This is a genomic window from Candidatus Vicinibacter proximus, assembly GCA_016713905.1.
GTDB classification, from domain to species: domain Bacteria; phylum Bacteroidota; class Bacteroidia; order Chitinophagales; family Saprospiraceae; genus Vicinibacter; species Vicinibacter proximus.
The window spans coordinates 1-57,671 of record JADJOE010000001.1; the positions used below are offsets into that span (position 1 = coordinate 1).

At 38.8% G+C, this 57,671-nt stretch carries 46 protein-coding genes, 2 tRNA genes and 1 pseudogene (1 of these 49 running past the window's edge); 18 read left to right on the forward strand and 31 right to left on the reverse strand.

All coding sequences use genetic code 11. From position 1 onward, the window contains the following. Window positions 1-140: 140 nt before the first annotated feature. From IPJ83_00005 to IPJ83_00035, 7 genes are all read right to left on the reverse strand, one after another. On the reverse strand, window positions 141-2,702 hold the full coding sequence (locus tag IPJ83_00005; protein MBK7878931.1) for a DEAD/DEAH box helicase family protein: 2,562 nt from the start codon (window positions 2,700-2,702) through the stop codon (window positions 141-143). Between the two features lie 5 nt (window positions 2,703-2,707). Beyond that, window positions 2,708-2,932, reverse strand: a complete 225-nt coding sequence (locus tag IPJ83_00010) for a hypothetical protein (GenBank protein MBK7878932.1) — start codon at window positions 2,930-2,932, stop codon at window positions 2,708-2,710. Window positions 2,933-2,946: 14 nt separating this feature from the next. Further along, window positions 2,947-4,404: a site-specific DNA-methyltransferase gene (locus tag IPJ83_00015; protein ID MBK7878933.1), complete on the reverse strand. Its 1,458-nt coding sequence runs from the start codon at window positions 4,402-4,404 to the stop codon at window positions 2,947-2,949. A gap of 123 nt (window positions 4,405-4,527) precedes the next feature. Beyond that, entirely contained in the window at window positions 4,528-5,487 is a 960-nt protein-coding gene (locus tag IPJ83_00020; protein MBK7878934.1) for a 5'-nucleotidase, read from the reverse strand. Beyond that, window positions 5,487-5,789: a helix-turn-helix transcriptional regulator gene (locus IPJ83_00025; protein ID MBK7878935.1), complete on the reverse strand. Its 303-nt coding sequence runs from the start codon at window positions 5,787-5,789 to the stop codon at window positions 5,487-5,489. The genes IPJ83_00020 and IPJ83_00025 overlap by 1 nt, the downstream gene beginning before the upstream one ends. Window positions 5,790-6,135: 346 nt before the next feature. Further along, entirely contained in the window at window positions 6,136-7,233 is a 1,098-nt protein-coding gene (locus tag IPJ83_00030) for a site-specific integrase (GenBank protein MBK7878936.1), read from the reverse strand. A 196-nt stretch (window positions 7,234-7,429) separates the two neighbouring features. Further along, a complete protein-coding gene (locus IPJ83_00035; protein ID MBK7878937.1) occupies window positions 7,430-7,921 on the reverse strand; it encodes a UpxY family transcription antiterminator in 492 nt (163 codons plus the stop codon). Between the two features lie 253 nt (window positions 7,922-8,174). On the opposite strand from IPJ83_00035, the gene IPJ83_00040 reads away from it, so the two are divergent. The 3 genes from IPJ83_00040 (at window position 8,175) to IPJ83_00050 (ending at window position 11,811) form a co-directional block, all read left to right on the forward strand. Further along, window positions 8,175-9,248: an IS110 family transposase gene (locus tag IPJ83_00040; GenBank protein MBK7878938.1), complete on the forward strand. Its 1,074-nt coding sequence runs from the start codon at window positions 8,175-8,177 to the stop codon at window positions 9,246-9,248. Between the two features lie 1,241 nt (window positions 9,249-10,489). After that, the gene (locus tag IPJ83_00045; protein MBK7878939.1) at window positions 10,490-11,122 is read left to right on the forward strand and encodes a transposase; all 633 of its coding nucleotides are present in this window, start codon (window positions 10,490-10,492) and stop codon (window positions 11,120-11,122) included. 206 nt (window positions 11,123-11,328) lie between these two features. Further along, window positions 11,329-11,811, forward strand: a complete 483-nt coding sequence (locus IPJ83_00050) for an IS110 family transposase (protein MBK7878940.1) — start codon at window positions 11,329-11,331, stop codon at window positions 11,809-11,811. 497 nt (window positions 11,812-12,308) lie between these two features. Here IPJ83_00050 and IPJ83_00055 read toward each other — a convergent pair whose 3' ends face one another. After that, a complete protein-coding gene (locus IPJ83_00055) occupies window positions 12,309-13,133 on the reverse strand; it encodes a methyltransferase domain-containing protein (GenBank protein MBK7878941.1) in 825 nt (274 codons plus the stop codon). Window positions 13,134-13,245: 112 nt separating this feature from the next. On the opposite strand from IPJ83_00055, the gene asnS reads away from it, so the two are divergent. From asnS to IPJ83_00075, 4 genes are all read left to right on the forward strand, one after another. Next, the gene (gene asnS / locus IPJ83_00060; GenBank protein MBK7878942.1) at window positions 13,246-14,679 is read left to right on the forward strand and encodes an asparagine--tRNA ligase; all 1,434 of its coding nucleotides are present in this window, start codon (window positions 13,246-13,248) and stop codon (window positions 14,677-14,679) included. 20 nt (window positions 14,680-14,699) lie between these two features. Next, window positions 14,700-15,302, forward strand: a complete 603-nt coding sequence (locus IPJ83_00065; protein MBK7878943.1) for an OmpH family outer membrane protein — start codon at window positions 14,700-14,702, stop codon at window positions 15,300-15,302. Between the two features lie 371 nt (window positions 15,303-15,673). After that, on the forward strand, window positions 15,674-16,078 hold the full coding sequence (locus IPJ83_00070) for an Hsp20/alpha crystallin family protein (protein MBK7878944.1): 405 nt from the start codon (window positions 15,674-15,676) through the stop codon (window positions 16,076-16,078). A gap of 20 nt (window positions 16,079-16,098) precedes the next feature. After that, a complete protein-coding gene (locus tag IPJ83_00075; GenBank protein MBK7878945.1) occupies window positions 16,099-16,539 on the forward strand; it encodes an Hsp20/alpha crystallin family protein in 441 nt (146 codons plus the stop codon). 1,077 nt (window positions 16,540-17,616) lie between these two features. Here IPJ83_00075 and IPJ83_00080 read toward each other — a convergent pair. The 10 genes and pseudogenes from IPJ83_00080 to atpB all read right to left on the reverse strand — a co-directional run bounded on the left by IPJ83_00080 (window position 17,617) and on the right by atpB (window position 29,155). Beyond that, window positions 17,617-18,936 (reverse strand): TolC family protein, encoded by a 1,320-nt coding sequence (locus IPJ83_00080; protein ID MBK7878946.1) that lies wholly within the window; start codon window positions 18,934-18,936, stop codon window positions 17,617-17,619. Then, window positions 18,923-21,988 (reverse strand): annotated as a pseudogene (locus tag IPJ83_00085) (efflux RND transporter permease subunit). The gene IPJ83_00080 and the pseudogene IPJ83_00085 overlap by 14 nt, the downstream one beginning before the upstream one ends. Window positions 21,989-21,992: 4 nt before the next feature. Then, the gene (locus tag IPJ83_00090; protein MBK7878947.1) at window positions 21,993-23,045 is read right to left on the reverse strand and encodes an efflux RND transporter periplasmic adaptor subunit; all 1,053 of its coding nucleotides are present in this window, start codon (window positions 23,043-23,045) and stop codon (window positions 21,993-21,995) included. A gap of 128 nt (window positions 23,046-23,173) precedes the next feature. After that, the gene (atpG, locus tag IPJ83_00095; GenBank protein ID MBK7878948.1) at window positions 23,174-24,082 is read right to left on the reverse strand and encodes an ATP synthase F1 subunit gamma; all 909 of its coding nucleotides are present in this window, start codon (window positions 24,080-24,082) and stop codon (window positions 23,174-23,176) included. Between the two features lie 131 nt (window positions 24,083-24,213). After that, a complete protein-coding gene (locus tag IPJ83_00100) occupies window positions 24,214-24,564 on the reverse strand; it encodes a four helix bundle protein (GenBank protein MBK7878949.1) in 351 nt (116 codons plus the stop codon). Window positions 24,565-24,805: 241 nt separating this feature from the next. Beyond that, the gene (locus IPJ83_00105; protein ID MBK7878950.1) at window positions 24,806-26,383 is read right to left on the reverse strand and encodes a F0F1 ATP synthase subunit alpha; all 1,578 of its coding nucleotides are present in this window, start codon (window positions 26,381-26,383) and stop codon (window positions 24,806-24,808) included. Between the two features lie 17 nt (window positions 26,384-26,400). After that, entirely contained in the window at window positions 26,401-26,964 is a 564-nt protein-coding gene (gene atpH, locus IPJ83_00110; protein ID MBK7878951.1) for an ATP synthase F1 subunit delta, read from the reverse strand. Between the two features lie 12 nt (window positions 26,965-26,976). Beyond that, on the reverse strand, window positions 26,977-27,501 hold the full coding sequence (atpF, locus tag IPJ83_00115) for a F0F1 ATP synthase subunit B (GenBank protein MBK7878952.1): 525 nt from the start codon (window positions 27,499-27,501) through the stop codon (window positions 26,977-26,979). 69 nt (window positions 27,502-27,570) lie between these two features. Next, a complete protein-coding gene (gene atpE, locus IPJ83_00120) occupies window positions 27,571-27,777 on the reverse strand; it encodes an ATP synthase F0 subunit C (GenBank protein ID MBK7878953.1) in 207 nt (68 codons plus the stop codon). Between the two features lie 25 nt (window positions 27,778-27,802). After that, the gene (atpB, locus tag IPJ83_00125) at window positions 27,803-29,155 is read right to left on the reverse strand and encodes a F0F1 ATP synthase subunit A (protein MBK7878954.1); all 1,353 of its coding nucleotides are present in this window, start codon (window positions 29,153-29,155) and stop codon (window positions 27,803-27,805) included. 384 nt (window positions 29,156-29,539) lie between these two features. On the opposite strand from atpB, the gene IPJ83_00130 reads away from it, so the two are divergent. Next, a complete protein-coding gene (locus IPJ83_00130; GenBank protein MBK7878955.1) occupies window positions 29,540-30,064 on the forward strand; it encodes a hypothetical protein in 525 nt (174 codons plus the stop codon). Between the two features lie 126 nt (window positions 30,065-30,190). Here IPJ83_00130 and IPJ83_00135 read toward each other — a convergent pair whose 3' ends face one another. From IPJ83_00135 to secA, 6 genes are all read right to left on the reverse strand, one after another. Beyond that, the gene (locus IPJ83_00135) at window positions 30,191-30,727 is read right to left on the reverse strand and encodes an RNA polymerase sigma factor (protein MBK7878956.1); all 537 of its coding nucleotides are present in this window, start codon (window positions 30,725-30,727) and stop codon (window positions 30,191-30,193) included. 204 nt (window positions 30,728-30,931) lie between these two features. Continuing rightward, window positions 30,932-32,038, reverse strand: coding sequence for an LptF/LptG family permease (locus tag IPJ83_00140; protein MBK7878957.1), 1,107 nt, complete (start codon window positions 32,036-32,038; stop codon window positions 30,932-30,934). Next, window positions 32,038-33,171: a tRNA guanosine(34) transglycosylase Tgt gene (gene tgt, locus IPJ83_00145; protein ID MBK7878958.1), complete on the reverse strand. Its 1,134-nt coding sequence runs from the start codon at window positions 33,169-33,171 to the stop codon at window positions 32,038-32,040. Before tgt ends, IPJ83_00140 begins: the two co-directional genes overlap by 1 nt. After that, entirely contained in the window at window positions 33,168-34,559 is a 1,392-nt protein-coding gene (gene rodA / locus IPJ83_00150) for a rod shape-determining protein RodA (GenBank protein MBK7878959.1), read from the reverse strand. The genes tgt and rodA overlap by 4 nt, the downstream gene beginning before the upstream one ends. A gap of 68 nt (window positions 34,560-34,627) precedes the next feature. Next, window positions 34,628-35,011, reverse strand: a complete 384-nt coding sequence (locus IPJ83_00155; protein MBK7878960.1) for a hypothetical protein — start codon at window positions 35,009-35,011, stop codon at window positions 34,628-34,630. Between the two features lie 36 nt (window positions 35,012-35,047). Further along, the gene (secA, locus tag IPJ83_00160) at window positions 35,048-38,365 is read right to left on the reverse strand and encodes a preprotein translocase subunit SecA (GenBank protein ID MBK7878961.1); all 3,318 of its coding nucleotides are present in this window, start codon (window positions 38,363-38,365) and stop codon (window positions 35,048-35,050) included. A gap of 334 nt (window positions 38,366-38,699) precedes the next feature. Here secA and IPJ83_00165 point away from each other — a divergent pair, with 334 nt between their 5' ends. Continuing rightward, the gene (locus IPJ83_00165; protein MBK7878962.1) at window positions 38,700-42,341 is read left to right on the forward strand and encodes a proprotein convertase P-domain-containing protein; all 3,642 of its coding nucleotides are present in this window, start codon (window positions 38,700-38,702) and stop codon (window positions 42,339-42,341) included. Window positions 42,342-42,429: 88 nt separating this feature from the next. On the opposite strand, the gene IPJ83_00170 is transcribed toward IPJ83_00165, so the two are convergent. Then, the gene (locus tag IPJ83_00170; GenBank protein MBK7878963.1) at window positions 42,430-43,449 is read right to left on the reverse strand and encodes an SPASM domain-containing protein; all 1,020 of its coding nucleotides are present in this window, start codon (window positions 43,447-43,449) and stop codon (window positions 42,430-42,432) included. Window positions 43,450-43,525: 76 nt separating this feature from the next. Here IPJ83_00170 and IPJ83_00175 point away from each other — a divergent pair, with 76 nt between their 5' ends. The 6 genes from IPJ83_00175 (at window position 43,526) to IPJ83_00200 (ending at window position 48,360) form a co-directional block, all read left to right on the forward strand. Further along, the gene (locus IPJ83_00175) at window positions 43,526-44,098 is read left to right on the forward strand and encodes an aminoacyl-tRNA hydrolase (protein MBK7878964.1); all 573 of its coding nucleotides are present in this window, start codon (window positions 43,526-43,528) and stop codon (window positions 44,096-44,098) included. A gap of 1 nt (window position 44,099) precedes the next feature. Beyond that, the gene (locus tag IPJ83_00180; GenBank protein MBK7878965.1) at window positions 44,100-44,327 is read left to right on the forward strand and encodes a DUF2905 domain-containing protein; all 228 of its coding nucleotides are present in this window, start codon (window positions 44,100-44,102) and stop codon (window positions 44,325-44,327) included. 81 nt (window positions 44,328-44,408) lie between these two features. After that, the gene (locus tag IPJ83_00185; protein ID MBK7878966.1) at window positions 44,409-45,464 is read left to right on the forward strand and encodes an undecaprenyl/decaprenyl-phosphate alpha-N-acetylglucosaminyl 1-phosphate transferase; all 1,056 of its coding nucleotides are present in this window, start codon (window positions 44,409-44,411) and stop codon (window positions 45,462-45,464) included. Window positions 45,465-45,474: 10 nt separating this feature from the next. Continuing rightward, window positions 45,475-45,852 (forward strand): CrcB family protein, encoded by a 378-nt coding sequence (locus IPJ83_00190; GenBank protein MBK7878967.1) that lies wholly within the window; start codon window positions 45,475-45,477, stop codon window positions 45,850-45,852. A 153-nt stretch (window positions 45,853-46,005) separates the two neighbouring features. Next, window positions 46,006-47,319, forward strand: a complete 1,314-nt coding sequence (locus IPJ83_00195; GenBank protein ID MBK7878968.1) for an adenosylhomocysteinase — start codon at window positions 46,006-46,008, stop codon at window positions 47,317-47,319. A 12-nt stretch (window positions 47,320-47,331) separates the two neighbouring features. Next, window positions 47,332-48,360, forward strand: a complete 1,029-nt coding sequence (locus IPJ83_00200) for a DUF2279 domain-containing protein (protein ID MBK7878969.1) — start codon at window positions 47,332-47,334, stop codon at window positions 48,358-48,360. 81 nt (window positions 48,361-48,441) lie between these two features. On the opposite strand, the gene ftcD is transcribed toward IPJ83_00200, so the two are convergent. After that, a complete protein-coding gene (gene ftcD, locus IPJ83_00205) occupies window positions 48,442-50,130 on the reverse strand; it encodes a glutamate formimidoyltransferase (GenBank protein MBK7878970.1) in 1,689 nt (562 codons plus the stop codon). Window positions 50,131-50,172: 42 nt separating this feature from the next. Here ftcD and IPJ83_00210 point away from each other — a divergent pair, with 42 nt between their 5' ends. From IPJ83_00210 to IPJ83_00220, 3 genes are all read left to right on the forward strand, one after another. Continuing rightward, the gene (locus IPJ83_00210; protein ID MBK7878971.1) at window positions 50,173-51,609 is read left to right on the forward strand and encodes a hypothetical protein; all 1,437 of its coding nucleotides are present in this window, start codon (window positions 50,173-50,175) and stop codon (window positions 51,607-51,609) included. A gap of 185 nt (window positions 51,610-51,794) precedes the next feature. After that, window positions 51,795-51,869: transfer RNA gene (locus tag IPJ83_00215), tRNA-Val, on the forward strand. 64 nt (window positions 51,870-51,933) lie between these two features. Beyond that, window positions 51,934-52,006: transfer RNA gene (locus IPJ83_00220), tRNA-Arg, on the forward strand. A 305-nt stretch (window positions 52,007-52,311) separates the two neighbouring features. Here IPJ83_00220 and IPJ83_00225 read toward each other — a convergent pair. The 5 genes from IPJ83_00225 to IPJ83_00245 form a co-directional block, all read right to left on the reverse strand. Continuing rightward, the gene (locus IPJ83_00225; GenBank protein MBK7878972.1) at window positions 52,312-52,809 is read right to left on the reverse strand and encodes a hypothetical protein; all 498 of its coding nucleotides are present in this window, start codon (window positions 52,807-52,809) and stop codon (window positions 52,312-52,314) included. A 176-nt stretch (window positions 52,810-52,985) separates the two neighbouring features. Then, complete coding sequence (locus IPJ83_00230; GenBank protein ID MBK7878973.1) at window positions 52,986-55,127, reverse strand: hypothetical protein; 2,142 nt, start codon at window positions 55,125-55,127, stop codon at window positions 52,986-52,988. Window positions 55,128-55,157: 30 nt separating this feature from the next. Next, on the reverse strand, window positions 55,158-55,712 hold the full coding sequence (locus tag IPJ83_00235; GenBank protein ID MBK7878974.1) for a hypothetical protein: 555 nt from the start codon (window positions 55,710-55,712) through the stop codon (window positions 55,158-55,160). Between the two features lie 109 nt (window positions 55,713-55,821). Then, a complete protein-coding gene (locus tag IPJ83_00240; protein ID MBK7878975.1) occupies window positions 55,822-57,093 on the reverse strand; it encodes a hypothetical protein in 1,272 nt (423 codons plus the stop codon). Window positions 57,094-57,124: 31 nt separating this feature from the next. Continuing rightward, on the reverse strand, window positions 57,125-57,671 hold the end of the coding sequence (locus tag IPJ83_00245) for a hypothetical protein (GenBank protein ID MBK7878976.1). Its footprint extends 572 nt past the window's final position; 547 of the gene's 1,119 nt are visible here — the last part of the coding sequence; its start codon lies off the right edge, out of view; it ends in the stop codon at window positions 57,125-57,127.

Sequence of the window (57,671 nt, forward strand, 5' to 3'; positions counted from 1 at the left end):
TTCGCCCTTCTTTTCTGTCGTGGTTGTTCGTTGTCATTTCGTGTCTGTCTTTGGTGCGTTGGCTTGGTGGCTCTTTTGGATTTTTTTAGCGTTGGTCTGTGCGTTGGAAAAAAATACAAATGTGCCACCAAATGCGTTGGCTATATTTTTAATGTGTCTTCTAATGTCTTTTTAAATTCGTTTTCGTTTGCATAGTTGTAGAAAGGAACACCTGTTATTACATAATTGTCTGTGTCAATTTTGATGGTCTTTTCTTCTTCTCTGATTTGTTTTAAAAACTCTTCTTTCCACTTGTCGTTGGCAATTAAGTGAGCACCTTTTGGCTCAATGAAAACTTGATATGTCAACTCTTTGCCCTTTTTCTGTTTGCAGAATAAAACAAAGTCAGGTTCAAATGCTCTGCCTAATTTGTCAATGATTTTAATTTCTCTTTCGTTACGGATTAAGTAAATGTTAGTGAACTTTTCCTTTAGTCCTTCAAAGCGTCTTTGAAACAATTCAACAAATTTCTTCTCTTCGCTTGTTCCATAGTTAGCATTGTAAACATACCAAGGTTCGTTTGCTACAAAAGCTTCTTGTCCGTCTGCTCTTTCACTGTCTTTGTAAACTTTAATTTCCTTGTCTTTGAAAACCTTGTGAACATATTCTTTGATGTAGTCCGAACCTTCAAACTCTGTCAAGTTTGATTTTATTTCCATTTCAATGCTTTGTAAAAGCCCTTGAATAGCTAATAAAAAGTCGTGGTTTGAAATGTCTGCAAGTCTTGTTTTTGAAGCATTGAAAGTGATTTCTAAACCACCCAAATAGTCTTTGCTGTCAATAAAATTTGAAAGTGATTCTACGTTAGGGAAAAACCTTTCTAAACTGTCAAAGTAGAAATATGGATTTTGAGCCAATGCAAAACGAATGATGTGTTTTGGAATAGCTGAAACTTTAATGTCTTTGCTTTCTGTCTTTTCGGTTGTAGTTTCTTCTTCTTTACTAAATGCACTTGAAATTCTACCAGAACCCGATGAAAGTGTGAAAGCAAAATTTCTTTTTGAAACTCCTAAGTCTGCAAATGATTTTACATTGTTATAGCTTTTCTCAACTTTCTTGTTGTAAACAAGTTTACCAGTCTTATAAAACTCAGTTTCTTTAAAGTCAAGTTTTAAAGTAAGTTGCTTTGTTACCAATTTATCTTCGTCCTCATAAATTCCTGATTCTACAAGGGCTTTCTTTAATTCAGAAATATATCGGCTGTCTTCTTTTGTATGGTAATAAAGTTCCTCCAGTATTTTTAAATCATTACCTTGGTCATCGTCATATTTTCTTGTGTATTTGTCTTGTCCTTCTTCCAATGCAAAGGGGAAATATCTTGCTCCTCGTCCAATTAATTGGGCTTCTGCAAGTGTTGTTGCTCCAACGGTAGTATTTGTTCCTCCTGTGTTCTGACCTTCATACAAACGGACAATATCATATAAATTCAAAACGTCCCAACCTTCGTTTAATTTTTGCACTGCAAAAACGGCACGAATCGGATTGTTCTCATCTTCCAAAGTGTTTAACAGAAGTTGATTTTTCTCTGCTTCTTCATCGTTGTTTGCACTGATGCAATTTTCAAAACGGAAATTCGATTTTATTCTTCTTGAAATTTCGGCTGATGAAATATTGATGGAATCAAAGAAGTTAAACGCTTTTTGAACTATTGAAACTGTTGCTGTATTTCTTATTTGGTCAACCAATTGAGCTGACATTAAATCAATAAGATTGTGAAAATCTACCTTGTTCTGTTCGGATTCCTTTATTGTCTTTTTAGCCTTGAAAAGAATTACAGGCTTTAAATTTATATTGTTTGCTGTTGCCAACTCTTGACGATACAAGTTTAAAATCAATGCTTGTATTATTCTTTCTTGTTGGTCAAAGCCTGACCTTATAAGATTTATTTCTTTTGAATATTTGTCAATTCTAAATTGGGCAAGGTCGTATTTGAAAATTACTTTGTCTTGATACTTTTTTAAAATTTCGGCATTATCATAGTCAAGTGTTGCGGTAAATTCTAAAAGTATGTTGTCGAAATTCTGTTTTAGAATTTCAATTACAGTTCCTTCCCAACTGCCAAATAAATCACCGTTGTTTTTTGTTGCTGAACTTAAATGGTGTGCTTCATCTGCTATTAGCACCATTTTTTTGTCCTTGAAATCTTCGTAAGTAACGCTGTTTTCTTTGGTGTTGTTTAAGTCAATGTGAAGTTGCTGAATGGTTGTGAATTTGATATTGATGTTTTTATCATCAGCACTTTCAAAAGTGTCGGTTTCTTTTATGTAAACTTCCTTTCCGTCAATTACTATTTTGTCATTGAACAAATATTTTGAAGCCTGTGGATTCAAAAAGTTGTCTTTTGTTTTTTTGATGATGTTATTTGAGTTTACAAAAAACAGAAAGTTTCTAAAACCTTTTTCATACAAGTAAAGCATTAAACCAGCCATTACCAAAGTCTTTCCGCTACCTGTAGCCATATTATACAACAAATGAAATGGCTTCTTAGGTCTGCCTTCAAAATCTTCGTTGTGGCAAATTATGTAACGTTGAAAAGATTCTATTTGGTAAGGTCGTTGACCAAATCCAGTTTTAAGATTGTCAGTTATGTAATTGGGAACAGGAACACGGGCAATTTCTCTTTTACCAAACTCCTGCACCAATGTGTCGTGTAAAAAACTCATTGTGCTTATTTTTTAAGTTGGTAAAAATCTTGAGTTACTTTCTTTTCTTCTGCCGAAACCTCAAAGTCTTTGTCATTAAGCGAAGATAGATTTACATACAATTGGTTTTTGTCTAACAACTCAACCAAATGTTGTTTTTGTTCTTCTAAATTCAATGCTTTAAAATCTTCAATTTGTGCTTCTTGCTTTTGCAAATCAACATTGTAGTTAAGGAAAGATTTTGCTTTCATCTCCTCCCAAATTTTCAAAACTGCTTTTTGTCTTTGGCAGTTTCAATTTGTTCAATAAATTTTTGATTAGATTTTTTTAGTTCGAGGTAAACAAATTCATCATTATCCTTCATTATTTTTTTTACTCTTTCCGTTGTAACAGTTTCGATATAATCCATCTGTTCACAAAGAATAAATTTTCTTTTTCCACCATCTTCTTTGTTCAAGTCTATAACAGCTTGAGCAGTTGTTCCTGAACCTGCGTGATAGTCCAGAATTATATCATCATTTTCAGTCCATAATTCTGTTATTCGTTTTAATAGATTGGTGTTTTTTGGATTTTTAAATACAGCATCACCCATTAACTTTTTTAATTCGCTTGTAGCTGAAGAAGTTAAAAAATTATCATCCCACCAAGTTGTTACAGTTTGTTTTGAAAGTGCAGCTTTTTCCTTGTAATACTTTTGTTGAAGTCCAGTAGCTGTTTTAACAACCAAGCCTTCCTCATACATTTTTTGCATTTTTTCTTTTGAAAATCTCCAATATCCTTCAATTCCTTCAAATGTGTAAAAAGGATTTCCTTTTGAAGCTCCGCCTGGTCCATCTACAGGAACTAATTTATAATCGCCTCGGTCATCTTTTAGTTTAAAACCATCCAGAGATTTTTTTACCCCAAATTTCTCTTTTTTTGAAAATACCAATCGTTCATTTTTTGCAAAAAGCAAAATATGGTTATGGTTAGGAGAGATGATTTTATCATTTGAAATTGAACCTCTTGATTTATGACAAATATCTGCTATGAAATTTTCTCTTTTGAAAATTTCATCCATAAGCACTTTGCAATAATGAGCTTCTTTATCATCTAAACTAACAAAAATTACTCCATCATCAGTAAGTAAGTCTTTAGCTATTTCAAGCCTATTCTTCATAAAAGTCATCCAAGAAGAATGATTGAAATTATCATTATAATTGAAGCCGTCTCCACCAGTATTATATGGTGGGTCTATGTAAATCAGTTTTACTTGTCCAGCAAACTCCTCTTTTAATGAATGAAGTGCTAAAAGGTTATTTCCTTTAATAATTAGGTTGTCGGTAATTATTCCTTTTTCGTTTCGGTTAAATTTAATAAGTGGTTTTTCGCCTTCGGTTGTGTAGCGTTTGGCATTGGTTAAAACCTTTGGCTCTAATAGTTGGGTAATTTCGTCTTGTGCAAGTGTTTCATTAAAAAATATTTCTTCACTTTTATCTTCTTCACGACTTTGTCCGCCCTCCAAAACGCAGTCTTTAAAAGGCCAAACTAAAGCAACCTCGTTGCGTTGCTTCAAATATTTTCCGTCAATGTTTAAACCAACTTTGTTTTTGTATGAAGTATAGCTATCATTCAAATAATTCTTTTGCTCCAAGAACTGCACAAATAAAGATTGGTTGAAAACCAAAACACCTTTAATGTCAAGAAAGAACTTTGCTTTTAGTTCCTTGTCATCAAGCAACAAGCCAATAAGTTCAGCATCATAATTCTGTGCTTTATTTATTACAACCCATTTTTTAAGTTCTCCGTTGTCGGTAACGTAATTGGGTTCTTTTTTTCAGTTGCTTTTCAAGTGTTTCGTATAATTTCATTTCTCGTCTTTTGCTTTAGTGATTGATAATTTTCCATTTAATTTCAGTAATGGAGAATCTGATGCGTAAGGCACTTTCCCTGAAGGAACTACTTTAGCTGAATCAGTTAAGTGAACTTCTTGGTCGTCAAAAAATATGTGTGCTCCAAACGCTTTTAAAACATTGTCTTTTGAAAGTCCACCCAAAAAATAGGCTTCGTCAACATATACGCCCCATTTGCGAAGCGTTTTGATAACTCTCATATGTGATGGGGCATTCCTTGCTGTTACAATTGCTATTCTCAAAGGAGAAAGTTCAATTGTTGTTGGTAATTCTTCTTGAATTTTTGAAAGTTTAATTAGCAATTTCGCAAACGGACCTTCTCCCAATGGTTCGTCTTGATGTTCTTGTTCATATTTATGAAAGGCTTCAATTCCTTCTGTTTTGTATCTGTGTTCCGATTCATCTGAAAACAAAACTGCATCTGCATCAAATGCAATTTTCACTCTGTTGTCACTGGGTTTAATTTCTGTTGGCGGTTCGTAAATATAAGCGGCTGCACATTTTTTAGAATCAATTACACTTTGAACATCTTTAAGGTCTTTGCTTAAAAATAAGTCAATATCAAAAGCGTCAATATAAGGTGCTAAAGGTTCACCACCACTAAACGCCATTCTTGTAATGTCCAAATTGTATTTACCAACGGAGTTCATAATTCTTACACCTGTTTCGGGGCTGTTTCTCGACATTACAACAACTTCAACAATTCTTTTCTTAGCATTTTCATTTAAGTGAAGTAAACTCTGAACAAGATGGAAAGCCGTCCCAAGTTCTAAGGGTTCATCCTCGTGTTCAAGTTGATATTTTCTAAAACCAGAAATACCTTCGGTATTAAAAATTTCATTTTCCTTTTCAAGATTGAAAAGTGCTCGGCTGGAAACTCCAACAACTAATATTTCGGAAAAATCTACAGCCATTATTTTGTTTTCTTTTTATTGTATTTAATTTTCTCTTCTGCTACTTGCATTGCTTGTAATGCAAGGTCTTCGTCTTGAACTTCATAATAAAGTTTGTCTGAAAGCCAAGCAATTATAACTTCATTCTTTTGGTCTTTATAAAAGTTGGCAAGTGATTTTACTTGCTCTTTTGTCGGCATTCTTTTGTCTTGCTCGATTTTGCTCAAGATGGTTGGGTCAAGCGAAAGTTTAGCTCCAACTTCTCTAAGCAATAGTCCTTTTGCTTCTCGTAATTCTCGTAATGTCGTCCCAATTGTTTTCAATGTGCTTTCTTTTGACTTGACAAATATTGGCAAATGTAAAAATTATTTTCAGAAAAAAGGTCTAAAGTTGCCTCCAAATTTTCAACAGTCCACTTGTCGGGTGGTGGGTGGGCTTTGGGTGCGGTTGGGCAAAATTAAATGTGGTGTTTTTGTGTCGGCAAGTGCGTTGGCAAAACACCTCTTTTAATTTTGCGAAGCGTTGGCATTTTCGTCCTCCGTTTCTGTTGGTTTATTGTCGGTCGTGTCGGTCTTTTAGGGTGAGTGCTAACTTCTTATATGTACACCAAAAGTAAACAAAGTCAACTGTTTTTGTAAGCTATGTACACTTTTAGTATGGTATATTTTTTTACAAATCGTCAAATGGACTTCGAATGCCTTGTATTTTTTTCTGGCTGACATGGGTATAGATCTCTGTGGTTCTGCTACTTTTATGACCTAGCAATTCTTGTATATAACGAAGGTCTGTTCCACTTTCTAGAAGATGTGTCGCGTAGCTGTGCCTAAGCCAGTGGAGACTTACTGCCTTTTGATTTCCGGTTTCCATAAGAGCATTCTTTAGTACCTTGGCAAGACTGGTCTCGCTGTATTTTCCTCCATTTTGTCCTTCAAAAAGGTAATGCTGTGGCCTATAGGATTTTATATATTCCTCCAGCTGACCCTGCAATTTCTGGCTTAATGGTACCACCCTGTCTTTATTTCCTTTGGATTGCCGAATAAGCAACAACTTACGTTCGAACATTATATCCGTTAATCTAAGTTCCAGTAACTCACTCCGTCTTAATCCACATGCGTAAATGAGACTCAGCATTACTCTGTGTTTAAGGTTTTTTAAACTGTCGAGAATCTGCCTGACTTCTTCTTTGCTGAGTACGTTAGGTAATTTAAAGGAACGTCTGGGACGATGTATTTCCTCCAGATCTATTAACTTGTTTTCTTCCACCCGAAAAAACAATTTTAATGCGTTGACTACTTGATTCTGATAGGAAGAAGAATAAGCCTTGTAAAGAATGTAATCGTTATTAAACCTTATGATGTCCTCCAGGACGATCTCATTGATAGGTTTTCCTTTCATGAATTTTAGAAAAACACCTATTGCGTCGAGATAAGTCTTCTGAGTATTTTTACTGTACCTTTTGCTCTTAAGCCATGCCGAAAATCTTTCCAAAGGAAGGTCATACGCATGTCGAAACCTCTGTTGCTCCTTAACTTGATTTAATTTTCTTCTAAGTTCACTTTCGTCCAGCTTGGCGTTTTCTCCAAAACTATTTCTGAGTTCCATGAGCAAGCCTTTTCTGGGAGGAACTTTCCATACACGATGATCAGGATCCCATCGTACACCTTGGATTTTCTTAACTGCTGCAATCAAAATTGGATCATACGGAACACGGATGGTGAGCAGCTCCACTCCCTCTTGCTCCGCTAAGTCTAATAAAATGGTTTCCATTTGGTAGGTGTTTTATAGTGTTCTTAAAAATATTCATTCGTACTATTTTGCTCAATAAGATATTTGCAGTGCTTACTAATTCCTGTTTCGCCCTAATATTCCATCCATTAGAAGCTAACTTTATTTTACGGCTTCGCCGTCCTCACTCACATATTCGCAAGTAAGACAAGGAAGGTGATTCTTATATTGCGTTCGTTCAGTTCAACTGTAATTGATCAGTAGGTATTTCTACCAAAAAAAACATGGACAGATTTTCGAGTTTTAACTGAACGAATTTTTTGCCGATGAGATCCACCAGTGTTCCGGTATTCCCGGCCAATAAACCGGCTTTTATTTTGACCTGCTTTCCTTTTAACCCTCGGATGGCCTGAAAGGAATTCTGAATAATCATGGACCCTCCCTTCCGGATCATATCAAGCTCTTCTTCCCTTATAATGGCATCCTGGTTTTCATGGCGTACATAATGCAGGACGCCCTTTGCCTGAAAGACGGCCTGCCGGTCCTTGTCTTCATTGCACACAAATAAATAAGAAGGAAATGCAGGCACAGTCAATTTCTTCATCCGATCCGACCATTGGCGCATGACTTGGACCTTGGGTAAATAGTGTTCTATCCCCAGTCGGGCAAGTTGCTGCTCTACTTTAAATTCATATCTGCCTTGAATATATAGGACCTTCCAGCTTGGCATCCGTCTAGGGTTAGTTGCCGTGCTAAATTAGAAATAATTTAGAATAGGTCAGGTAAATTTTAAGGGAATAAGGGAGAAATTAGAGAATTAGAAAATTTGAAAATTAGCTAATGGATGACTGAACGATCTCTGCGACAGCAGAGTATCGTGCGACAGCACGATAAGTGAGTATCCATGTAATTGAAAAAGGTTTAGCTTTAGTTAAGTGGTCCAAAGGCCACAATTTAAATTAAATAACTAAAAACTAAACCTTATGACAAAAGTATTACAAAAGGCTGGATTTGTAGGAGAAACCATTTACGTTGGCATAGATGTCCATTTGAAGAGTTGGAATGTTTCACTTTATTATGGGAGCCAATACCTGCGAAGTTTTCATCAATCACCTCATCCAGATATTTTAGTTTCATTTTTACAGCGTGAATTTCCTGGAGCAAATTACAGTTGTGCCTATGAAGCTGGTTTTAGCGGTTATTGGATAAAGAGAGCATTTGATAGACAAGGTGTAAGCTGCATTGTTGTTAATCCAGCAGACATACCCCAGACCGACAAAGGAAATAAATCAAAAACAGATAGAAACGATTCTAAACGTATTGGATCTTCACTTCAAGCAGGAATGTTGTGTCCGATCTACATCCCATCGCAAGAGACAGAAGCTGATCGTCAACTAGTTCGGACCAATGAAAAATTAACACGAGACCTGACCAGATCAAAAAATAGAATCAAAGGAATGCTATATCAAGTAGGTATAGAGATTCCCGAACGGTTTGGAAGCGGAAATTGGAGCAATATATTCATAAACTGGTTAAAAGACCTACCTATCTCATTTGGAACATTACGAACTGCTTTAAACCATCAAATAAAAATGATGGAAAATATAAGGGTAGAAAAAAACCTGGTACTTAAAGATATTCGCAAACTAGCAGTTAGTGAAAAGTATGCCCCCATTGCTTCTAGATTAAAAACGGTACCTGGTGTGGGCACAATAACTGCCATTACTTTAATAACGGAAATAGAAGACATGAATCGCTTCAAGAGTTTCGAAAAACTAAATGCATTCGTTGGTTTTTATCCCTCGGAGTTTTCCAGTGGGGAACATATTCGTACAGGACATATAATAAGTAGACATCATAAGCGATTGCGTAGCTTAATCCTAGAAGCCGCCTGGATAGGAATAAGACGTGATCCTGCTATGACCCAATATTATAATAATACAAAACTAAAAGTAGGAGGTAAAAGAGCTATCATTAAAGTTTCACGAAAACTATTAAATCGTATAAGGTCAATTTGGTTAAATAAAATAGATTATGAAATCGGAATATTGAAATAAATAAAATTATACTCTTTTCTTACTATATAAATTAAAAACGAGCAAAAGTTGAATAGACCACTTCCGCGTTCCTTGTATCCAAAATACTATAAGTGAGTGTGTGGCTATCAATTATACTTTGCTATATTGATAAATACTTGTGGCAACTAAAAATTGACCACCGATAGGAGGATATATAAGTAAAGAAAAGTTGTATATTTGAAAGAGCAAAAAATCTTGCGAAGGTAGGGTGGTTAATTCCACTCTGCTTTCAAAAGAAATTGGTTTAAGGGCCTCATGACTTAGTTCGGCAGAAATTCAATTCATAGGAAGGAACCGCGAAAGCGGCTAGTAGGGGAATTAGAGATGACTGAACGATTTCCGCAAAGCGGAATGAAGTACGACAGTGCTTCAAGTGAAGAAACCCTGCCTGACTGCGTCTGCAGGCAGGCGCGAAAGCGGCTAACGAGAAAATTAGAGAATTTGAAAATTTGAAAATTAGTTAATGGATTGACTGAATGATCTCTGCGACAGTGCAATATGTGAGGGACTTGTCCGACCACTGGCGGAAGCACGAAAGCTGAAATTTTTTGACTTGGAATAGAAATTCTAATGCATAATTTGTGTTACATCAGTTTTAGCATTAAGAAATGAAAACAGCCTTGATTTTTTTTGGTTCTTTTTTTATCCAAACAAAAAAGAACAATGCCAATAGGACCGCAAAACTGGCTTCACCCCATTTTTGTTACCTGACCCAAAATAGATTCTAATACCTCATCACATAGTTTTCGAAGGAGACATTAAGATCGGCCTTTTTCATTTTAGCTAAAACGGTTTTAAAAAGCGTTAAAAACAAAATACTGTTTGAGCTCGCTTGCAGATATGCTAATGAATTTGTGACAGTAAGGCTATGAGCTATGAATGCAGACCATGGCGAGTTTATTTTGTTTAGCTTTTTAAAACCGTTTTGGCGTTAAAAAATGAAAACAGCCTTGATTTTTTTTGGTTCTTTTTTGTATTAAGTTTATAACAGCGGCTCCGCTCTCAATCCTTTAAAGTAACTTGCGAGACGTAAAGCAGTGTTTACAAAAACCGTTTTTTGTTATGGTGCTCGCAGCCCCTTATTAAGTTTGGTAGTGTTCTTTGAATGACAATCCATTTTGGTGGTTCGCCTTTGGCGAAACCCCGTTTAAGAGCTTATACGATAATTACTCAGAACCTTAACACTGCTTTCGTTTTATTCACTTTAAAATTTTAAGAAAATGAAAGAAAAAAAAACAAAAGCATTTCCGATTATTTATCCTAACGCGGCAGGTATAGATATATCAAGCAAAGAACATTATGTAGCAGTTAATCCTGAATCCACTGAAAAACCAATAAGAGCCTTTGGCTCCTTTACTGAAGACTTACACGCCCTAGTTGTGTTTTTAAAAGAATGCAAAGTAGATACAGTTGCTATGGAGGCTACCGGTATTTATTGGGTAAGTTTATTTTTAGTATTAGAAGATGCGGGTTTTGATGTTGTATTAGTTACAGCTAAACATGTAAAAAATGTAAGAGGAAAGAAAACAGATGTTAGCGATGCTGATTGGATACGTCAATTACACAGTTGCGGATTATTATCTGCAAGTTTTCAACCCGATAAGTTTACTCGTAAATTAAGAGCATATATGCGTCATCGAAAAAATTTAATTGAAATGTCAGCTACACATATTCGCATGATGCATAAAGCTTTAGAACAAATGAATATTAAAATACAACATGTTATTGCGGATATTACAGGTAAATCTGGACAAGAGATTATAAAATCCATCATAGCTGGTGAACGAAACGCAGAGATATTAGCATCTTGTTGCGATAGTAGAATTAGAGCGCATAAAAAGAGGGTATTATAAAATCCTTAACGGGGGTTTGGAAAGAAGAACACGTTTTTGAACTAGAGCAAAGTTATTCAATATATCAATTCTATCATGCTAAGCTAAAGGAATGCGATGCTAAAATAGAAGAGCATCTTCGTGAACAATCCGGAGTAGATACATTTGTGGAGCCCCAAAAGAAAGAAAAGAGTAATAAAAATAATTTGAATTTTAACGGAAAGGAAATGTTGTACGAACTAACGGGGACGGATTTAGCAGAAATTTTTGGGATTACGGAAACAAATGCTATAGAAATTATAAGCGAAGTCGGATTAGATATGAGTAAATGGCCAACGGTAAAACACTTTACATCATGGTTAAACTTAGCGCCGAATAATAAAATATCAGGAGGTAAAGTATTAAGTAGCCGGATTCCAAAAAAGAAAAACCACGCAGGTCAAATATTTAGAATGGCGGCGTTTGCCATACAGCGTAGCAAAAATTGGTTAGCGATGTTTTATAAACGTATAAAAGCAAAAAATGGGGCGCCAAAAGCAATTGTTGCGACTGCAAGAAAAATTGCGGCTATTTTTTATAAAATGGTAAAAGAAAGGGTTAAATTTAACCCAATACCAATCGAAAAATATATGGATGGATTTAAAGAAAATCAAATTAAGAAGTTAAAACGACAAGCTAAAAACCTTGGTTTACAGATAGTTGAAATGTAGTTACTTAAGAGACAAAAAAGAACAATGCCAATAGGACCGCAAAACTGGCTTCACCCCATTTTTGTAACCTGACCCAAAATAGATTCTAATACCTCATCACATAGTTTTCGAAGGAGACATTAAGATCGGCCTTTTTCATTTTAGCTAAAACGGTTTTAAAAAGCGTTAAGAACAAAATACTGTTTGAGCTCGCTTGCGGATAAGCTAATGAATTTATAAGATTAAGGCCTGTCGCTATGAATGCTGCTCAAGGTGAGTTTATTTTGTTTAGCTTTTTAAAACCATTTTAGCGTTAAAAAATGAAAACAGCCTTGATTTTTTTTGGTTCTTTTTTTATCCAAACAAAAAAGAACAATGCCAATAGGACCGCAAAACTGGCTTCACCCCATTTTTTTAACTTGGCCCTTTGTCTTTGGTGTGTTAATTTTTTCTGATCCCTCCTGGAGGCCTGAAGTACGGATTAAAAATCTATATCTGATCTAGCTCTGCAGCCATTCTTAATATTTAAAATCTAAATCTTCCTCGCCACCACCACAAACACCTGCGGCACTTGTGCCGATTCCCGGACCATAATAAAACCTTCCGGCACCAAGCTCTTTCATCGCCGGAAAACAATTAAACGGTGAAAAAGGAAATTCTTCAAAGTTGTCGATCACCATCCTGTTTTCGAGAAGGGGTTTCAATACTTCTGATATGGAATGTGACCAAAAAAAGGAAGGCATGGCGATCGATGCTGATCCATCTGCATAGGTATTCTCCTCAAGATCTTCAAAGGGATTTCCGGTATTAAAATAAGGATAGGACATGGACCCGGTATTAAAATCAAACATATACAAAGCCGGATGAAATTCTGCCAGATACAACATTCCACCAGGCGACAAAGAATCTGCAACAATCCCCGCCCACTCCTCCAAATCTGGCAACCAGCACAATACCCCATAGCTGGTAAAAACCACATCAAATTTTCCGAGATTTAAACTCAACGTATCATATACATTGGCTTCCCTGAAATCTATCGAAACACCCGCTTTTTTGCTGAGCGTTTTGGCACTGGAGATGGCCTCTTTCGAAAAATCTATGCCGGTACAAATAGCTCCTCTTCGCGCCAAAGAAATGGTGTCCAATCCAAAATGACACTGCAGATGCAAAAGTCTCTTCCCGCTCAGATCCGGCAACAAAGACTCTTCTATTTCTGTCAAAGAGGACTTGCCTGCAACAATGGCCTCCGTCTCGTAAAATTCAGAACCAATGTGCACATGGGTCCTCTTTTCCCAAAGTTGTCGATTGGTTTCAAAATACTTTCCGTTGGTCTGATAATCCATAATAATAAAAATTGACAGAGTAGATGCAAGATAACCAAACTGCTTAAAATCGGCTCTAAATGCCTATTCTTGGCAGATAAACCTTAGTTTTGCAACTCAAAAATAAAATTTAATGGATCGCGTACGGATCAGTGAATTATTGGAGCAGGATGGACAGGGTCAGGAAGTCAGTGTCATGGGATGGGTCAGAACCTTCCGCAGCAATCGTTTTGTCGCCCTGAATGATGGTTCTACCATCAACAACCTCCAGGTGGTGGTTGATTTTGAGCAGTTTGACGAAGCGCTGTTGAAAAGGGTGACCGTCGGTGCAGCCATCCATGCTACCGGCCTGCTGGTAGCCTCTCAGGGCTCCGGACAAAAAGTGGAATTGCAGTGTAAGTCTTTATCCATCTTCGGTGACTCGGATCCTGCCGCCTACCCCCTGCAGCCTAAAAAACACAGTCTCGAATTCCTGCGTCAGATCGCCCATCTGCGCTTCAGAACAAATACTTTTGGCGCTATTTTTAGAATTCGCCACCACATCGCATTTGCCATCCACGAATTTTTTAACCAACGTGGATTCTATTATCTACATACACCCATCATTACCGCTTCTGATGCTGAAGGGGCAGGCGAAATGTTCAAAGTCACCACTTTAGACCTGGACAAATTGCCACGGGATGAACAGAACCAGATCAACTTCAAAGAAGACTTCTTTGGTCGTGCATCAAATCTCACCGTTTCCGGTCAGTTAGAAGCCGAACTCGCCGCCATGGCTTTGTCGCAAGTCTATACTTTTGGACCCACCTTCCGGGCTGAAAATTCAAATACCCCAAGACACCTAGCTGAATTCTGGATGATCGAACCGGAAGTGGCTTTTGCCGATCTGAACAGCAACATGGACCTGGCAGAAGCTTTGCTAAAATACGTCATCAAAAAAATCCTCGCAGACTGCGTCGATGACCTTAAATTCCTGAACGACCGCGAGCTGGAAGACGAAAAACAAAAACCTCAGGCAGAACGCAATGAAATGAATCTGCTCGACCGGCTAAAATTTGTAGTCGAAAATGATTTCGTTCGCCTGACCTATACAGAAGCAATCGACATCCTTCAAAATTCTACCCTCAATAAAAAAGGTAAGTTCAAATTTCCGGTGGAAAAATGGGGAACTGACCTACAGTCAGAACACGAACGTTTCCTGGTAGAAAAGCATTTTAAAAAACCGGTCATCCTGATCAATTATCCGAAGGAAATTAAAGCCTTCTACATGCGCCAGAACGACGATGGAAAAACAGTAGCCGCCATGGACATTTTGTTCCCAGGCATTGGCGAAATCGTAGGGGGATCTCAACGGGAAGAGCGCTTGGATAAACTCACAGAAAGAATGAATGAAATGCACATTCCCACCGAGGAAATGTACTGGTACCTGGATACCCGCCGATATGGGGCCTGCCCGCATGCTGGCTTTGGGCTGGGTTTTGAACGACTGGTTTTATTTATGACCGGCATGACCAATATCCGCGACGTCATCCCTTTCCCACGCTTCCCGGGTAACGCAGAATTTTAATCTCATCAGAAAATCAACATATGAAAAACTTAAGCTGGATCCTACACGCCGTCTCTTTAATCGCCATCATTTATTTATTGACTCAAAACAATAAATTAAAAAATAATTCTACCTCAGCATCCTCAACTACCACTGCCAGTTCATCCGGCACGACTTCATCCGATGCTGACTATCCCATCGCTTATTTTTATTCTGATTCTCTGCTCAGCCAGTTGAGTTTTTTCAAAGAGGGCGAACAGTCTTTTAAGAAAAAACAAGAAAACATGATGGCTGAATTAAAAAATAAAGAGGGCGGCCTTCAGCGCGAATTCCAGAAACTCCAGGAAAATGCCCCTAACATGACCCGCAAAGAACTGGAAGCCGGTCAGCAGAAACTCGCAAAAATGGAGCAGGAACTCATGATGCGTAAAGAAAATATGGGTGCCCAATTTGCCGAAGAAACGGCTGAATTCAACGATAAACTACACGCCAAAATCACCTCCTACCTCCAGGAATTGAACGCCAATAAAAAATACAAATTTGTATTCTCCGTCGCACGCGAAGGCAACATTTTCTACGCCGACTCCGCACTGGACATAACACCCACCATGGTCCAGGCGCTGAATGAAAAATACGGGAAGTGAATGGGCTAATTGGCTAATGAGTTAATGTGTTAATGAGCTGATTTTGGTTGATAGATTTTGGGATTTTTCTTAAGAAAAAGTTCAAGCAAAAGGCAATTGGAAATTTAACTCTTCATTTAATTGGTTTTCTGATTTTTCGATTCATTCACTTAAGTGAATGAATCCACTTCCATCGTTGCGAATATTTATTAGCTCATTAACTCATTAGCAAATTAACTAATTACATTTCTGCCTTTTTGTCCACATCCCATCACTCAATTCAGCCATATTGTCATATAATTTAGGTGAAATTCTGCCAGATTGATCAATTTTCGGCATTGGTACGTGCTTTGATCCATGATTTTCATTATTAACTTTAAAATCTATAAATCATGTGGACCAATAGCATCCATTTCAAAAATCCTCAAAACTGTGTGAGACCATCCGACTATTTACCTAAAGTAAAGATCAGCCACGAGGGCATGGAATTTATTCCGGTGAATATTCTGGAGAATCCAAGCCAATATATGCTGAGATTTAATTTGGCAGGTTATGACAAATCGGAAATTAAAATCAAAACAGAAGACAATCTGATTACCATCTCTACACATCCTGCAGAAAATACCAATGCAGACAAAATCAGATTGAGTGAGTTCAGGAAAATGGAAATGAAGAGAAATGTCAGAATTCCTGTGGACGTTGTGAAAGAATCCATTCAGGCAAAATATGAAAACGGAATTCTGGAGATCATCATGCCGAAAGATGAGAATCTTAATAAAAGCATCAACATTGAATAATTATAAAAATAAATAAAATTATGAAACGTAATTTTTTCTATCCGATCACACCCATGGCCAACCAAATCGGCACCATGGTAGAAGATTTATTGAACAATGGTTTAAATGATTTTTTTGGTGGACAGGCTTTTCAATCCACGGTTCCTGCGGTAAACGTGAGTGAAAACGACAATGCCTTCATTGTTGAGGTCGCTGCTCCGGGACTTAAAAAAGAAGATTTCAAAGTATCTGTTGAAAAAGGATATTTGAACATCTCAACCAGTCAGGAAAAAGAAACAGAAGAGACCAAAGAAAATTATACCAGAAAGGAATTCAGCTACAGCAAATTCTCCAGAGCATTCAAACTGCCTGAGCATGCTGATGCAGCTAAAATTTCCGGCAGCTACAACAACGGGGTGTTAAAACTAACCATCGAGAAGAAAGTAGCCATCAAAGATGAGAAAACCATCGAAATTCAGTAAAAGACAGTAATTGTTTTCGTAGTTAATTGTTCTAAAGTTCAGGGTTAATTTTGAAGAGAAGACCGCGTCGCAAGATGCGGTCTTTTTAATTCTAAAAGACAGGAAACTTTATTTCGAAATCATTTTTGAATATTGGATTAAGCGTAATTCGGAGTCAGGTAAATCTTATTGGGATTAAGTAGAAATTATACAACTTTAATAGTTAAGTTAAATTCATATAGTTATCGAATAATAAATTCAGATCGGCCTTTTTCATATTAGCGTTAAAAAATGAAAACAGCCTTGATTTTTTTTGGTTCTTTTTTTAACCCATACTATGCATTAGGGTTTCGTTATGAAAGGCAAAAGACCAAAAAAGACAAGTGCTCCCGCAAGATTTTTTGACAAGGCATAGTGGATCCTATGGTGCTGGAGAAAAATCGAGGAAGTGCTTGTATTTGAAGGTGTTTTGACTTGGAATAGAAATTCTAATGAATAGAATGGGTTTCTCAAGACAAAAAAGAACAATAATAAAAGGGTAGAATTTAGGATATCTTTAGTGAATATAGGGAACCTCAAAATTGGTTTCTCCTCAAATTTTTTTTGGCTTGACCATAAATAAATTCCGATACCTCATCATATAATTATCGAATGAGAAATTCAGATCGGCCTTTTTCATTTTAGCTAAAACGGATTTAAAAAGCGTTTAAAACAAAATACTGTATGAGCTCGCCTGCAGATAAGCAAATAAATTTATGACAGTAAGGCCTAGAGCAACAAATGCCGCTTAATGCGAGTTTATTTTGTTTAGCTTTTTAAGTTAGTTTTGGCGTTAAGAAATGAAAACAGCCTTGATTTTTTTTGGTTCTTTTTAGAGCTGGGTTTCTCAAGAAAAAAGAACAATAATAAAAGGGTAGAATTTAGGATATCTTTAGTGAATAACGAGATCCGCAAATCTGGTTTCTCCTCAAATTTTTTGACTTGACCCTAAATAAATTCCGATACCTCATCATATAATTATCGAATGAGAAATTCAGCCCGGCCTTTTTCATTTTAAGCAAGGAACTGCTTACACACAATGAAATCCTAGTCAAATATTTATTTTGGAGAACTTAACTTATCCGAAAGTTTGCCGGACAAATAATCAACTTGTAGTTTAGCCAACATAGATTCATACAAGGCGTCCTGCATTTTGGCAGCAATGTCTATGATGTCAAATTGCGCTTGAGAGAACTCTAAACTCGTGATGGTGGCAAGCCTGAATTTTTCTTTGATGACTTCTAAATTTTCTTTGGCCAACTCCATTCTGGATTGCTCAAGTTCGTAAATTCTTAAACTTTGTGCAGCTTTTCTGGTGTTCAACTGTATCTCATAATCAGTATTGCTGGCCCACATTTCTTTTTGCAAGGCAAGTGACTGTAGGGAATAATCGAGTGCTTTGGATGATTTGCTGATGCGTCTGCCATCAAAAAGTGGAACGGAAATTTGCAATTGCGCGATGGGACCATAGTTCAACGAAAACAAATTGAATCCTGCCTGATTTTCTGTTCTGTTAAAATTATAGGCACCAAGAAAATTTAAAGACGGAATTCTCTCTGCCAACAATTCTCTTTTAGCAAAATTGTTGACCAACATTTGCTCATTTAAAATTCTTAGCTGTGGATGTTGATCATAATTCAAATTAATTCCTACCGCAGAAATATTTTCTCTCCCCGAAATGGTGTCAGTCAATTTTGGAAAAGCGATTTGCTTCTCCTGCATCAAATAAAAAAGTCGTGCATAAGCATCCCGCACATCATCCTCTTGTTTGCTGAAAATAATCTGCAATTCCTGCAAATCCAATTTAGCTTTTAGCAGATCCGATTTGCCGGTGCGTCCCAGCTTAAATTTCTTTTCTTCCAGATCAACTCGGTCTCTTGACACTTCAATTTGCTCACGGGTCACTAAACTCAAATTTTGCAACCTGATGACATTGTAGTAAGCCGCAGAAACATCGTACACCAAAGAGAGAATTTCTGATTCAATATTCAACTGACCTATACGCTCTATTGCCTCCAGCCGATCTTTGGTCGCATACAATTTAAATCCATTGAAGAGATTCCAGTTGAGCTGCACATTGGCATTGATAACTTCTGAGAGAGCATTATTCCGTTTGATTTCAGTACCGTTCACCAACTTTTGTTCCAGACTGTTGCTGGAGATGGAAGGGTTTGCGTTGAATCTTAATTCCGGATAGGCTCCTGCGTTGGTCCAGTTGTTGTTGTGCGCCGCCAAAGCAGCATCATTTTTTGCAATAAGCACACCATAATTTTTACTGACGGCCACCCGCAAGGCTTCAGATAAACTCAGACTGCCCTCCTGAGCAACGGCTGCTTGAAGAATAGTAAAAGCGCAAATAATGATTCTAAACCTCTTCATCCTTTTTCTTCTTGGGTGATGATAGAAATGTATACATCGCAGGAATCACAAATAAGGTCAGAACAAGTGCAAACAACAACCCGCCCATAATGACCACACCAAGTGGAATCCTGCTGGACGAAGCCGAACCAAAAGAGAACGCAAGCGGTGAAGCACCTAAGGCCATGGCCAGGGTGGTCATCAAAATTGGTCGGAGTCGTTCTTTGGATCCTTCAATCACTGAAGTCAATTTACTTTCTCCTTTCCTTCTTTTTGATTGGAAAAATCAACGATCAGAATTCCATTTTTGGTCACCAGACCGATGAGCATGATCATTCCTATCTGGGAAAAAAATATTGATGGTTTGATCGGTTAACCAAAGAGATAACAACGCGCCAAATATGGCCAACGGAACAGTTACCATAATGATAAATGGATCCACAAAACTTTCAAATTGTGCAGCAAGTACCAGAAAAATTAAAACCAACGCCAGCACAAATGCAAATCCAACGCTACCGGAACTTTCAGCAAAATCTCTGGACGTGCCACTCAATGCCGTGGAATAGGAATTGTCCAGAATTTTATCTGCAATTTTTTTCATTTCTTCAATGCCTTCTCCCAGAGTGAAGCCCGGCGCAAGTCCTGCTGAAATGGTGGCAGATTTATAACGGTTGAAATGATATATTGTCGGGGTGTTAATTCCTTCAGAAATGTTTACCAAATTGTCCAGACTTATGGAATTGCCATCCTTTGTGCGCACATAAAATGTCTTCAGATCGGAAGGAGCATCCCGAAAATTACGACTCACCTGACCAATGACCTGATATTGTCTGCCATTCATGGTAAAATATCCAAATCGTCTGTTGCTGAGTGCAAGCTGAAGGGTTTGGGCTACATCTTCCACACTCACACCAAGGTCTGAAGCCTTCAGTCTGTCTACTTCTATCTTCAGTTCCGGTTTGTTGAATTTAAGATCTGAATCGACATTGATTAATTTAGGACTTTTGGCTGCCTCTTCCAGGAAGGTTGGCAGTACGGACTTTAACTTTTCAAAATTACTGTTCTGAATGACAAACTGTACTGGGAGGCCACTTCTTCTGCTGACGGAAATGGTTTGTTCCTGGATAGGGAAAGCCCGGCCTTCGCCTATCTTCGAGAGACTCTTGCTTACTCGCTGCACAATCTGATCCTGGCTGCTTTTTCGTTGGGACGGCTCTGTTAAAATTACCCTTACAAAACCGGTGTTGGCCGCTCCGGATCCTGTAAATCCGGGTGAGGTAACGGACAGGACTACTTCATGTTCCGGAACTGAGTCCATCATCAATTGACTGAGTTTGTCCACATACTTATCCATACGGTCGTAAGATGTACCTTCAGGGGCACTTACCAGAAGCCTGAACTGACCGCGGTCTTCCATTGGCGCAAGCTCGGATGGAATGGCATTGAAAAAATAATAGCTCCCTCCAAGACAAATAACCAATACGACAATTGCTATCCATCTGAATTTTAAAAAATGGGTAAGCAATCTACCATATCCATTTTCAAGTCCTCTAAAAAAAGGTTCGGTGACCCGATAAAACCATCCGGGTTCAGTGGATTTTCTGGAAGCATAAACGTTCAATACGGGGGTCAGTGTAAGACTCACAAATGCCGATATCAGCACCGCTCCTGCCACCACCACACCAAATTCTCTGAATAAACGACCTACAAATCCCTGAAGGAAAATAACCGGAATAAACACCACTGCAAGGGTAATGGAAGTAGCAATTACTGCAAAATAAATTTCCGATGAACCCTCTCTGGCCGCCCGCATTTTGGACATGCCGGCCTCCATTTTTTTATAGATATTTTCTGTTACCACAATGCCGTCATCCACCACTAAGCCGGTCGCCAGAACAATGGCAAGAAGGGTTAATATATTGATGGAAAAACCAGCCAGATACATGACAAAAAATGCGCCGATCAAAGAGACCGGGATGTCAATCAATGGCCTTATGGCAATGATCCAATCCCTGAAGAAAAGAAAAACGATCAATATCACCAGCAGCAATGCGATCATTAGGGTCTCTTCTACTTCCAGGATGGCCTTTTTAACAAATTTGGCCTGATCCAGTGCCACATTAATTTCAAATTCAGCAGGTAAGGTGGCTTTGATTTGCTCGATTCTCCTGTAAAATTCATCCGATATGGCAACATAACTGGTTCCCGGTTGGGGCATCACAGCAATGGCAATCATGGGCACTCCACTCTCTTTAAGAATAGTCTCTTCGTTTTCCGGTCCCAGGACTGCCTCTCCAATGTCTTTCAGTCTGATTTCCGAACCATTTACCGAACGGATCAGCAAATCATTAAACTCTTGCTCTGTCTGCAATTGACCGACAGTTTTTACACTAAGTTCGGTTTGATTTCCTGCTATTTTGCCGGAAGGAAGCTCTACGTGTTCCCGGCTCAGCGCTTGCTGCACATCCAGCGGTGTAAGATTGTAAGCACTTAGTTTGACAGGATCCATCCAGATACGCATGGCGTAACGCTTTTCTCCCCAGATCATGATGTTGCTGACACCGGGAATTGTCTGTAGTCGTTCTACCAAATGGTTATAAGCAAATTCTGTCAGTTCCAGAGGATTCCTGGAATTGCTTTTGACCGTCATGGAGAGAATAGGCTCCCCACTGGCGTCCGCTTTGGTAACGGTTGGTGGGGCATCCAGATCATTGGGTAGATTTCTTACTGCCTGGGATACTTTATCTCTAACATCGTTGGCTGCTTCTTCCAGATTTACACTCAACTCAAACTCTACCGTAATGTTGCTGTTGCCCTGACTGCTGAGGGAGGTGATGTTCTTGATTCCTGCAATGCCATTGATGGAATTCTCCAATGGCTCTGTTATCTGGGATTCTACAATCTCTGCGTTTGCACCGGGATAAGAGGTTCTTACGGTGATGTTTGGAGGATCAATTGCGGGATAATCTCTTACCCCCAGACTCTTATAGCCAATATATCCAAACAGGATAATGGCAAGATTCAGAACCACTGCCAGCACTGGGCGATTAAGGCTGAGGTGGGATAGATTCATCGGATTAATTAATGGATTGTATTTTAGCTGGTGAACCAGGTTTCAGACCCATGATACCGGTAATCAACAAGGTGTCTCCTGCCTGAAGACCTGAGAGGATTTCCACCCTGGAAGAATCTCTGTAACCCAGGGAAACCACTTTAAACTCTACCAAACCATTTTTCAGGATGGCCACTTTTTTATCTCTCGCTTGTGGTATGATACTCTGACTGGGTACCATGATGCTCTTGGTCTTATTCTGAAATGGCATACTGACCTCAGCAAAAAGTCCGGGTTTCAATCCAACCGCTTTACCCATTACCCTTGCTTGCACCTTCAGACTTCTGGTCTGCTGATCCATGGCAGATTCGGTGGATTCCAATTTTGCCTTATACACTTCCTTGGAATGCTGACAGGTGAATTCCAATACTTGCCCCAAGGTAATTTTACGGATATATCTTTCTGGTATTGAGAATTGGATCTTTAATTGATCTTCCTGACTGATGGAAACCAAAATATTCGAAGGGGTACAATATGCCCCCGGACTCATCATCCTCAATCCCAAAGTCCCGTTAAAAGGTGCTCTTATTTCAAATTTGCTCAGCTCTGCCCTCAGAATATTTAAATCCGCCTGAAGGCTTCTGACTTCCAGCAATGCCTGATCATATTCCTGTTGTCCTATGGCCTGGGCTTTTAACAATTGATTTTGTCTCTGCTCGGTGTTTTGTGCCATTTCCAACTGAACCCTAAGCTTAGCCAACCTTGCTCTTTGCTCAATATTGTTGATTTTGGCAAGCAACTGACCTTTCTTTACTTTTTGCCCATCTTTGAATAAAACGGATTCCAAAATTCCGGATGTCTCGGTGCGAATGTCCGTTTGCTCATTGGGTACAAGATTCCCTGGAATTTTCAGTAGCTCATCCAACTGCTCTTCCTTTACGATGTAGGCATCCACCATGGAAGGTTTCTTGGGTGGTGGTCCGGATGGTATATGAGGCTTTTGTTCTTGCTTGCAGGAAGCAATCATCAGGGACAATAAAAGACCCGCCAGTTGGATATAAGTAGACCTGAAAACCATAAGTGACAAAAATAAGAACAATGACCTTGTCAAAATGTTAAATCATTCCAATCCAAGGTATGCTTTAAATGGACAGCATCACCGGATCAACTTAGAATAATATCAGGTAAGGTTATTTTGCAATCCTTTTATCCACCCAAAGCTGCAGCACCGCCCACAATTTCAGAAAGTTCCTTGGTGATGGCTTCCTGACGTGCTTTGTTGTAATTGATTTTCAATTCACCCAACATGGCTTCAGCATTTTCTGATGCCTTGTCCATTGCTGTCATCCTGGCTCCCAGTTCGGAGGCAAGATTGTCGAGCGTGCATTTAAAAAGTTGTGATTGCAGAATGGACGGGATCAATTCCTGCAATAATTCTCCTTGTGCAGGTTCGAATAAAAAGTCAGGAACCACTTTGTCGGTTGGGGTTCCTGCAACAGGTGTAGCAGCAACTACTTTTGGAACCGGCAAATATTGTTCTACTTCCGGAAACTGAGTCGCGGCATTTTTAAATCTTCCGTAAAAGATTTCTACCTGATCTACTTTTCCGGTTTTAAAATCTGACATGATGCCATCGGCAATACCGGCAATTTTTTCAAAACTCAATCCTGCAAATGCACCCACATAATCGCTGTTGATTGGACATTGTGGATATCTTCTTCTAAAATATTCAAATCCCTTTTTTCCAATAAATAGGAAACTCAATTTTCCTTCTTTGGCCTGGGTGCTGTATTGCTCATTGATTTGTTTAGTCGCAAGTTTGATGATATTGGTATTAAATGCACCACAAAGTCCGCGATCAGAAGTAATGATGACCAGTAGTGGATTCTTTTTTTCAGTAGCCCTTGCAAAAGCCTCCGCACCCTGTCCATCAGAAAAACTCATGATGTTTTTCATCATGGCGTTTAACTTATTGGCATAAGGACGCATCTGCACAATAGCCTGCTGGGCTCTGCGCAATTTAGCAGCCGATACCATCTTCATCGCTTTGGTAATCTGCTGAGTCGATATCACCGACTTTATCCTGTTACGTACCTCTTTTAAATTTGCGGCCATAATTTTAATTTATAATTAGAGAATTAGAGAATGTGAAAATTAGAGAAATGGAGAAGGCGTAACTAAATCTATTTAGGCGTAAGTAAACAAGATCCAACATTAACTTTAGAAGTGTACTAACTCGAAAATTTTCATTTTTTTTTCAAGCTACCCAGAATTGCATTTAGAATTTTTCTGATTTCCTCCAGTTCATTGTTTAGGCTGTTACAATCTGGATAGCTCAGAGAATTTTGGCACAATTTGAACCAATAAATTGTTTCATTCAATTCTTTTGAAGCCAATTTCATTTTATGAATAAAATCTGCTTTACTCTCTGCATCTTGTGCTTCCGAAATATTTGCACCTATTGAAGTTCCTGATCTCAGCAGTTGATTTGCAATTACAAATTTTCTGTCTTTCTCCAGAATTTCAACATACTCTATCAATTTCAATGAAAATAATACTGACTTTTCAAGTATTACATTATGTCCAGAATCTCTCATTCTGCATATTTTAGGGTGTTTAAAATGTTATTAATATATTGCTCTACTCGTTCTCAAATCAAAACTTCCTCATTCTCCAATTCTCTCATCCTCTAATTCTCCCGTTAGCCGCTTTCGCGGTTCCTTCACTTATCGTGTTGTCACACGACACTCCGCTGAAGCATAGATCGTTCAGTCATCTCTAATTCCCTAATCCTTCAATTCTCACATTATCTTATTCTCACATTCTCTAATTCCCCAATTACTTCAACTTCATCTCCCCGGCCATCTTCTTCAAGATAGCGAGGTCTGCATCATCCAGTTTTCCTTTTCTGAAATTCTCAAGAATTTCCGGATGTTTTTGGTCAAGTTCGGTATAGAGCAATGTTTCAAAATCTTTCACTCTTTCTACCGGAATATCTTTTAACAAATTGTTCGTTCCAAGGTAAATCAGCGCCACTTGTTTTTCTACAGTTACCGGAGAATATTGTGGTTGCTTCAATACTTCCACATTGCGTTTTCCTTTGTCAAGTACTGCTTTTGTTGCGGCATCCAGATCAGAACCAAATTTAGAAAAAGCTTCCAGTTCGCGATATTGCGCCTGATCGAGTTTCAGGGTTCCGGATACTTTTTTCATGGATTTGATCTGAGCATTACCACCCACCCTGGATACAGAGATACCCACGTTGATGGCAGGTCTGATACCAGCGTTGAATAAGTTGGATTCCAAAAAGATCTGTCCGTCGGTAATCGATATTACGTTGGTAGGAATATATGCAGAAACGTCACCAGCCTGAGTTTCGATAATTGGTAGTGCAGTTAAGGATCCTCCACCTTTTACGATACCTGCATTCTTCAGAGAGTCTGGCAGGTCATTCATGTTTCGGGCGATCTCATCGTTGTTGATCACTTTTGCAGCTCTTTCCAACAACCTGGAGTGCAAATAAAATACGTCTCCCGGATAAGCCTCACGTCCCGGTGGTCTTCTAAGCAATAGAGAAACTTCACGGTATGCAACAGCCTGCTTACTCAGGTCATCATAGATAACCAATGCAGGGCGTCCGGTATCCCGGAAAAATTCGCCAATCGCAGCACCGGCAAACGGTGCAAAGAATTGCAAAGGAGCCGGATCAGCAGCAGAGGCTGAAACTATCGTAGTATAAGGCATTGCCCCATATTCTTCTAGAGTACGGGCAACTTTTGCTACCGTCGAAGATTTCTGTCCGGAAGCCACGTAGATGCAATAAACGGGTTCTCCACGGTCGTAGAATTCTTTTTGATTGATGATGGTGTCAATGGCGATGGCCGTTTTACCGGTTTGGCGGTCGCCAATGATCAATTCCCGCTGGCCACGGCCAATCGGAATCATGGAGTCAATCGCTTTGATACCGGTTTGTAGTGGTTCATTTACCGGTTGACGGAAGATAACACCCGGAGCTTTTCTCTCCAAAGGCATTTCATATTTAACACCCGGAATAGGTCCTTTACCATCTATTGGCTGGCCCAATGGATTTACTACCCGGCCTACAAAACCTTCTCCCACCTGTATGGAGGCAATTTTAGAAGTTCTTTTTACTCTGGAACCTTCTTTGATTCCGGTCCATGGACCCATGAGTACGACACCCACGTTGTCCTCTTCCAGGTTTAGCACGATGGCCTGCACACCTGTTTCGAATTCAACCAACTCTCCAGCCTGTGCATTGGTAAGTCCATAAACACGGGCGATACCGTCACCAACGGTGAGTACCGTTCCAATTTCTTCCAGTTCAGCTGCGGTGTTAACACCTGAAATCTGTTGCTTTAGAATCGCTGATATTTCTTCGGGTCTGATATTTACCATGATAAGAATTTTAGTATTTAAGATTTAACCACTAGATTAATGTATGATTTGTCATATAGGTTGGTACGCATTTGATCCAACTGGCGTTTGGCTGTTGAGTCCACTTGCTGGCCGTCCAATTCAAAGATGATACCTCCGATCAGAGAAGCGTCAATTTTTTGTATAATTTCCAAAGTTTCGCCTGGCTTTAACCAAGGATTGAAACGATTTCTGATCTCTGTCAACTGAGTCTCTCCCAATGCCTGGGCAGAGGTTACCACTGCAGTACGGATCTTATTGATGTTTTTAAACTGTTGAATAAATTCTGTGCAGATTTGGGCCAAAAGTGGCTCCCGGCCTTTTGAAATGAGAAGGCTCACAAAGGCATTTGTAAGTTCAGAAATCTTACTGCCAAGAATGATCTTAAAAATCTCCATCTTTTTGTCCCCATGGATGATTGGACTTTTAAGCATTAAGGCAAAATCACGATTTTCGCAAACCGACTGAATGGTTCTGACATCTTCATGCACCTCATTAAGTGCAGACTTTTCAGTAGCCAGATCCACTAAGGATTTGGCATATCGTCCGGCAATTTTTGACATTGACATTTTTTATCAGTTTACTTTGATCTCGTCAACCAGTCTTTTGATATAGTCCTGCTGATTTTGGTCTGTTTCCAATTTTTGTCGGATGATTTTCTCAGCAATATCTACTGCCATTACACCCACCTGATTTTTAACATCGACCAGGGCAGATTTTTTGGCATTTTCAATATCGTTTTTAGCGTTGACCACAATTCTTTGCGCCTCTTCCTTTGCTTTGTCCCGGGCTTCAGCAACAATTTGATTGGCTGACTCCTTGGCATCGCGTAGAATGCGCATTTTCTCTTCACGAGCCTCATTCATGATCTGCTCATTTTCAGATTTCAGTTTTAACATCTCCTCTTTTGCATTTTTTGCTGCATTCAAGGAATCCTGAATATCGTTTGCACGACTGTTCAGGGCACTGATGATCGGCTTAAAGGCAAACTTGCCAATAATCAACCAAAAAATCAGGAAAATCAGCGTGGACCAGAAAAGCAAACCGAAAGTTGGCTTTATTGGGCTGAAGTCTATTGAAAGTAAGATTAAAGAATCCATGCTTTTACATTTAAAATCAAAAAGAACAGGTACAGCAACCAACCGTTCTGCACCCTGTTCGTAAAATTTTTAAGCTACCAGGTAAGCCAAAAGGATTGCGATCAAAGCCGCACCTTCTACAAGGGCAGCAGTCAAAATCATGTTGGAACGGATATCGCCAATGGCCTCAGGCTGACGCGCGATTGCATCCAATGCCTTTCCTCCAATGTTTCCTACTCCGATACCTGCGCCGATCGCTGCAATACCCATACCTAGAGCTACAATTGAACCTGTCATAAACTTTGTTTTATATAGTTAAAAATTAATGATGTTCTGCCTCATGTTCATGGTGATGTTCTTCTGTTGCAGCGCCAATATAAGATGCCGTCAAAAGTGTGAACACATAAGCCTGGATGAATGCCACCAAAAGCTCTATGGCCATCATGAACAAAGAAAGTAAAACCGAACCTATAGCAGCGCCTGAAGCGGCACCAACATTTTCTCCGGATTTACCAATGATAAATATCAAACTGACGAAAATAATAATCACGATATGCCCGGCAGTGATGTTGGCAAAAAGCCTGAGCATCAGGGTTACCGGTTTGATAAAAATACCCAGAATTTCGATGGGTGTTATCAAGGTTTTGATACCTGCTGGAATCCCCGGCATCCACAGGATGTGTTCCCAATAGTGGCGGTTACCCTTTACATTCACTACGATGAAAACGATTAAAGCCAACACCATGGTCACCGCAAGATTTCCGGTTACATTGGCGCCACCAAAAAATGGAATCTGACCAAATAAATTCAAGCCTAGAATAAAGAAAAACAAGGAAAGCAACAAGGGCATGTAGCCCACATACTTTGGCCCTATAAACGGTTTGGCTACTTCATCCTGAATGAAAAGTATTATTGGCTCCATTAATTTTTGGATGCCTGTTGGCGGAGTACCAGGATTTGCTTTGTATTTGCGCGCCATACCGATAAACATCAGCGACATAAATCCTACCACCAACAACATGGCAAATACATTCTTACTGATGGAAAAATCGTAAAAGCCGGTAATGCCTCCTTTGAATAATCCACCATCAGCAGTACTTGCTTTCTCTGTTTGAAAATTTCTGCCCTGATAAGAAGCATAGATATATTCTTTCTTCCCTCCGGTTTCGTCTTTTACTTCAGTTGAAAATCCCTGAATCTCCACTTCTCCTACTGGAAATGTAGGATCAGTAATTCTCATAACCTTCCCTTCATGTAGCACATATCGATCGATAGCTACGTGTCCGGAACCATGGTGCGCATCATCAATGTGAAAACGGCCTGAAGAAAAAACGGACCATCCGTAAGCAGGTGCGTACAGAATACATGGCAATGGAAAATTCCATGGACCAATGCTGTAAACGTTCAAATCGGATATGTGGTGGAAAGCAGTCTCCTTCGCATTAAATGGTGCATGTCCGTGGTCACCGGTGGCGTGGTCTGCAGATTCTGCAGGTGCAGTTTGTCCGGAGATCGGTCCGTGATTATGCCCCTCATGTCCCTCCTGGGATGAACCATGATTATGCTCATGAGCTTCATGCTGGGTAGGTGTTTCAGCACCTACAGGTTGCTGAGCCTCTATTCGGCCGAAGCAAAAGAGGACTGATAAAGTTAGGATTTTATATAATTTCTTCATGGGAAAGACCCTTTGGAAAAACGCTGCAAAGCTAAGCCATCTTAGCTATTTGAGGAAATCGAATGAAGCCTTATTTGTTAAGAATTTGTTTATTGATACCGATTCTTTAGTGAAAAGAAAACCGGACCGCAAAATCTAATTTTAATGGGATTCGATTTGTGAAAAATTGAAATTCATTCAGTCGATCTTCATCATTTTTTAAAAATTTATTCTGTGTTACAATTCCGTCACCAGGCTACTTTTCGAATTTAGAGAGCAACCACATTTTATTTGCAATTATGTACAATTATTAAATTTATTAGTTATTTTTAATCTTATTTACAAATTATGTACTCAAAAAACTTCATAAAACGATTTATTGTATGATCAGTTAAATCGACCATGATGAATAAGCTTTTCATTTATTTTCTTTTCATTTTACTCTTTTTGACCACTTGTGATTTGTTGGATGATTCTCCTTGCGGTCCTTCCCTAACCTATGATTTATACTTGTTAGGCTCTGGTGCATTTGATACCGTTGGTGGACAATTCAACAACTACATGGAAGGTAATAACAGGGTTTTCCAATGGGGAAATCTGGTAGATCATGTTTGTACAGATGAACATGTTAAAACGGAATTTAAGGCTGCACTTCTTGATCCAGAACTATCCCCGGATATTCAGGCTAGAGGACGTGTGAGCTGGCAGTTCCTCTTTGAAAAGACTTTCCCATTACAAGTAAATAAACTTGACTTGAAAGGTAACGGGGAGATAGGTCTAAAAAACGCTTTCCCGGATCTTAATGGCTGGTTCATTCCTACTATTGAGGTTTTCTTTCCTTCAAAAGGAAGTTATTCTTCAGATACTGCTTATCTCAAAAAGCATTTGATTTCAATAGAAATTATGTCAAAATATAGAGAGTATAAATGAAGTAAAACCCATTCTCCAAACCAATTTTAACATTGGCAAAAACAAATCCTAATGATTGTTGAAAAAGTAACTAACTCCCCACCAAGTAAAATCAATCATTAACTAATTAGCTAATTTTCACATTGCCTAATTCTCCCTAATCGCAATATCCTCATATCCCTTATAGTGTTGGGCGATCATATTTTTGAGGGCTTTACGTGCGAAGAAAATACGGCTTTTCACAGTACCGAGTGGAAGTTCCAGTTCGTCTGCGATTTCCTGATATTTAAAACCATGGAAATAACGGAGAAAAGGAATTCGCAGTGAATCATCCAGACTTTCAACCATTCCATTCAGTTCATCCATCATGATGTCTGATTCAGCACTGTTGGAAATGGAATTATTTATGGAGTTGAGATAGTATTGGTTTTCGCTGTTGTCATTTACAATTCCTCCTTTTACTTTTCGGCGGTAATTGTTAATGAAGATATTCTTCATGATGGTGATTAGCCATGCCTTGAAGTTGGTTCCCGGTTGAAACTTATCTCTGTTGGATAATGCCCTGAAGGCAGTTTCCTGATATAGGTCCTTTGCATCTTCTGAATCTCTGGTGAGACTGAAGGCAAAGTTGTGGAGGGTCTGTGACTGCTTATCAAAAGATGTGTAGAACTCTAACGTCGACATGTTGCTAAATTTTTACAAATATATGATTCTGTTTAATTGTTTAGGGTATTTAGTTAAACAAAAAAGTGTTAAGAAAATATTAATTTACGCAAACTTCCCTATTCAACTGATTTACAATATCCTAATGCATTAGATAATTTCAAATAAATAACCGCTTTCGTTTATTTCAAAAAATGAATATTTTCACTATAATATACTACACTTTTACTTCTGCGCAATTTTATATGTATAAAATGCCACAAAAGAAAATATTATATTTGGTATCCAAACTGCCAATAAAGGAGGAATTACCTCATTATTGGCAAATGTGAGTGAAAGTTTGGACAGAAAAATGAACACCACGCCCAAGATTACACCAACGGCCAGATGAAGACCAAGACCACCTCTTACCTTTCTTGACGCAATACAGGTACCTATTATTGCCAAAATCAAAGAAGTAAATGGATCTGCCGTTCTACGGTGTTTTTCCACCTCATAAGGACCAGTGATTCCTGAACCTTTCTCTTTCTCCCGGTCAATAAACTCGCTCAATTCCGGGGTCCTCATCATTTCCTTCCTATTTTTCAGAATGACGAAATCCGAAACCAACAAATTCAGCGAAGTATCCACAAACTTACCCTGGTAAACATTAAACTTTTCTGTGCTGTCTTCTAAGGTCCTGATCTCATAATCCCCCAATGTCCAAATGTGCGGAGGGCCCTTCCAACGTATCGTTCTTGCAGTAAGGATTTGTACCACTCTGGATCCTTCCAACTTCCTCAATTGAAAATTACTTCCTGAAGAATCCGAAACATTAAAAAGATAAATAAAAGCTTCTACCTGAGGCTCGACAAACAAGTGCACATTGCGGTCCTTGGAATAAATATTGGAAGTCTTGATGTAGGTATTCTCAAAATCTTTGAGAATTTTATTGCCTCTTGGCACTACAATGTGATTCCCTACCAAATGCACCAGAGTGAAAAATGATGCTGCTATAATGAATGGCCTCAGAAACCTTCTGTAGGAAATTCCTGAACTGAATATGGGAATAATCTCGGTCTGATCAGCCATCCGGGATGTAAAAAATATCACGGTGATCAGTGAATAAAGGGGGAACAACAGCGAATTAATCCAGGGGATAAAATTGAAGTAGTAATCTCTGGTCACATGCCACCACCCAAGATCTTTGGAAATAAATTTTTCTATTCTTTCAGAAACATCAAAAACAACGGCAATAAGGGACAAAATGGCCATGGTAAATATGAATGTCGATACATATTTACGAAGGATATACTTATCTAAAATCGACAGGCCTAAGCCTTTTATCCCCATTACAATTTTTGGTTTATGGTGATCAAAATTTCCCTCTTCCAGGAGTCAAAATTATTCAATTGGATTTGCTTCCGAGCTTCCCTCATCAACCAGGTGTAAAAACTTAAGTTTTGTATGCTGGCGATTTGTGCAGCAAGAATTTCTCCTACCATAAATAAATGGCGTAGATAAGCTTTACTGTGCAAATTACTGGTCGGAACATCAAGTCCCTCATCAATCATACTGAAATCTGTCTTCCATTTTTGGTTTCTGATATGGATGATTCCTTTAGTCGTATAAATTATTCCATGCCTTGCATTTCGTGTAGGTAAAACACAATCAAACATATCGATTCCCTGTGCAATACACTCCAAAAGATTTGCAGGTGTTCCAACGCCCATCAGATAGCGCGCACTTAAGCGAGGCATAAATTCTGTTGACCAGGCCACCATTCTATAAAGTTCTTCTTGTGGTTCACCGACAGAAAGTCCACCTATGGCATAAATGGGATTTGGGTATTGACTGTTGAACAAAATGGATTCCTTCCTTAGGTCATCAAATACGGAACCTTGTGCAATGGGAACAAATATTTGCTTCTGCCCATATCTGGATTCGGTATTTATAAAATGCTGGATTCCCCGTGTCAGCCAGTCATTAGTAATTCGCAATGATTTCTCTGCATATTTCCTGGTACATGGATAAGGTGGACATTCATCTAATGCCATCATGATATCTGAACCAAGTATCCGTTGCGTGTCCACTACGGATTCAGGTGTAAAAATGTGCTTCGAACCATCTATATGGGATTGGAAGGTAACGCCCTCAGGCCTAATTTTTCTTCGGGCACTCAGGGAGAAAACCTGATATCCTCCACTATCCGTCAAAATAGGAGCCTGCCAATTCATAAACCTGTGCAGCCCTCCAGCTTCGGAAATCACTTCCAGACCCGGACGCAAATAAAGATGATAGGTGTTTCCAAGTATAATTTCCGCTTTTACTACAGAGGAAAGCTCCTGCTGATGGACTGCTTTCACTGTAGCTGATGTTCCGACAGGCATAAAAACGGGTGTATACACAACTCCACGATCTGTAAGGATTTCCCCGGTTCTGGCTCTACAGCTGGTATCCTCATGTATTAAATTAAATCCGGTCATGCAGATCTGGATTGCATCCTGATAAAAACACCCAGCATTAAAGAAAATCCAATCAATGAGGATCCACCTTTGCTGATAAATGGCAATGGGATTCCAATAATTGGAACCAGCCCCATGGTCATGCCGATGTTTACAAGAACGTGAATAAATAAAAATCCTGCCAGCGACAGACCAAAATAAGAAGCAAACTTATTGGTAATGCGTTCGCTCGTATTCAATATCCGCCAAATAAGCACCACAAATAATAATATCACAATGACGCTGCCGAAAAATCCTTGTTCTTCGCCAATCGTACTAAAAATAAAATCGGTGGATTGCTCTGGTACAAACTTTAACTTTGTCATGTTTCCATTCATAAATCCTTTTCCCAACATGCCTCCCGATCCAATCGCAACCTTGGATTGCAACAAATTATAAAGGGAACCTCTTGGATCACATTCAGAAGGCTTAAGCCAAACTTTTATACGTTCCTGTTGGTGCAATTCTAAGCCATTGAAAAGATTGATGGAAAAATAAGAAAATGCATAAAGCACTGCCACTGCCAACGGTAGAAACAGAGATAATTTTTCCTGTCTGTTCCTCCACAACATGATCAGACTGACGCCCAGGAAACCCAAAGCCACATAAACCATATATCCCAATCCGAGAAAATAAAAACAATAAATAAGACTAATTAAAAGTACTGCCAGTAATGCGTAGTGGTATTTGAAAATTTTAAAATTAAACCAACTAAACCCGATTGCCGCAAGAATGATAGCCATAATAACCTGTTCCAATGGAAATAAAATGGAAAAAACAAAAGATAAAAAAAGCGATACCGCAGAGATATAATAAACAGGATTGAAGCCCTCAATAAAAAGCAATATAAAAAGAGACAAAAAAGTAATGGCTGAACCTGCATCCGGTTGCAACAAAATGAAAAACACTGGTGCGAAAATGATTCCGACTACAATCCATTGGTAAACTCCGGTTTTTAAATTTACCTTATAATAGGACAAGTAACTGGATACGGCAAGCGTTGTACAAAACTTTGCAATTTCAGAAGGCTGGAAAGAAAATCCGCCAATTACAAACCAGGCTCTAGCTCCTTTGATCTCTGAACCAACGAACAGTACTAGCAGCAATAAAAAAATACTTATACCATAAAAAATGTACGCGAAAGTGTGCCAGAATTTAACATCAATAAATAAGGCTATTATAAATACAGAAAGTGCAATAGCAATGTAAACTGTTTGTTTGGTAATCGGAACCGACAGATCTAAAAAATTTGTATCCTCACTGTAGGTATAGGTTGCTGCATAAATACTAAACCAACCTATGATAATCAGGCTAAGATAAATGCCAATGATCATCCAATCATATTGTGCATTTCTTACCGTTCTTATCATACTAAGATGATTTAATAAATTTTGTAGTTGCTGATGAAAATTCGATGAAAGAATTGATACATCAAATTCTACAACTCATTATATTGAATTTTATCAATGGATAAAAAAGCAGAATTGAATTTCTTTTTTATATTTTCAAGAGCAGAAGCAGCGTCATTCCTGTTCAAGAATGCGCCTGCCTTCAAATGGTAATATGGCTCTTTGTATTCCCATTTAACAGGATAGGTGAATTGCTTTTGAAAATCTATTCTTGTCGCCTCCATCTGTCTGCGATCTACTGTAGTAATGACTGTGATGCGCCAACCGGATATGTGTGTAATACTCTTGTTTATCCTCAGATATTGATTCATCATTGAGATTATCGACGGTTCTGCATCTATTTGAACTCCTGCCTGTGCATTTCCATGTAAGCACATCAGTAGCATGAAAACAATTATATACAGATACTTCATAAACTTAATTTTTCGATTCCTTTCCTGCAAATTTTCTTAGCCCAATCCTGCACCATGGCAGTTTTTATATTTTTTGCCACTTCCGCAGGGACACACATCATTCCTTCCAATTTTAGGTGCACTGTTACGCACGGTTTGTACTTGTGGAATGGATTCTCTGCCTGCCTGTTCCGCTGCACGTCTTGCCCTTTCATCTTCCTGACTTTTATTCGTCCTTACTCTGCTGAGGTCTGTACTTTGTTGCCTCGCCTCCTTCACTTCTTGATTCACAGTGATCATTAATTTTCCTTTTGCGAGATAGGAAGTAATATCCTGGTTCATTTTAAAAACCAACATCTCAAAAAGTTTGTAGGCTTCCATTTTATAAATAACCAATGGATCTTTTTGCTCAAAGGAGGCTGCCTGTACGGATTCCTTCAATTCATCCATATTACGTAGATGCTCCTTCCAATTGGTATCGAGAATACTTAAAGCTACTGACCGTTCTATATCCCTCATGATACTGTTCCCCTTAGACTTAACTGCTTTTTCCAGCTCTGCAGATATGGGTAGCGGTTCTTTTAATTCGTCTACAAAAGGAACTACAATCCGTTGGTATCTGTGACCCTCATTTTTATATACATCCGTTATATAAGGAAACAGGATTTCCTTGATCTGTGATTCTTTCTTTTCATAGTGGGTAAAAAACTGTCTGTGGTATTCATTTTGTAGATCAGGTAATGGAGATTCTTTAAAAAATGCAGCATCTATCTCTGGTTCAAAACCAAACATGGTGATGGAGTCATTGATAAATGATTCAAGATCTCCTGACGCTCTTGCATTTTTAACCAGTGCATCGAGTGTAGAATTAAACATATAACTCAGATCCACCGCAAGTCGCTCACCGTATAGCGCATGATCTCTCTTTTTATAAATTGCTTCGCGCTGGATATTCATGACATCATCGTATTCCAGGAGTCGCTTACGCATCCCGAAATTGTTCTCTTCCACTTTCTTTTGGGCTCTTTCAATAGATTTGGTCACCATGGAATGTTGCATTACCTCACCTTCTTTATGTCCAAGTTTGTCCATAATTCCGGTAATTCGATCCGAGTTAAACAACCTCATGAGATTGTCTTCAAAGGATACGAAAAACTGGGAAGATCCCGGATCTCCCTGCCTTCCTGCACGACCCCTCAACTGTCTGTCCACCCTTCGGGATTCGTGCCGCTCGGTACCAATGATCGCCAGACCACCAGATTTCTTCACTTCATCAGAAATTTTTATGTCTGTTCCCCTACCGGCCATGTTGGTGGCAATGGTAACTTTCCCTGCTTTACCTGCTTCTGCTACTATTTCTGCTTCCCTTTGGTGTTGTTTGGCGTTCAGCACACTGTGTGCAATGCCTCTCAGTTGAAGCATTCTCGCCAATTTTTCTGAAATATCTACGGAAGTAGTACCCACAAGAACAGGCCTTCCTGAGTTGGTACATTTTTCAATTTCTTCGATGACTGCATTGAATTTTTCACGGGCTGTTTTGTACACCAGATCCTCACGGTCATCTCTGACCACAGGCCGATTGGTTGGAATGACCACAACGTCCAATTTGTAAATCTGCCAGAACTCTCCGGCTTCGGTTTCAGCAGTACCGGTCATACCGGCAAGCTTATGGTACATCCTGAAATAATTCTGCAGGGTAACCGTGGCATAAGTTTGTGTAAGTTCCCCAACTTTTACATTTTCTTTCGCCTCCAGTGCCTGGTGCAATCCATCAGAATACCTTCTGCCTTCCAGCATACGTCCGGTGCCTTCATCCACAATTTTTACCTCTCCATCCAGGACAACATATTCCTCGTCTTTCTCAAATAAGGTATACGCCTTAAGCAATTGACTTACACAATGTAATCGTTGGGATTTTATGGCAAACTCATTGAGTATTTTCTCCTTCTGGGCTGTAATTTCTTCTTTTTTAAGATTCTCATCCTGGTCAATTTTATGAAGGGATTCCGCCAAATCAGGAATGATAAAAAACGAAGGCTCAGATTCCCCGGTAGCCATAAAATCTTCTCCTCTTGGGGTAAGTTCTACCTGACGGTTTTTTTCATCAATCGTAAACAACAATGGCTCATCAGCCACCTTCATGTTTCGATTCTGCTCCTGCATGTAAAAATTCTCCGTCTTCTGAAGAATATTCCTGATGCCATCTTCACTAAGGAATTTGATCAGTGGCCTGGATTTGGGTAAAGTTCTGTATGCTCTGAACAATGCCAAACCTCCTTCACCCTCACCGGATCCTGTCTTGCCTTCTGAAATTAATTTTCGCGCGTCCGTAAGGAACTGATTGTGCAATTTTCTTTGCTCATTGATGAGCCTTTCTACTTTTGGCTTTAGTTTGTTGTATTCCTCACTCTCTTCGTCCATATCTACCGGACCTGAAATGATCAATGGAGTTCTTGCATCATCGATCAATACACTATCCACCTCATCCACCATGGAGTAATGATGTTTTCTCTGGACCTTCTCATCCATGTTACGGACCATATTGTCCCTCAGGTAGTCGAATCCAAATTCATTATTCGTTCCATATATGATGTCACATTCGTAAGCCTTCTTTCTTTGTGGTGAATGCGGTTTATACTTATCGATACAATCTACACTCAAATGCAGAAATTCAAAAATAGGCCCTACCCACTCAGAGTCTCTTCTGGCCAAATAATCATTGACCGTGACAATGTGTACCCCTTCACCGGACAAACCATTCAAGTAAGCGGGCAAAGTGGCCACTAAGGTTTTTCCTTCCCCGGTACCCATTTCGGCAATCTTACCATCATGAAGAACCATTCCGCCTATGAGCTGAACATCATAATGCACCATGTTCCATACAATGTCACCACCTGCTGCAGACCAACTGTTGGAATAAAATGCTTTATCCCCATCCAGATTTATGTATGACCTGGAGACAGAAAGGTCCCTGTCTCGGTCGGTTGCTGTTACCTCCAGGGTGGTATTATTGGTAAAGCGATAGGCAGTTTCTTTTACCACCGCAAATGCTTCGGGCAATATTTCCCTGAGAATTTCTTCAATCATGCCGTCACGCTCTTTTCGTTCCCGGTCAATGTCGTTGAAAATATCCTCCTTGGTATGAATATCGGGTTCTGCTTCAGCCTGTTCACGCAATTGATCAATTTTGGCATCAATTGGAGCCAGGTATTCTTTGATTCGGGTTCGGAATTCTAAAGTCTTATTCCGCAACTCATCATTACTGAGTTTGGAATATTCTTGCTGGTAATTGAGAATCAGTTGAATTTTGGGATTGTATTCCTTTACATCACGATCCTGCTTGGTCCCAAAAACTTTTTTAAGAAAATTAAACATCTGTTCGAATTAAATAAGGAGGCAAAATTAATGGATATTACGGAGTATGGGAGTGAATATTGTGTCACAAACCATACCATATTGACTAATCATGTCAATATGGCAGTCATGTTTGCGGATTTGATAAGTTTGTAAGTTAAAATCCGACTTCCATTGAAATTCCATTATGTCATTAGATTTGATAATTCGCTAAAAAGTTTTTGGTATATACTGCCACTTTTTTAGCGCTCGAACGTTACATATTGGACAATATGGACTTTTTCCCCTGGTAAATGTTCGTTAAAGTCGTGTTTCATTACTTAATTCCTATTTTTGCAGTAAATCCAACTCCTTCATGAAAAAAGCATTTTTACTATTGAGTTTCACCTTCTTTATTGCTTCGATAAGTTTAGTGGCTCAAAAGCCGGTTTGGAAACTGGCCCCTGGTTCCAAAAACCTGGTCCCAACTGAACAAATGAGCCCGTCCTGGCGATCCATCAAGGCGTATCAGCAATTTGAAATCAATTTCAATACACTTAGGTCTTTTATTTTGACACAAGCCCCTGCTGAAAATCAATTTGGTAAAACCATATCTATTTCCTTACCCATGCCGGATGGAAATGTGCGTGAATTCCACATCATGGAATCACCGGTAATGGAGCCGGAATTGGCTCTGAAATATCCCGAAATTAAAACTTACAAGGGCAGCGATGGGATGAACTACATGAGGTTGTTCATGACAAACTCAGAACTCAAAGCATATATCCTTACCGATCAGGGTGATGTGGTGATCGAACCCCTTGTTAAAGGTAATGCGGACAATTATGGTGTTTACTGGGCTAAAAACATTGAAGTTGACCCATCAGGACTTTCCCTAGCTTGTGGTGAAGGTGGCAGAGTGGTTTTTACAGATCAAAATAAAACTAAGGAAGATCACGGACACACGCTAGCGGCTTCTGTATTGAGTGCTCAACCCGTTATCCTCCATACTTACCGACTTGCCCTGGCTTGCACAGGAGAGTGGGGAATGGCTTCCGGTCTAGGTGGCGGATCTGTGCAAACTGCGCTCGCCAAAATGGCAGATGCACTTACTTATGCAAATGCAGTTTATGAAAAAGATTTTGCCATTCACATCAACTTATGTGCAAATAATGATAAAATTGTTTTTCTAAATCCCAACAATGACCCATATGACAACAATGGCTCAGGCGGTTCATTGTTAGATCAAAATCCAGGTGTTGTTAATCCCATTATTACACCCGGATTTTATGAATATGGCCATGTATTTAACATTGCCTGTACAGATGTAGGTGGCATCGCTTCATTAGGATCTGTATGTGCAACTTCAGGAAAAGCCCGTGGCGTAACTTGCTGGTATACCACCGATGTGGCCTATGTGGCACAGAGAATTTTTTGTCATGAAATGGGGCATCAATTCAGTGCTTCTCACACCTTTTCGAACTGCAATGGCAATGAAAGTGGCACCAGATATGAACCGGGTGGAGGAACAACTATCATGTCCTACAGCGGGCTTTGCGGCAATTTGAATATTGAATCCTCAAACCTCCCTCATCCTAACTTTTTCCATACCAATTCCCTGGAACAGGTGATTGGCTTTACCAGAGGAATGACTTGCGGAGTGAAAAAAGATGCAGGAAACACCTATCCATCCGCAACCATTTTAACCAAACAAGGTCTGTATTTACCGATCCAAACACCATTTGAATTGAAAGGGAGCGGATCTGATTTGGAAGATACGACCTTGACTTTTGGCTGGGAACAATTCGACAATGGCGCTTATGGAGATTTGTTGGGTGATGTTTCCGAAAATGGCCCACTTTTCAGAGTGCTTTTCCCGGGATCAAGTCCCAACCGGACCATTCCACAATGGAATTCCATTATTAACCTGGATAATGTAGATGTCAGAGAGTTCCTGCCAAAAAATACCAGGGATTTGAAATTCCGGTTCGTAGTACGTGACAACCACCCTGGGGCAGGGGGTAGCACGTATGAATTACTCAAACTTAAAGTTTCAGAAAACGCCGGACCGTTTGCGGTTAAGTTTCCTAATGCTACTTCAGACCGTCTCGTAAAAAATACCTGTAACACCATCAAATGGAATGTCAACAAAACCAATGAGGCCCCGGTCAACTGCCAAAAAGTAGACATATTGATGTTTAAAGGCAGGGAATACAATAATCCAATACTTTTAAAAGCCAATACAGACAATGATGGCAGTGAATTGGTTGATATTCCGGATATTGGGAATAACATCAGGGTAAGAATCTGGATCAGAGCCGCAGATCATATCTTTTTTGACATCTCTGATGCTGACATCCTGATTATCGAAAGCACCACTCCTAAAGTAAGTATGGGCGTAAGCCCTAATGTCGCTACTTTATGTCTTCCAGACATTCTGAATGTGACGGTCAGATCCTGTGCGTTTGGAGGATTTAGCGGCAACGTTAATTTATTTGTGGAAAGTGGACTACCAGCAGGATCGACTTATCAATTCAGCAAACCAATATTGGGTCCAAATGAGGAATCCAATTTGTCCCTTGATTTAAGAAACCTGACTGGCAAGGCTAGTCTTAAATTAGTCATTGCTGCAATTACCCCTGCAGGAGATACCCTAAGGGATGAATTGAATGTAAATGCCATAAAAAACGATTTTTCTGATGGTTCTCTTTTATCTCCTTTCAGGAGTGAACGAGGCTTGACTGAAACCCCTCTTTTCAGATGGAAAAAAAGCGATAATGCAGATTCTTATCACTTTGAATTAGCCACTTCACCAGCATTTGGCAATACGATCTTATATTCTGAACAATTTGTTTTCGTGGACAGTCTGAGATTGCCAATCCTTTTGAAGGAAAACACTATTTACTATTGGCGATTAATTCCAGTTAATCTATGCGGCGAAGGAGGATCATCTGAAATTTTTGTTTTCCAGACAAAAAATAAATCCTGTATCGACCAACCTTTTACCGGAAATCCTATAGGCCTATTTCCAAGCCGTACGAATACAACGGCCATTCCTATTGCCTTTTCCGGTAGATTGTCGGATATGAATGTAAATGGTTTACAAATTCAGGCAGACGCGGTCCGTGATGTAAACATTAACCTGATCAGCCCTGCCGGAACCAAGGTTAATTTATTCAATTACAATTGTGCAGTGACCCTCGATTTTGATTGCAGTTTTGATGATGAGGCGCCAATTGGACTTACTTGTCCTCCTACCCGAGGCACAAGAATGAGACCATTCGAACCATTAGGTAAACTGATTGGGGAAGATCTGAAGGGAGATTGGAAACTGGAGATCGTCACAAAAAATACATTCCGAACAGGACAACTGGAAAATTTTACGCTTCAATATTGTGCAGACCTTACCGTAGAAGCTCCGGCATTGGTTAACAATGGTCCTCTCAAACTTCAGGTAGGGGAAACCAAAAGTGTAGACAACCAATTATTGCTGTGTACAGACAAAGACAATGTTCCAAATGATCTTGTGTATACACTTGTGTACATTCCAAATTTTGGAGAGCTTAAATTAAATGGAAATGTACTCGTGTACGGCAGCACATTTACCCAAAAAGATGTGGACGATAATCGGTTGAGCTATACCCATAATGGTTCAACCAATTACTATGATGGTTTTTCATACACCTTAAACGATGGAAGAGGCGGTTGGCTGGGAATTGAAAATTTCCAAATTCTGGTAGGACCTGTTGCTACTGATAATCCTAAAAATGATGTACTGATTTCAGCTTTTCCGAATCCTACAAAAGGGATGTTGGTTGTAAATATAGAAGCGCAAGGAAACACTTCAGGTGCTGTCCTAAGTTTTAAAAATCTGAACGGAAAAACTCTTTTGGAAAGAAAGTTGTTTGGAGAAAAAAATATGAATCTTGACTTACACCAATATTCAGATGGGGTTTATTTTCTTGAATATAAATCAGGTATTTCAAAGACCACTAAAAAAATTATTCTAACCAGATGATGTTGGATTAATTAAATAAATTTTAAAAAGTGCAGCCGTTAGCTGCACTTTTTTTTTGTCACGAAATGCTTTGCAAAGAAAAATCTGATCAGCCTGTAGTAGTTCCTTCCGTACAATTTCTGCAAATATCTATTTGATCTCTCCCTTTAAGAATGGATTGTCGGAATGCTTTATAATTTTTACCTCTCCAAATGCTGAGAAAATCACTGGTCGCCAATTTGCCTAATTGATGGTCTGCATCCTTATCAAAACAACATGGTACTACTCTGCCGTCCCAGGTAATCACACAACCCTGCCACATTCTCCAGCATTCATTGTGTAGCGGATTTTTTATTTGGAATGTGCCATCTTCTTTTTTCTGATAACGGCTGTATACCTCCTGTTCCGGAATAAGCTTAGAACCATGGACATAGTTGTACACCTGTGCAGTTTTTAATTCAATTTTATCTACGCCCAATTCTTTCGCCAAAGTTTTTAATTCTTCAATTTCATGTTCATTGTGTCTCACCACTAAAAATTGAAATACCAAAAAAGGTGTTTTGGATTTTAGCTTTTCCTTTGCAGCCACCAGATTTTTTGTGCCTTGCAACACCTTAACAAGATCCCCGCCAATTCTGTATTGTTCATAACTTTCCTGCGTAAGTCCGTCAATAGACAATATCAGCCTGTCCAGTCCACTGCGAACAATTTTTTCACAAGTGTCTTCATCTAAAAAATGTGCATTGGTAGAACTGGAAGTATAAATATTTAACTGGTGGGCATGACGAACCATGTTCAGTAATTCAGGATTAATAAATGGTTCTCCCTGAAAATAAAAAATCAAATTGGACAAGTGATTTTTCAATGGATCCAGGTATTGCTTAAATTGATCTAACCTTAGATTTCCTGTAGGTCTTGTAAATGCCCTCAGTCCACTGGGACATTCCGGACACCTTAAATTACAAGCAGTGGTGGGCTCTATCGCAACGGTCACCGGCATTCCCCAGTGGATGGACTTGCCACTCATTTTGGAGATCCTGAAAGAAGTCCAGACCTTGAATGTATTCATGGCTTTCCGAAGAGTCCACTTCTTTAAAAATATTAATCCTTCCAGGTAATCTTGCCTCATCACTAACAAAGATGGTAATAAAGCAGAAATTGATCGCCTGCTTTTTGAATCCCTTATATTTGCAAAAAAATAGGGAATGAAGTTTCTGATCGCTGGTTTGGGGAACATGCATATTGATTATTTCGGAACCAGACACAATGTTGGTTTTGAAGTGGTGGACGAACTTGCTGGAAATGCAGAGGCTTCCTGGAGTCAGGATACCCACTGTCATCGTTCGGTAATTAAACATAAAGGCCATCAGTTGATCCTGATTAAACCAACCACCTATATGAATCTTAGTGGCAAAGCGGTTCGCTACTGGTTAACGAAAGAGAAGGTGGAACTTAGTAATCTTCTTGTAATCCTGGATGATTTGAATATTGAGTTTGGCAGTATAAGACTCAGGGCCGGGGGTTCTGACGGCGGGCATAATGGACTTAAAGATATAGATCTTCAATTGGCTACAAATCAGTATCCACGTTTGAGGGTAGGCATTGGCGCTAATTTTTCAAAAGGTCGTCAGGTTAATTATGTTTTGGGTAAATGGTCAGAATCTGAAGCCGCCAAAATGCCGGAAATTCTAAAACTATGTGCAGATACCTGTTTGAGTTTTTGTGCAGAAGGGATGTCCAATGCGATGAATAAATTCAATGCTAAAAAGGTAGAATAAAATGAACCCCGAAATCGCCAAATGGTTTGCTTTAACCGGTATTTTATTGTTGATTGCGGCTCTTATCATTTATTTTTTAGGCCCATATTTGAAATGGATCGGTCATTTGCCCGGTGACATTGCCTTCAAAAAGGAAGGTTTTAGTTTTTACTTTCCATTGAGTACAATGATTTTGTTTTCCATTTTGTTAAATTTAATTGTCAGGCTGGTCAGATTTCTGAGTCAATAAGCAAGCTGAATCCGGATTATTTAAAATAATATATATAAATAATTATAATATTTTCGATCTTTGTTGATCCTAACAGGGATTATGTATCAGATTATACTTTGTTTTTTAACTGCTTTTATCCTTACCTATATCGCCATTCCGTCGATCATCAATATAGCTAAAGTTAAAAAACTGACAGACGAACCCGGAGAACGCACCTCACACAGTAAAAGTATTCCGACCCTGGGTGGTATTGGGATATTCGCTGGTGTAGTGTTCAGTATCATACTTTGGACTCCGTTTCAGGTTTTCGGTAATCTTCAATATATACTCTGCGCATTTGTCATTATATTTTTAGTGGGTGCAAAAGATGATATTCTGCCACTAACTCCTTACAAGAAAATTCTAGGTCAGGTGTTCGCGGCGGCAATTTTGGTTTTTAAAGCCAATGTCAGAATTACAAGCTTTTATGGAATTCTTGGTATTCAGGAACTTCCCTTGTGGTTTAGTATTGTCTTTTCTTTGTTTACCATCTTAGTCATCATCAACGCATTTAATTTGATCGATGGCATCAACACACTTTGTGCCAGCACAGGTGTTTTGATATGCGTGACCCTGGGTTATTGGTTTAAAGAAACAGATCAGGTGGTACTGAGCATCATATCTTTTGCATTGGTAGGTTCTTTAGTTGCCTTTATGAAATTCAACATCAGTCCTGCTAAAATCTTTATGGGGGATACAGGATCTATGCTGGTCGGTACTATTTGTGCTATTCTTGCGATCAGCTTTATTGAGGTAAATAAAACCATGGAGCCATCTGAACTTAAAATTGTTTCCGCACCAGCATTTGCCATTGCTATTCTTTTCATTCCGTTATACGACACTTTGCGTGTATTCATCATCAGAATATTCAATGGGCGGTCACCTTTTACTCCGGATAAGCAGCACATACATCATGTATTGATTTCATTGGGGATGAATCACCTTCAGGCGACTTCGATTTTGATTTCAGTCAATACTCTGGTAATCATGTTGACATTCAGTTTACTTGAAATAGGTAATTTCAATTTATTATTGATGATTCTGTTGTTGGGATTTGTCTTTTCAGCTGCAATTCATTTTTTGGTCAGACGTAAATCCACAGGATTGTTGTTATAAAATAAATGCTTTGAGCGTATACCATTTTCTCTTGGTTTTTATAGGTGGAGGTACCGGTTGTTGTTTGCGATATAGCCTTGGGGTCATCACTTTTTCTCATCCAAAGTTATTTATGGTACCTACCCTTCTGGTAAATATTTTAGCCTCATGCATCCTGGGATTTCTCATGTACCGCTACATTGCACATCCGGAAAAAGAATGGATACGTACCCTATTGATGGTTGGATTTTGCGGAGGATTCAGCACTTTTTCCGCTTTCAGTTTTGAAAACTTTTTATTGCTAAGAAATGGAGAGTGGTTGTGGGCTGCAGGATATGCCATGATTAGTGTGATCGCATGTCTGGCAGCAGTAGCAGGTGGGTATTTCCTGTCGAAATTATATTGGTAAGCCTATTAAATTATTTAAAATTAAATGTAATCATTACAAGAAAGCTATTGAAACTTACAACCAATTAGATTCCTATTCATTTATATAAACTACCAGCCAAAATACAGACTGATATTTATTAATTAACTTTGCAAAAAAATAAATAAATAATTGATGGAACAAGTTGCTAATCAACTGAAATTTAAAGTAAAAGACCTCAATCTTGCAGATTGGGGAAGAAAAGAGATTGAACTTGCCGAAGCTGAAATGCCGGGTTTGATGTCTCTAAGAGAAAAATACGGTAAGGTAAAACCCCTTAGCGGAGCCAGAATTGCAGGTTGTCTTCACATGACTATCCAGACTGCAGTATTGATAGAAACATTGATCGAGCTGGGTGCTGAGGTCAGCTGGTCCTCTTGTAACATCTTCTCTACTCAGGACCACGCCGCAGCCGCTATCGCCGCAAGAGGAATTCCGGTTTATGCCTGGAAGGGAATGAACAATGAAGAATTTGACTGGTGTATCGAACAAACATTGTTTGCGTTTAAAGACGGTCAGCCACTAAATATGATCCTCGATGACGGTGGTGATCTAACCAATATGGTTTTGGATAGATTTCCTGAATTGATTGCCGGAATCAGGGGAATTTCTGAAGAAACCACGACTGGGGTTTTGAGATTGTATGAAAGAGTACAAAAAGGTACCTTGAGCATGCCTGCAATCAACATCAATGACTCGGTTACAAAGTCAAAATTTGACAACAAATACGGTTGCAAAGAATCCTGTGTGGATGCCATTCGCAGAGCCACTGATTTAATGATGGCCGGAAAAGTTGCCGTGGTTGCAGGATATGGCGATGTGGGAAAAGGTTCTGCTGCTTCACTTAGAGGTGCTGGTTGCAGAGTGATTGTTACCGAAATCGATCCTATCTGCGCATTACAGGCAGCCATGGATGGATATCAGGTTCTTAAAATGGATAATGCGGTTAGGATGGCAAACATAGTTGTGACCGCAACCGGAAACCGTGATATCCTTGTAGGACGACATTTCAAATTGATGAAAGACAAAACGGTGGTCTGTAACATCGGACATTTTGATAATGAAATTGATGTAGCCTGGTTAAATACCAATTACGGAAACAGCAAGGTTGAAATTAAGCCTCAGGTGGATAAATATACCGTAGATGGTAAAGACATTATTCTGCTCGCAGAAGGAAGGTTGGTTAATTTAGGTTGTGCTACAGGACATCCATCTTTTGTAATGTCCAATTCTTTCACCAATCAGGTTATTGCTCAGATGGAGTTGTGGTCTAATCATGGCAGCTATGAAAACAAAGTGTACACTTTGCCAAAACATTTGGATGAGCAGGTAGCCAGATTACACCTGGATAAAATTGGTGTCGAACTGGAAACACTGGAGGATCATCAGGCAAATTATATTGGGGTAAAGAAGGAAGGTCCTTATAAACCGGAATACTACCGCTATTAATAAAAATATCAGGTGACAAAATCTGAATTCAATCCGCAGCAAAGGACTTGCTGCGGATTTTTTTTTAATCCAAACAGCCCGTCTCAATTGGCACAGAGACTTTTATTCATTCTCTTTATTGTTTGCCATAATTTAAATGCCCAAAATTCTGCTTCCTCTTTCCTGAGACCGGCTGACAGCCTTGTTAAGAAAAGGGTATTTTTAGCAGGGGGTTTCTCTGCTCTAAGCTATACTGGATTTTCTGCAGGACTCTATTTTGCATGGTACCGAAATCAAAATTTAGGAAAATTCAGACAGTTCAACGATTGGAATGAATGGCGCCATATGGATAAAATGGGTCATTTATACAATGGGTTTTTTCAAAGTGATCTGATTTATCAGGGAGCACGTTGGACCGGAATAAATAAACGACATGCTTTATTGTATGGAGTAGGGATCTCTATGTTGTTCCAGTCGACCATCGAATTATACGATGGCTTCAGTCCCAAATGGGGTTTTTCATGGCCTGATATGGCCGCTAATGGAATCGGAGGTGGGCTTTTTGTTGTCCAGGAAGCCCTCTGGAACGAGCAAAAATTTTATTTAAAATTTTCATCTTACCCCATAAAATATTCCAGGCAACCAGTACTTCACCCACGGGCTGATGAGTTGTTCGGGACAAGCCTTGGCGAACGATTGTTAAAGGATTATAATGCGCAGACATACTGGCTTTCCTTCAATCCTGTCCATTGGAGTGGAACTTCGAAAAAATACTGGCCAATGTTCCTCAACATTGCCTTAGGTTATGGTGCAAACAACCTTTATGGCGGCTATCGCAATGAATGGGTAGAAAAGGATGGGACATTCAGAAAGCTGGATGCCTTAGAATATCCACGCTATGCTCAATACTTACTTTCACTGGATATAGATCTCAGAAAAATACCTGTAAAAAATCCTTACCTCAGATCCGTCTTCCGCATACTAAACATTTTCAAGTTTCCATTTCCCGCACTGGAATTTAATAGTCTTGGAAAGTTGAAAGGGCATTGGTTATATTTTTGAAATATACCTATTACCAGAAAGAAAAATATTCCCGCAAATTAGGGGCTTGGATGTAAATAACTCGAGCCCCAGAAAGATGAGTTAAGACCTGCTGATAAATTCATTTACCATGGCCAAGACTGATTTGGTTTCTTCTTCAGCAGATTTTACATATTCATCGGCTTCTTCAAAATATTTCTTCTTCAAATCCTGATCCTCCAATCCTGAAGCATTGATTTTAACATTTAATGCGGCTCCTTTTATGGCAGCCTCCAGGCAAAGAGCACCTACACCTGCATCAGAGATCGAATTTGGGTTGCCATTTTCCACCATTGCTTTGGCAAGAGGCATTGCCAAACTTGCCAGTTTAATGGTTTTCAGAGGTACTTCTATGGCTACTATGGTAGCTTTTTTAATTGCTTTTTTTCTGGCCTTTTTATCCTCCGGGGTCACTTTTGGAAGTCGGAAAGCCTCCATAATCATATTAAAGGCGGCGGTATCTTCATCGACCAATTCCAATAGTTCTTTACTCAATTGCATACCCTTAGAAGCTATCTCTGAAAAATAACTCAGTTTATCTTCATATCCTTTCTTATGTGCCGTAAGGTTGGCTACCATGGTAGCAAGCGAAGCCCCCATGGTGGCGGCATATGCACTCACAGAACCCCCACCCGGAGCAGGACTGTCTGACGCTGTTTCTTCAGCAAATTTTTTCAACGATAGACTGGCAAGAGGAAATTTTTTATCTTCAAGCATATTTTCTATAATTCTTTGGTTGGGTAAAAAAACGGAAACTGAATTCAGTCCTAAGGATTGGATGGCTATTTGAATCAATTCTTCTTCTGTAACGCCAAGTGATCTTTTCTGCTTATTCAGGAAGTATTTACCACAATCGATAAGTGCTTTCTTTGGAACGAGTCCTACAAGCTCCGATCCGGTAACTATCAGACCATATTGTTCCGCAGAACGCCTGCATTCCTCAAAAGCGATGTGTAACGGTGTTTTATGCAAATCTGTTAGATTCATGGAGATCTGGGCATAGCCATACTCTTCAATATACCAGCCAATAGCCTTTACTCCGGGACATGAACCCGGGATCCTTTCAATTTCTCCAGACTCATTTTTCAAAAGCTTTTGAGTCTCCGGATCTCTTTTTGGTCTTCCGTTTTCGCGAATATCATAAGCCACTTCATTGGCCAGACGGACGGACTTTGAGTTTAAATTTACATTGTAGGCAATCAGAAAATCCCTGGCCCCGATTACAGTAGCCCCAGCCAGGACATTAAATTCAGAAGGTCCATAATCCGGTTTCCAGGCTTTCTGTTTCATCTTTTCAGCAAAGCCCTCATATTCTCCTGATCGAATTTCAGCCAGATTGCGGCGATGCGGTGCTGAAGCTGCTGCTTCGTACAGATATACCGGAATTTTAAGTTCTTTGCCTACTCTCTCCCCCAACTTTTTAGCATAAACAGCAGTTTCCTCCAGGTTAATTCCTGAAATAGGTATCAGGGGACAAACATCGGTCGCCCCCATCCTTGGATGTTCCCCTTTGTGTTGTCTCATATCGATCAGTTGGGAGGCTATGCGGATGGCTTGAAAAGCTGCTTCTATGACATCTTCGGGAGCACCAGCGAAGGTAATCACCGTTCTGTTGGTTGATGCCCCAGGATCTATATTCAGTAATTTTACGCCACGCACACTTTCAATCGTCCTGGCAATTTGTTGGATAATTTCAGGATTCCTACCTTCACTGAAATTTGGAACACATTCTATAATGGGTTTCTGATTCATACGTTCTATCTTAACCGGTGCAAAAGTATCTATTCTACCATAATGCTGAACTTTAAAACCTGTCATTTTCTTTCCTTTTGGTTTCTGGTGCTCTGCTGGAAGGGTTCAGCCTACGGGCAAAATTTTGAAATTTCACCTGAAATCAATTTAAGAAATGATTTTGCTTACTACATCCTTCCATTTGGTAAAGAAGTAAGTGTGATCAGAGATAAATCATATAAGTTGACGATCCAGAACCTTCGACCAGACATGAGTTGGACAGTTGAAAAGGATTTGGAGCTCAAAGGGCGTAAGTGGCGGATTCTCGATACCTACACTCATGGCAATGACATCGGTATTCTTTATTTGACCAAAGTAGAAAACAAGGTTGAAATTTTTTACGGTACTTACGATCAAAACGGAATTCTAAAGCAGGAGTTGGTTCTGCCGGTAAAAACTGTTATTGAATATCCTCTCGAGTTTAATCTCATCAGTTCGGATAATCAGAAATGGGTTTCCATGAGTTTTAACGACCGGAAAAATATTAAATGGATTTGTGTCTTTAATCGCTTCCATCCTGAAGAATTTTTAGCCAAACCAGCAGAGGAACTTTTTGATTCAGAAAATGAAAATGTAGAAAAAGCATCACTTGGAGATGATGGCAATTTTTATTTATTGTGGATGAATGACGAACATCCTGGTTTCAGAGATAAATCCATCATTAAAATCCAGGGAGTTGACCAATTGGGAAGGCAAATCCTCAACAAAGAAGTTGTGCTAAAGGAAGGATTTGACATTTATGATCTGGACATCAATTACAATAATTTCAATAAAAACCTATACTTGGCTGGATTGTACAAAGAAAAAAACGAGCAATATGCCGACGGTTACTTGATTCAGAATCTGAGTAATGGGGAAGAGCTGCACATGATTGAATTCGATAAGGAAAAATTAAAAGAGTGGACGGGAAAGAGCAAAAAATCTTCCGTCTCCTCCTTAAACTTTGCCATCAAAAAAATATGTTTCAAAGAAGATGGGTCCTCTCTCGTGTTTATGGAAAACAGTAAAGAACTATCCAGAAGGCCTTATTTCAATAATACTTTGGATAATTCAGGTATCGGCACCATGAGGTGGGTTGATTATTATTTTGATGACATATTTGTTGTCTGTTTTAGCCCGAATGGTGAAAAACAGTGGGAAAATATACTTCGGAAAAAACAATTTTCACAGGATGACGATGGATTGTATTCATCCTTCTTCATTTTCACCAATCGATCGTTTTTGAGAATCTTGTTTAACGATGAAATTAAAAATGAGTCCACCGTTTCTCAATACCTCTTACTTCCTGATGGGCGGATCAACCGGAAGAGTGTATTAAATACCAGCAACACCAAGCTGAATCTTCGGATTACGGATGCCATCCAAATTGACGAAACGACCCTTATTGTGCCCAGTGAGAACAACGGAAAGATGAGTTTGGTCCGATTAAATTTATTATAATATATTCTAAACAAATGGTTTACATATATAATTAATAAAATTTAATAATCAGGAATGAAAAGAAAACGGGAAATCCTATATTTGCATCCCCAAATTAACCCAATGGGGTCAACATTCAAACTGAAGTTGAAAATGTAAAAGTACTTAGGGTTTTGGTTGCCAAAAATTGATTCTACAATTTATATGGGAGCTTAGCTCAGCTGGTTCAGAGCATCTGCCTTACAAGCAGAGGGTCACTGGTTCGAACCCAGTAGCTCCCACTCAAGCCTCGCAATAACGATCTCCGGTTTTTTGGGGTGTTGTGCGAGGCTTTTTTATTTCCTTGGCCGGGTAGTTCAACGGATTAGAATATCAGATTTCGGCTCTGATGGTGAGGGTTCGATTCCTTCCCCGGTCACTCTTTTCGATGGTAATAATTATATAATAATTTTTCATGCAGAACGCAGTGTCCATATCCAATTTGGGAAGTAAAAAGTAATCACAATATTTTGATTTTAACACTATTTATATTTATTAGTATTAAGAGAATCAATATTTCGATTTAATTGCTTCTTTTACGTCGCACATTTTTTAATCGTTTACTTATTATTCGGAGACAACAAAAAATTATTTGATCATCCCTTTTGAAAAATATCTCTGAATTTTAAAAAGAAATTACTTCTATAAAGATGATTTACTTTCCAGGTATATAAAATTTCAAAATCATTGATCGCAAGTACTTCTTGAATTCCTAATTTTTGTTTGGACATAAAAATTTGGAAGTGTCCTTGGATTTGGATTTTCCAAGACCTTTACTCTTAGAAAATGACAAGATCCGGATGCGGGTTGTCCTTCTCCGTAATCAACTAAGACTTTAACTGAAAATGATTGTCGAGGGGCAATTATACGCGGATCATTGCGAATCACAAAACGTGCATCTGATAAAGGTGCACTGAATAATTCGCTATAATCATATGAATGAACCTGGAAATCATTAGTATTTATAACAGGAACTCCTTTCTCAATAATCATTTGAATGTCTTCTAAGGAGAAAGAATTTTTGGTTTGATTCAGCACCTTAAACCGAAAAGATATCTTTGATCCAGAAATTTTATCCAATTGCAAATCACTTAGTAAAATATTAGGATATATCCCCTGACCGCCAGAAAAAGTTTCTTGTGCTTTTGCAAATGAATTGAAAGAGATAAATAATAATCCCATTAAATAAAATAAAAATTTGTTTTGCATACTATTATTAAACTATTTATTAAAAAGAGCGATAAGGTAACTTTTAAAAATCTTCTTTTAAATTATTCAATTTTTTAAATCGAAAGAATGTTAAAATGATGTGTGTTAAAATTGAAGAAGGTTTTAACACACATCATATTTTAAAAGAATTAGTCCGCTTTTATAAAATTTACTGCTTCATTTGAAGACATGCTTCCAATAGTTATAGGAGACACTTTGCCATTGCTAATCAACATCGTGGATGGGTAAGCCGAGATCTTATAGTCACGTATAACTTCAGGTGCCAGAGTACCATCGATGACCAGAATATTCACGTTTGCTGCGGCACTTTGTACCTCAGGAGATTTCAAGGTATTACTCATGGTTTTACAGGAAGGACAGTCAGGATCCATAAAGACTACCATGGTTTTCTTAGATGAACTTTTCAAATTGCTTGATAATTCTGTGCTACTGCCCATCACTTTTACAGATGTATTGTTGAAAACGGTACTGAAATCACCACGCGTTGGATTAATCACATTCGGATCGTTGCCCGGTGGAAAAGCTCCGTTGAATCCACCTTTAGATCTACACAGGGCCCCACCAGCAGTTGGCATTCCAATCATTCCTCTTTTAGCGCATTCTTTTTTCGCAATATCAGCATCAGAAACTCCTGCACAATTATAAACACCGACGTTACCATCGCCAGAAATATACATTTCCGACATATCTCCACCACATTCGCCGAATAAACCAGCCATTTTTTCACATTCATGAGTGTTCCATCCATTGTTGTCGCAATATTGTTTGAATCTTTTCAAACGTTCGCAACCGTTATCAGAATCCATTCCTGGAGGCAATGGTGTGGATGCACCACCTCCTCTTTTTGGGGGAGGGTTGGCATTTTTGGCATCTCTGGAAGCAGTCTCTTTTGCTTTTTCAGATGCGCGTAATTTTGCCAAGTCTGCATCTGCCTGAGCACCTACTGCATCTGTCACTTGAGCATCCTTGTATGCAAAAAATGATTTAATTCCTTGATAAATAATAGCACCAGTAAGGACTGCTCCTACAATGACCAAGCCTGTGGCTGCAACTGTTGTTGCAATGCCAGTACCTGCTGCAGCGGTAGTACCAGTTGCAGTTCCAGTAGCTGCGGTTCCAGTAGTTGCACCCGCTCCTGCAGTTGTACCTGCTGCTCCAGCAGTTGCACCAGCGGTGGCATCTGCTGCAGCTGCAGCTAAAGGTCTGGCAACTTTCGTGGTGATTTCACCCGCCTTAGCAAGCCTTACCCCTAACGAGGAATGCATTCCAGCAGTTCCGGCAGATTCAAATCCTGCAGCAGTTGCTTCGATCGCTTCGGCAGATTCAACCACTTCAACAACGGCTTCACCTGATACCGCTAAGTCATAAGCAAAATTAACCACTGTCCCTTCAAAACCACTCATAGAAACCATACCACCTGATGTCAGATTCGATCCCGTGGATCCGCAATTTGCGATCATATTATCCATGGCTGATCTGGCTTGATCAATTCTTGCAGAACGTGCTGCTCCGCCTGTCTTACCGTTAAAAGGTGCTGTCAATCCCGCGTTTCTTGACGCAGAGCAAGCATTTAAAACCGTAGCACCTGCGTCAGCAGATTTTTTCTTTCCTTGAGAATCTGTACTTTTAAAATCCGCACCAAGGTCATTGACTACTGAGGCACTAGATCCACAGCCTCCGACAACCGCATTCTTTCCGGGAACATCTTTTCCGTTGAACAAAGCTGAAATATCCGCTAGAACCTGTGTCATGTCCTCAGGAATCATTATCGCCCTAAAAATATCCACAAATGATTTTTTATCGAAAAACATAAACTTCTTGTCATCTATCACATGATAGAATTTACTCCATTTAATATCTACAATTTTTCCATTATGTATGATCTTATTCCTGTCTGCTGAAATTTGACAATTTACCTTGCCATCAATATATGATATATAAGACTCTAAAAGGTTTTGTTTAAAAACTATGTCTTTTATCATAATTCCGTTGTCATACACCTTTGTAGGTCCGCATCTTTTGCCATTTTGCCAATCTTCCTTCTTGATGATCCTTCCCTTGACATCATAAGTTGTAACTTGTATGACTGGACCACATTGTAGGTTGGTAATCAGTTTACCCTCTTGGAATATCAAGCCACTAGGATATTTAATTCTAAATTCTTTGTCTTGAGCATGCAATGAAATACTCAAAATGAAAAAGAAAAAAGCACACAAGAACTTAAATAAGTTCATCGTGTCGGGTTTAAAAATAAAAGCATTTTTTTTCATTGGAAATTTTTTATAACGATTTTAAAAAAATTAATTGACTGAGGTTCTTTTAATGTGGATAACTAATAGTTCATTTATACCTTCTCGCTTAAAAGAATGAATGTCTCCACTTGATGCCTGATACTTATATAATTGACCATTTAAAGTGATGAACCCAGGAGTAGGTGTTGGATTTCCTCCCATTCCAAATTGTCCGCTAATCGTGACCAATTGAGTAGCACATGTCACAGGGTTTCTCAGAGAGATATTTTTTTCTTTTAAACAACTGTTTCCCACACGGTCTGAAAGTATAAAAGATACATTCCCCGTGGCTGTCAAATTGTGCGTGTTTGTAAGAATTGCGGATGCACTTAATGCTATACTACCAAGATTGTATTTCTGCAAACTGAATACCAAACCATTGGTAACTGGTGCAGTAGGTTTTATCCAATCCATATAAGTAGTCCATCTTGCACCAGGTGATTCATTACAAATAGCAGGAATCAATACTTGTCCCAAAAGTTTACTTTCTAAACTCGTCAGTAAAACCAAATGGAAACTAATGACACATAAATAAGCAATCCTAAGTCGAAATATTTTTTTCATAAAATTTTGTTTTATAATTTTTAATTAAAAAAAAATAATTGAAATAAAATGGATATTGGAAAACCAATTTATTTAAATTACATTTTACTTTTCTTTTATGAAACAGAAATTAATAATCTCTTGTATTATTTGTTTCATCAGTTTCCAACACTTTTTGAAGTGCATCGATTACAATAGTAAATTTTGCAGGGTCAGACCAGACGTAAGGTTCGATCATTACCAGTTCAGCTTCAGATCTGGGTGTTATGGAGTAAATAAAGACATCCTGTTCAGGATTGCAATCGAGTTTTCTAAATAATCTTTTTTTAGATTTAGGCCTTACATAAGAAAATAATTTCTCTTCTCCGGATGCTAAACCATTCAAAGTCTGACTCTGAAGTATGGTACTGCCATTTTTTAATTGGATGGTAAATGAAGTTGTAGTTGATTCACCAATATTTTTAACACCCCATCTGATATCGGGCCAGTTTACTTCTTGGTACACCACAGGATTAGCAGCTGTAGGTGCAGGAATTTGTGCCCGTACTATATCAAGGGTTGTTCTATTGGTACTCACTTTAGAAACATTACTACCTGAACAATTAGTAGCCATTGAACCAAATTTTCGATTGAGACCCGCATCCGTTAAATCAGGCAATCCAGTCAGTTCAGTAATCGTATAATTATTTGAAATCCTATACACATAGTCACCTTTGTTACAAATAATATTTGTAACCTTCCACCTTATCGTATTAAATGTTTTAGGTAAAATCAGATTATTTTTAAAATTTACAAATAAAGTATCAATTTTATCGGCGACATTCGATTTTGTATATAAAACTTCAAAATCATTTTGGGATGCATCTAATGCGTAATTATAAACAATGCCAGACCATTGAATAATAATTCGGTATGTCTGCTTAGCATAAACATTTGTCAATGCATCCATATTGTTAAACAAAATCTGAAATTTCTCTACTCTTGGAGGTGGGGACCAAATGCCAATAACAAATTTGGCGGTCAATGTTTTTAACCCTAATATATTTCCAAATAAACTTATTTCTCCCTGGTCAAATAGACTCATTGGACCAGAATTATCTGATGTAATTATGAGGTCTACATATGTCTCACAGGGATTGTTATCTCTCTTCTTTGCTCCTATCGTAATATTTATTCCTGATTTGTTACATGTTGCCGATTCAACAAAATCAGCATATTTTACATAAACTCTCATGGTTTCGGTTACAGTCCGATAAATATCCGGATTAAAAGTCACCCTTGACCCACACATTAAAATCTTACATACTGTCTCCTCCGAATGAACAAAATACGGAGTTGACAAAATCAAAATTATACCAACAAATAACCTTCTTATCACACTATAAACATTATATTTTTTCATTTTTAATAATTATTTGAAATAAAATTAAATACTAACGCATCATACAAGCTATACCCGCAATTGGGCTTATACTTTGAAATACAAAATTCTTGTCATAATCCACTCTGACTCCGTAAGACAACATCACATTTCTACTGATTCGCCAGTCTCCACCATATGAAGTAGTCAATGAATTTGCCTGGACCAAATTGATTGTGTTATCCTGAAATATTAGTGAATTGTTAGTTTGGGTGAATAGTGCCTCCGCAAAAAAATTAAATTTTGGCGATCCATACCTAAAATTAAAACCGCCTGTAAATAAATTGATATTCTCTCCCTTTAAATCATCTCTGATCACGACGGTTTTAATCAATCCCGTCATCAAAATTTTTGATCCAATACCATAACTTGCATTTAGCCAGACAGCATATCCACTTCCCTTTAGATCCAATTTTAGGAGAGTGTCATTCTTGTAGGAGTAAATTCTACCATAGGCTAGATCAATAAAAGAAGCATTCCAGTTCTTCTTGGCAAAGGCGGATGCTATATCCAGATTATTTCGTTTTTGTTCTATATCCAACAAATCGGATTGGAGTTCA

Excerpts from the sequence above, each read along its gene's own strand:
- IPJ83_00005 (MBK7878931.1), bottom strand. The coding sequence starts at position 2,702 with ATGAGTTTTTTACACGACACATTGGTGCAGGAGTTTGGTAAAAGAGAA.
- IPJ83_00010 (MBK7878932.1), bottom strand. The coding sequence starts at position 2,932 with ATGAAAGCAAAATCTTTCCTTAACTACAATGTTGATTTGCAAAAGCAA.
- IPJ83_00020 (MBK7878934.1), bottom strand. The coding sequence starts at position 5,487 with ATGGCTGTAGATTTTTCCGAAATATTAGTTGTTGGAGTTTCCAGCCGA.
- IPJ83_00030 (MBK7878936.1), bottom strand. The coding sequence starts at position 7,233 with ATGGAAACCATTTTATTAGACTTAGCGGAGCAAGAGGGAGTGGAGCTG.
- IPJ83_00035 (MBK7878937.1), bottom strand. The coding sequence starts at position 7,921 with ATGCCAAGCTGGAAGGTCCTATATATTCAAGGCAGATATGAATTTAAA.
- IPJ83_00040 (MBK7878938.1), top strand. The coding sequence starts at position 8,175 with ATGACAAAAGTATTACAAAAGGCTGGATTTGTAGGAGAAACCATTTAC.
- IPJ83_00045 (MBK7878939.1), top strand. The coding sequence starts at position 10,490 with ATGAAAGAAAAAAAAACAAAAGCATTTCCGATTATTTATCCTAACGCG.
- IPJ83_00050 (MBK7878940.1), top strand. The coding sequence starts at position 11,329 with ATGTTGTACGAACTAACGGGGACGGATTTAGCAGAAATTTTTGGGATT.
- IPJ83_00055 (MBK7878941.1), bottom strand. The coding sequence starts at position 13,133 with ATGGATTATCAGACCAACGGAAAGTATTTTGAAACCAATCGACAACTT.
- asnS (MBK7878942.1), top strand. The coding sequence starts at position 13,246 with ATGGATCGCGTACGGATCAGTGAATTATTGGAGCAGGATGGACAGGGT.
- IPJ83_00065 (MBK7878943.1), top strand. The coding sequence starts at position 14,700 with ATGAAAAACTTAAGCTGGATCCTACACGCCGTCTCTTTAATCGCCATC.
- IPJ83_00070 (MBK7878944.1), top strand. The coding sequence starts at position 15,674 with ATGTGGACCAATAGCATCCATTTCAAAAATCCTCAAAACTGTGTGAGA.
- IPJ83_00075 (MBK7878945.1), top strand. The coding sequence starts at position 16,099 with ATGAAACGTAATTTTTTCTATCCGATCACACCCATGGCCAACCAAATC.
- IPJ83_00080 (MBK7878946.1), bottom strand. The coding sequence starts at position 18,936 with ATGAAGAGGTTTAGAATCATTATTTGCGCTTTTACTATTCTTCAAGCA.
- IPJ83_00090 (MBK7878947.1), bottom strand. The coding sequence starts at position 23,045 with ATGGTTTTCAGGTCTACTTATATCCAACTGGCGGGTCTTTTATTGTCC.
- atpG (MBK7878948.1), bottom strand. The coding sequence starts at position 24,082 with ATGGCCGCAAATTTAAAAGAGGTACGTAACAGGATAAAGTCGGTGATA.
- IPJ83_00100 (MBK7878949.1), bottom strand. The coding sequence starts at position 24,564 with ATGAGAGATTCTGGACATAATGTAATACTTGAAAAGTCAGTATTATTT.
- IPJ83_00105 (MBK7878950.1), bottom strand. The coding sequence starts at position 26,383 with ATGGTAAATATCAGACCCGAAGAAATATCAGCGATTCTAAAGCAACAG.
- atpH (MBK7878951.1), bottom strand. The coding sequence starts at position 26,964 with ATGTCAAAAATTGCCGGACGATATGCCAAATCCTTAGTGGATCTGGCT.
- atpF (MBK7878952.1), bottom strand. The coding sequence starts at position 27,501 with ATGGATTCTTTAATCTTACTTTCAATAGACTTCAGCCCAATAAAGCCA.
- atpE (MBK7878953.1), bottom strand. The coding sequence starts at position 27,777 with ATGACAGGTTCAATTGTAGCTCTAGGTATGGGTATTGCAGCGATCGGC.
- atpB (MBK7878954.1), bottom strand. The coding sequence starts at position 29,155 with ATGAAGAAATTATATAAAATCCTAACTTTATCAGTCCTCTTTTGCTTC.
- IPJ83_00130 (MBK7878955.1), top strand. The coding sequence starts at position 29,540 with ATGAATAAGCTTTTCATTTATTTTCTTTTCATTTTACTCTTTTTGACC.
- IPJ83_00135 (MBK7878956.1), bottom strand. The coding sequence starts at position 30,727 with ATGTCGACGTTAGAGTTCTACACATCTTTTGATAAGCAGTCACAGACC.
- IPJ83_00140 (MBK7878957.1), bottom strand. The coding sequence starts at position 32,038 with ATGGGGATAAAAGGCTTAGGCCTGTCGATTTTAGATAAGTATATCCTT.
- tgt (MBK7878958.1), bottom strand. The coding sequence starts at position 33,171 with ATGACCGGATTTAATTTAATACATGAGGATACCAGCTGTAGAGCCAGA.
- rodA (MBK7878959.1), bottom strand. The coding sequence starts at position 34,559 with ATGATAAGAACGGTAAGAAATGCACAATATGATTGGATGATCATTGGC.
- IPJ83_00155 (MBK7878960.1), bottom strand. The coding sequence starts at position 35,011 with ATGAAGTATCTGTATATAATTGTTTTCATGCTACTGATGTGCTTACAT.
- secA (MBK7878961.1), bottom strand. The coding sequence starts at position 38,365 with ATGTTTAATTTTCTTAAAAAAGTTTTTGGGACCAAGCAGGATCGTGAT.
- IPJ83_00165 (MBK7878962.1), top strand. The coding sequence starts at position 38,700 with ATGAAAAAAGCATTTTTACTATTGAGTTTCACCTTCTTTATTGCTTCG.
- IPJ83_00170 (MBK7878963.1), bottom strand. The coding sequence starts at position 43,449 with ATGAGGCAAGATTACCTGGAAGGATTAATATTTTTAAAGAAGTGGACT.
- IPJ83_00175 (MBK7878964.1), top strand. The coding sequence starts at position 43,526 with ATGAAGTTTCTGATCGCTGGTTTGGGGAACATGCATATTGATTATTTC.
- IPJ83_00180 (MBK7878965.1), top strand. The coding sequence starts at position 44,100 with ATGAACCCCGAAATCGCCAAATGGTTTGCTTTAACCGGTATTTTATTG.
- IPJ83_00185 (MBK7878966.1), top strand. The coding sequence starts at position 44,409 with ATGTATCAGATTATACTTTGTTTTTTAACTGCTTTTATCCTTACCTAT.
- IPJ83_00195 (MBK7878968.1), top strand. The coding sequence starts at position 46,006 with ATGGAACAAGTTGCTAATCAACTGAAATTTAAAGTAAAAGACCTCAAT.
- ftcD (MBK7878970.1), bottom strand. The coding sequence starts at position 50,130 with ATGAATCAGAAACCCATTATAGAATGTGTTCCAAATTTCAGTGAAGGT.
- IPJ83_00210 (MBK7878971.1), top strand. The coding sequence starts at position 50,173 with ATGCTGAACTTTAAAACCTGTCATTTTCTTTCCTTTTGGTTTCTGGTG.
- IPJ83_00225 (MBK7878972.1), bottom strand. The coding sequence starts at position 52,809 with ATGGGATTATTATTTATCTCTTTCAATTCATTTGCAAAAGCACAAGAA.
- IPJ83_00230 (MBK7878973.1), bottom strand. The coding sequence starts at position 55,127 with ATGAAAAAAAATGCTTTTATTTTTAAACCCGACACGATGAACTTATTT.
- IPJ83_00235 (MBK7878974.1), bottom strand. The coding sequence starts at position 55,712 with ATGAAAAAAATATTTCGACTTAGGATTGCTTATTTATGTGTCATTAGT.
- IPJ83_00240 (MBK7878975.1), bottom strand. The coding sequence starts at position 57,093 with ATGAAAAAATATAATGTTTATAGTGTGATAAGAAGGTTATTTGTTGGT.